Annotated in this window: 47 protein-coding genes and 1 riboswitch (2 of these 48 only partly in view); of the genes, 26 read left to right on the top strand and 21 right to left on the bottom strand. The window is 63.4% G+C overall.

Features of this window, described 5'->3' with window-relative positions; all coding sequences use genetic code 11:
• The 12 genes from AABE10_RS13635 to pelG form a co-directional block, all read left to right on the top strand.
• Positions 1 to 583 carry the 3' portion of an HAD family hydrolase gene (locus AABE10_RS13635; RefSeq protein WP_342933761.1) on the top strand. 92 nt of this gene lie to the left of the window's left edge, so the window shows 583 of its 675 coding nt (coding positions 93-675); its start codon lies off the left edge, out of view; the stop codon is at positions 581 to 583.
• A 161-nt stretch (positions 584 to 744) separates the two neighbouring features.
• On the top strand, positions 745 to 879 hold the full coding sequence (locus tag AABE10_RS13640; protein WP_342933762.1) for a hypothetical protein: 135 nt from the start codon (positions 745 to 747) through the stop codon (positions 877 to 879).
• 118 nt (positions 880 to 997) lie between these two features.
• A complete protein-coding gene (locus AABE10_RS13645; protein ID WP_428983310.1) occupies positions 998 to 1,510 on the top strand; it encodes a PRC-barrel domain-containing protein in 513 nt (170 codons plus the stop codon).
• Between the two features lie 16 nt (positions 1,511 to 1,526).
• Positions 1,527 to 1,970, top strand: coding sequence for a DUF3175 domain-containing protein (locus AABE10_RS13650; RefSeq protein WP_342933763.1), 444 nt, complete (start codon positions 1,527 to 1,529; stop codon positions 1,968 to 1,970).
• A 57-nt stretch (positions 1,971 to 2,027) separates the two neighbouring features.
• The gene (locus AABE10_RS13655) at positions 2,028 to 3,347 is read left to right on the top strand and encodes a cation:proton antiporter (RefSeq protein WP_342933764.1); all 1,320 of its coding nucleotides are present in this window, start codon (positions 2,028 to 2,030) and stop codon (positions 3,345 to 3,347) included.
• 258 nt (positions 3,348 to 3,605) lie between these two features.
• Entirely contained in the window at positions 3,606 to 6,551 is a 2,946-nt protein-coding gene (locus tag AABE10_RS13660) for a bifunctional glycoside hydrolase 114/ polysaccharide deacetylase family protein (protein ID WP_342933765.1), read from the top strand.
• Positions 6,526 to 10,506, top strand: a complete 3,981-nt coding sequence (locus AABE10_RS13665) for a tetratricopeptide repeat protein (protein WP_342933766.1) — start codon at positions 6,526 to 6,528, stop codon at positions 10,504 to 10,506. The genes AABE10_RS13660 and AABE10_RS13665 overlap by 26 nt, the downstream gene beginning before the upstream one ends.
• Positions 10,507 to 10,542: 36 nt before the next feature.
• Complete coding sequence (locus tag AABE10_RS13670; RefSeq protein WP_428983311.1) at positions 10,543 to 11,088, top strand: penicillin-binding protein activator LpoB; 546 nt, start codon at positions 10,543 to 10,545, stop codon at positions 11,086 to 11,088.
• A 67-nt stretch (positions 11,089 to 11,155) separates the two neighbouring features.
• Positions 11,156 to 12,646: a PelD GGDEF domain-containing protein gene (locus AABE10_RS13675; RefSeq protein ID WP_342933767.1), complete on the top strand. Its 1,491-nt coding sequence runs from the start codon at positions 11,156 to 11,158 to the stop codon at positions 12,644 to 12,646.
• A complete protein-coding gene (locus AABE10_RS13680; protein WP_342933768.1) occupies positions 12,633 to 13,817 on the top strand; it encodes a sugar ABC transporter permease in 1,185 nt (394 codons plus the stop codon). Before AABE10_RS13675 ends, AABE10_RS13680 begins: the two co-directional genes overlap by 14 nt.
• A 12-nt stretch (positions 13,818 to 13,829) precedes the next feature.
• Positions 13,830 to 15,422: a GT4 family glycosyltransferase PelF gene (gene pelF / locus AABE10_RS13685; RefSeq protein ID WP_342933769.1), complete on the top strand. Its 1,593-nt coding sequence runs from the start codon at positions 13,830 to 13,832 to the stop codon at positions 15,420 to 15,422.
• Positions 15,423 to 15,437: 15 nt separating this feature from the next.
• On the top strand, positions 15,438 to 16,808 hold the full coding sequence (gene pelG / locus AABE10_RS13690) for an exopolysaccharide Pel transporter PelG (protein WP_342933770.1): 1,371 nt from the start codon (positions 15,438 to 15,440) through the stop codon (positions 16,806 to 16,808).
• Positions 16,809 to 16,890: 82 nt separating this feature from the next.
• On the opposite strand, the gene AABE10_RS13695 is transcribed toward pelG, so the two are convergent.
• Positions 16,891 to 17,952 carry an aldo/keto reductase gene (locus AABE10_RS13695; protein ID WP_342933771.1) on the bottom strand — a complete coding sequence of 354 codons (1,062 nt, stop codon included), beginning with the start codon at positions 17,950 to 17,952 and terminating at the stop codon, positions 16,891 to 16,893.
• 457 nt (positions 17,953 to 18,409) lie between these two features.
• Here AABE10_RS13695 and AABE10_RS13700 point away from each other — a divergent pair, with 457 nt between their 5' ends.
• Entirely contained in the window at positions 18,410 to 22,948 is a 4,539-nt protein-coding gene (locus tag AABE10_RS13700) for a DEAD/DEAH box helicase (protein ID WP_342933772.1), read from the top strand.
• A 53-nt stretch (positions 22,949 to 23,001) separates the two neighbouring features.
• Here AABE10_RS13700 and AABE10_RS13705 read toward each other — a convergent pair whose 3' ends face one another.
• The 3 genes from AABE10_RS13705 to treA form a co-directional block, all read right to left on the bottom strand.
• Complete coding sequence (locus AABE10_RS13705) at positions 23,002 to 23,553, bottom strand: hypothetical protein (RefSeq protein ID WP_342933773.1); 552 nt, start codon at positions 23,551 to 23,553, stop codon at positions 23,002 to 23,004.
• Positions 23,553 to 23,804 (bottom strand): hypothetical protein, encoded by a 252-nt coding sequence (locus tag AABE10_RS13710; RefSeq protein ID WP_342933774.1) that lies wholly within the window; start codon positions 23,802 to 23,804, stop codon positions 23,553 to 23,555. Before AABE10_RS13710 ends, AABE10_RS13705 begins: the two co-directional genes overlap by 1 nt.
• 133 nt (positions 23,805 to 23,937) lie before the next feature.
• Complete coding sequence (gene treA, locus AABE10_RS13715) at positions 23,938 to 25,527, bottom strand: alpha,alpha-trehalase TreA (protein WP_342933869.1); 1,590 nt, start codon at positions 25,525 to 25,527, stop codon at positions 23,938 to 23,940.
• Between the two features lie 373 nt (positions 25,528 to 25,900).
• Between treA and pdeR the strand changes: the two genes are divergently transcribed.
• Complete coding sequence (pdeR, locus tag AABE10_RS13720; protein ID WP_342933775.1) at positions 25,901 to 27,904, top strand: cyclic di-GMP phosphodiesterase; 2,004 nt, start codon at positions 25,901 to 25,903, stop codon at positions 27,902 to 27,904.
• 214 nt (positions 27,905 to 28,118) lie between these two features.
• Here the strand turns inward: pdeR and AABE10_RS13725 are convergent, their stop codons facing one another.
• From AABE10_RS13725 to AABE10_RS13735, 3 genes are all read right to left on the bottom strand, one after another.
• Positions 28,119 to 28,997, bottom strand: a complete 879-nt coding sequence (locus tag AABE10_RS13725) for a crotonase/enoyl-CoA hydratase family protein (protein WP_342933776.1) — start codon at positions 28,995 to 28,997, stop codon at positions 28,119 to 28,121.
• Between the two features lie 557 nt (positions 28,998 to 29,554).
• On the bottom strand, positions 29,555 to 30,670 hold the full coding sequence (locus AABE10_RS13730; protein ID WP_342933777.1) for a malate/lactate/ureidoglycolate dehydrogenase: 1,116 nt from the start codon (positions 30,668 to 30,670) through the stop codon (positions 29,555 to 29,557).
• Positions 30,671 to 30,808: 138 nt separating this feature from the next.
• Positions 30,809 to 32,269, bottom strand: coding sequence for a M20/M25/M40 family metallo-hydrolase (locus AABE10_RS13735; protein WP_342933778.1), 1,461 nt, complete (start codon positions 32,267 to 32,269; stop codon positions 30,809 to 30,811).
• Positions 32,270 to 32,473: 204 nt separating this feature from the next.
• On the opposite strand from AABE10_RS13735, the gene AABE10_RS13740 reads away from it, so the two are divergent.
• From AABE10_RS13740 to AABE10_RS13750, 3 genes are all read left to right on the top strand, one after another.
• Positions 32,474 to 32,782, top strand: coding sequence for a superinfection immunity protein (locus tag AABE10_RS13740; protein ID WP_342933779.1), 309 nt, complete (start codon positions 32,474 to 32,476; stop codon positions 32,780 to 32,782).
• 56 nt (positions 32,783 to 32,838) lie between these two features.
• Positions 32,839 to 33,993, top strand: coding sequence for an epoxide hydrolase family protein (locus tag AABE10_RS13745; RefSeq protein WP_342933780.1), 1,155 nt, complete (start codon positions 32,839 to 32,841; stop codon positions 33,991 to 33,993).
• Positions 33,994 to 34,225: 232 nt separating this feature from the next.
• Positions 34,226 to 34,323, top strand: a riboswitch (ZMP/ZTP riboswitch).
• Between the two features lie 52 nt (positions 34,324 to 34,375).
• A complete protein-coding gene (locus AABE10_RS13750; RefSeq protein WP_342933781.1) occupies positions 34,376 to 35,008 on the top strand; it encodes a LysE family translocator in 633 nt (210 codons plus the stop codon).
• A 138-nt stretch (positions 35,009 to 35,146) separates the two neighbouring features.
• On the opposite strand, the gene AABE10_RS13755 is transcribed toward AABE10_RS13750, so the two are convergent.
• The 5 genes from AABE10_RS13755 to AABE10_RS13775 form a co-directional block, all read right to left on the bottom strand.
• A complete protein-coding gene (locus AABE10_RS13755; RefSeq protein ID WP_342933782.1) occupies positions 35,147 to 35,431 on the bottom strand; it encodes a YodC family protein in 285 nt (94 codons plus the stop codon).
• Positions 35,432 to 36,029: 598 nt separating this feature from the next.
• A complete protein-coding gene (locus AABE10_RS13760; RefSeq protein ID WP_342933870.1) occupies positions 36,030 to 37,511 on the bottom strand; it encodes an MFS transporter in 1,482 nt (493 codons plus the stop codon).
• A gap of 46 nt (positions 37,512 to 37,557) precedes the next feature.
• Complete coding sequence (locus AABE10_RS13765; RefSeq protein WP_342933783.1) at positions 37,558 to 38,202, bottom strand: TetR/AcrR family transcriptional regulator; 645 nt, start codon at positions 38,200 to 38,202, stop codon at positions 37,558 to 37,560.
• A gap of 71 nt (positions 38,203 to 38,273) precedes the next feature.
• Positions 38,274 to 39,119: an isocitrate lyase/phosphoenolpyruvate mutase family protein gene (locus AABE10_RS13770; protein WP_342933784.1), complete on the bottom strand. Its 846-nt coding sequence runs from the start codon at positions 39,117 to 39,119 to the stop codon at positions 38,274 to 38,276.
• Positions 39,120 to 39,258: 139 nt separating this feature from the next.
• On the bottom strand, positions 39,259 to 39,684 hold the full coding sequence (locus AABE10_RS13775; RefSeq protein WP_087737290.1) for an OsmC family protein: 426 nt from the start codon (positions 39,682 to 39,684) through the stop codon (positions 39,259 to 39,261).
• A 351-nt stretch (positions 39,685 to 40,035) separates the two neighbouring features.
• On the opposite strand from AABE10_RS13775, the gene AABE10_RS13780 reads away from it, so the two are divergent.
• A complete protein-coding gene (locus AABE10_RS13780) occupies positions 40,036 to 40,329 on the top strand; it encodes a DUF4148 domain-containing protein (RefSeq protein ID WP_342933785.1) in 294 nt (97 codons plus the stop codon).
• 159 nt (positions 40,330 to 40,488) lie between these two features.
• On the opposite strand, the gene AABE10_RS13785 is transcribed toward AABE10_RS13780, so the two are convergent.
• The 4 genes from AABE10_RS13785 to AABE10_RS13800 form a co-directional block, all read right to left on the bottom strand.
• Positions 40,489 to 41,043 carry a carboxymuconolactone decarboxylase family protein gene (locus tag AABE10_RS13785; RefSeq protein WP_342933786.1) on the bottom strand — a complete coding sequence of 185 codons (555 nt, stop codon included), beginning with the start codon at positions 41,041 to 41,043 and terminating at the stop codon, positions 40,489 to 40,491.
• Positions 41,044 to 41,075: 32 nt separating this feature from the next.
• On the bottom strand, positions 41,076 to 42,413 hold the full coding sequence (locus AABE10_RS13790; protein ID WP_342933787.1) for an aspartate aminotransferase family protein: 1,338 nt from the start codon (positions 42,411 to 42,413) through the stop codon (positions 41,076 to 41,078).
• The gene (locus AABE10_RS13795) at positions 42,410 to 43,504 is read right to left on the bottom strand and encodes a C45 family peptidase (RefSeq protein WP_342933788.1); all 1,095 of its coding nucleotides are present in this window, start codon (positions 43,502 to 43,504) and stop codon (positions 42,410 to 42,412) included. The genes AABE10_RS13790 and AABE10_RS13795 overlap by 4 nt, the downstream gene beginning before the upstream one ends.
• Positions 43,505 to 43,648: 144 nt before the next feature.
• Positions 43,649 to 44,509, bottom strand: coding sequence for a MurR/RpiR family transcriptional regulator (locus tag AABE10_RS13800; RefSeq protein ID WP_342933789.1), 861 nt, complete (start codon positions 44,507 to 44,509; stop codon positions 43,649 to 43,651).
• Positions 44,510 to 44,801: 292 nt separating this feature from the next.
• On the opposite strand from AABE10_RS13800, the gene arsH reads away from it, so the two are divergent.
• The 3 genes from arsH (at position 44,802) to AABE10_RS13815 (ending at position 46,279) form a co-directional block, all read left to right on the top strand.
• Entirely contained in the window at positions 44,802 to 45,491 is a 690-nt protein-coding gene (gene arsH / locus AABE10_RS13805) for an arsenical resistance protein ArsH (RefSeq protein ID WP_342933871.1), read from the top strand.
• An 83-nt stretch (positions 45,492 to 45,574) separates the two neighbouring features.
• Complete coding sequence (locus AABE10_RS13810) at positions 45,575 to 45,808, top strand: ArsR/SmtB family transcription factor (RefSeq protein ID WP_342933872.1); 234 nt, start codon at positions 45,575 to 45,577, stop codon at positions 45,806 to 45,808.
• Entirely contained in the window at positions 45,809 to 46,279 is a 471-nt protein-coding gene (locus AABE10_RS13815; RefSeq protein WP_342933790.1) for a VOC family protein, read from the top strand.
• 127 nt (positions 46,280 to 46,406) lie between these two features.
• On the opposite strand, the gene AABE10_RS13820 is transcribed toward AABE10_RS13815, so the two are convergent.
• Positions 46,407 to 46,754 carry a metalloregulator ArsR/SmtB family transcription factor gene (locus tag AABE10_RS13820; protein ID WP_342933791.1) on the bottom strand — a complete coding sequence of 116 codons (348 nt, stop codon included), beginning with the start codon at positions 46,752 to 46,754 and terminating at the stop codon, positions 46,407 to 46,409.
• 226 nt (positions 46,755 to 46,980) lie between these two features.
• Here AABE10_RS13820 and AABE10_RS13825 point away from each other — a divergent pair, with 226 nt between their 5' ends.
• The 3 genes from AABE10_RS13825 to AABE10_RS13835 are packed head-to-tail and all read left to right on the top strand — an operon-like array spanning position 46,981 to position 48,610.
• On the top strand, positions 46,981 to 47,496 hold the full coding sequence (locus tag AABE10_RS13825) for an arsenate reductase ArsC (RefSeq protein ID WP_342933792.1): 516 nt from the start codon (positions 46,981 to 46,983) through the stop codon (positions 47,494 to 47,496).
• A 29-nt stretch (positions 47,497 to 47,525) separates the two neighbouring features.
• Positions 47,526 to 47,837 (top strand): hypothetical protein, encoded by a 312-nt coding sequence (locus AABE10_RS13830; protein ID WP_342933793.1) that lies wholly within the window; start codon positions 47,526 to 47,528, stop codon positions 47,835 to 47,837.
• Complete coding sequence (locus tag AABE10_RS13835) at positions 47,834 to 48,610, top strand: MIP/aquaporin family protein (protein ID WP_342933794.1); 777 nt, start codon at positions 47,834 to 47,836, stop codon at positions 48,608 to 48,610. Before AABE10_RS13830 ends, AABE10_RS13835 begins: the two co-directional genes overlap by 4 nt.
• A 168-nt stretch (positions 48,611 to 48,778) precedes the next feature.
• On the opposite strand, the gene AABE10_RS13840 is transcribed toward AABE10_RS13835, so the two are convergent.
• Positions 48,779 to 50,062 carry an ATP-binding protein gene (locus tag AABE10_RS13840; protein ID WP_342933795.1) on the bottom strand — a complete coding sequence of 428 codons (1,284 nt, stop codon included), beginning with the start codon at positions 50,060 to 50,062 and terminating at the stop codon, positions 48,779 to 48,781.
• A gap of 442 nt (positions 50,063 to 50,504) precedes the next feature.
• On the opposite strand from AABE10_RS13840, the gene AABE10_RS13845 reads away from it, so the two are divergent.
• Positions 50,505 to 51,680, top strand: coding sequence for a permease (locus tag AABE10_RS13845; protein WP_342933796.1), 1,176 nt, complete (start codon positions 50,505 to 50,507; stop codon positions 51,678 to 51,680).
• Between the two features lie 99 nt (positions 51,681 to 51,779).
• Here the strand turns inward: AABE10_RS13845 and AABE10_RS13850 are convergent, their stop codons facing one another.
• From AABE10_RS13850 to AABE10_RS13860, 3 genes are all read right to left on the bottom strand, one after another.
• Positions 51,780 to 53,222, bottom strand: coding sequence for an aldehyde dehydrogenase family protein (locus AABE10_RS13850; RefSeq protein ID WP_342933797.1), 1,443 nt, complete (start codon positions 53,220 to 53,222; stop codon positions 51,780 to 51,782).
• A gap of 21 nt (positions 53,223 to 53,243) precedes the next feature.
• Positions 53,244 to 54,452, bottom strand: coding sequence for a fumarylacetoacetate hydrolase family protein (locus AABE10_RS13855; RefSeq protein WP_342933798.1), 1,209 nt, complete (start codon positions 54,450 to 54,452; stop codon positions 53,244 to 53,246).
• Between the two features lie 90 nt (positions 54,453 to 54,542).
• Positions 54,543 to 56,327 carry an IlvD/Edd family dehydratase gene (locus AABE10_RS13860; protein WP_342933799.1) on the bottom strand — a complete coding sequence of 595 codons (1,785 nt, stop codon included), beginning with the start codon at positions 56,325 to 56,327 and terminating at the stop codon, positions 54,543 to 54,545.
• Between the two features lie 479 nt (positions 56,328 to 56,806).
• Here AABE10_RS13860 and AABE10_RS13865 point away from each other — a divergent pair, with 479 nt between their 5' ends.
• Positions 56,807 to 57,671 carry the 5' portion of an MFS transporter gene (locus AABE10_RS13865; RefSeq protein ID WP_342933800.1) on the top strand. 488 nt of this gene lie beyond the right edge of the window, so the window shows 865 of its 1,353 coding nt (coding positions 1-865); it begins with the start codon at positions 56,807 to 56,809; its stop codon lies beyond the right edge, outside the window.

The raw sequence follows: 57,671 nt of genomic DNA on the forward strand, positions 1-57,671 counted from the left end.
CGAAGAAGGCATCGAATTGTCGGTGTGGCGCATTCATCGAAAGATCGGCATGAGCGGCGGTCTCTTCACGCATCAGCTGCTGCGCGAAACGGGCGGCGACATGAGCACAGAGCGCGTCGAGCGCCTGCGCCGCGCGCACGCGCGCGCATACAGGCAACTGCATGCGAAAGTGCGGCCCCTGCCCGGCGCGCGTGCCTTGCTCGCCGCGCTGACGGAAAGCGGCACGCCCTGGGCGATCGCGACCAGCGGCCGGATGGAAACAGCAGCCGTGAACCTCGAAGCGCTAGGCGTCGATCCGTCGAAGACCGTGGTCGTCACACGCGACGACGTGAAATACGCGAAGCCCGACCCCGATCTGTTCGTCGCCGCTGCGCAGCGGCTCAATGTGCCGATCGAGCATGCCGTCGTCGTCGGTGACAGCATCTGGGACATGCTTGCGGCGCGCCGTTGCCGGGCGCTCGGCGTGGGTCTGCTGTCGGGCGGCTACGGCCAGGAAGAGCTCGAACGCGCAGGCGCGTTACGCGTCTATGAAGATCCCGCCGATCTGCTCGAGCATCTCGACGAAATCGCCGCGCGGCCCTGATTCGCGCCGCTCTCTCTTTTTGCGTTCGATGCTGCACGGCGTGCTACGAAACGTGGCACGCCGCGTGCAGCGCTTCTTTCATTCCGCGACAGAAAACGTGTCGCATGGGACCAGAGTAAGTGCTAAAGCGCCAACTCCGGTCGACAAAGGAGAGAGAGATCATGAACCGTGAAGAAAACTCCGCCGATACCACGCCGCGTCCCGACGACGCGCCGCAGGGCCAGCCCCAGCCGCCCGACACCACGAAGGAACTGCCCGAGCTGCCCGATCCCGCCGAAGTCGGCGAGGACGGCTAGCGGGTTCGTCGATCCCTTCGCGCATGCCGCGCCGACGCGTCGGCGCGAGGAATAGGTGTTGCTCGAATCCGGCTATACGCTCAACCGCACACCCGCACACCCACGAGGGAGAAGCATCATGACGATGGCGAAACAAACGCAAGGCGCGAATATCGTCGGCGCGAACCACGGCCGATCGACGGGCCCTGGCCCCGACGTGATGGCGGCCGCCACGCTCGATGGCGACAAGGTGCTGAGCGCCGACGGCAACGATATAGGCAAGATCAAGGACATCATGCTCGACGTGCGCTCGGGGCGCATCGCGTATGCGGTGCTGTCGAGCGGCGGCTTTCTCGGCATCGGCGACAAGCTGCTCGCCGTTCCGTGGAGCGCGCTCACGCTCGACGCGGACCGCAAATGCTTCCTGCTCGACATGCCGACTGAGAGCGTGAAAAACGCGCCGGGCTTCGACAAGGACCACTGGCCGTCGATGGCGAACGCGACGTGGGCAACGTCGGTGCATCAGTACTATGGACGCGAGCCCTATTGGCGCAGAAGCGAAAGCAGCAGCGCCGGCGATGGCGAATTCGGCGCCGGCGACATCCCGCCCGGATCGTCCGATGCGCCCGAAGCAGGCGGCGTGAAGCTGTGATTCATCGGGGACCATGATGGTTACCAGCAAACCCGGCAAACGCAGTGGAACGTCGAGTGGCAAGAAGACGGCCGCGCACGCGTCGACCCGCACGAAAGGCGGCCGTCCGCCGCGCCAGCGGCACACGCAGGCGAAGGCCGCGCATCATCGCGCGCGAACATCGTCGGCGGGTTCGTCGAAAAGCACGTCGAAGTACTGGTCGCATCACGTGATGGAAACGAGCGACGCGATGGACCTACAAAAGGACATCTTCAAGACAGGCAGCGCCGACGAAATCGCGCAATCGCTCAAGCGTTCGTCGACGCGCAGCAAGCGGCGCAAGGGCACGCCGTTCCAGTCGGCGATGTCGATGCTCAACTTCTATATCAACCGCGCGGGCCGCAATCTGCCGAAGTCGCGCAAGAGCACGCTCGAACAGGCCAAGCGCAAGCTGCGCGAAGCGTTCGGCCGCGCGCCCTGACATCGATGCAGGGACACGATGCATCGACGCCCTTGTCTGCATGCGCGCTGACGGCCCATGCATGAAACAGTCTGGTGGTATCTGATAGTCGGCGGCGTGCTGGTTTTCATGGGCATCGCCGCGACGACCTTCAAGCGTCTGCCGCTGTCCGCCGCGATGCTCTATCTCGCGATCGGCTATGCGCTCGGTCCCGCGCATCTTTTGCGACTCGACATCGTGCGCGACGCGCATTTTCTGCGGCCCGTTACGGAGGTCGCGCTGCTCGTCTCGCTGTTCGCAATCGGGCTGCGTCTGCGGCTGCCTCTCATCGCACCTCTATGGGCGCTGCCGCTGCGCCTGGGCTTCGTCGCGATGCTGCTGACTATCCCGTTGCTCACGCTCGTCGGCGCATTCCTGCTCGGACTCGACTGGGGCCCGGCGATCCTGCTCGCCGCGATACTCGCGCCCACCGACCCCGTGCTCGCGCACGACGTGCAGGTGCAGGAATCCGACGATGTGGACCTGCTGCGCTTCTCGCTGTCGGGCGAAGGCGGCCTGAACGACGGCATTGCATTGCCGTTCGCGCTGCTGGGTCTCGCGTTGTGCGCATCGGGAACGGCGAACGGCGGCGACCCGCTCGACTGGGACTTCGCGCTCACCGCGGTAGCGGGCGTCGTCGGCGGCCTCGTGATCGGCGGCGTGCTCGGATGGATCACGACGTGGTCGGTCGCGTGGTTGCGCACGCGACATGCGCAGGCTCTCGGACTCGAAGGCTTCTTCGCGCTCGGCCTGATCGGTCTCGCGTACGGCGCCGCGCAGCTTGCGCATACCTATGGATTCGTCGCCGTGTTCGCGGCGGGTGTCGCGATGCGCCGCGTCGAGCATCGCGCGAGCGGCCCGCGTTCGCCACGCGAGACGATCGGCACCGTCGATTCGGAAGATGTCGTCGCAACGGCCGCCGATCCGCAAAAAGCGCATGCGTATATGGCCGAATCGGTGCTCGGCTTCACGATCGAACTCGAACGCATCGCCGAAGTGGCCGTGATGATGATCGTCGGCAATGTGCTCGCGAGTACTCGTGCGTCGCTCCTCACGTGGCAAAGCGCCGTGTTGATCGCGGCACTCTTTTTCGTCGTGCGGCCGCTCGCCGTCGAAGCGTCGTTGCTCGGCTCCGATGCGTCTCGCGCGCAACGCAGACTGATGAGCTGGTTCGGCATTCGCGGCATCGGTTCTTTCTATTACCTTGCATTCGCACTCGAAGCCACGCAACGCAGCCATTCCGCCGACATTCTCGCGCTCGTGCCGCTGACACTCGCCGTCATCACATCGTCAGTCGTCGTGCATGGCATTACGGCGACGCCATTGATGAACTGGTATCACCGCGCGCGCAATCGTTAAATGCCAGAAAAACATCGAAAACAGAAAGGCATTGAATTACCATAGCGCCGCGCCTAATGCACGTCGATTTGAATAATAGCGTCAGATTTAAAACGAGCGTGCTATAGGCAGCGATTCACGCGGCAATATGCGACTCCCGCGACACTAATGTCGCCGGATGGTCCGTTAAATCTTGTTATGATGAGCGCCGTCGCAATCGAAAAAACCGGATGCAACGGCGCATGCCCGTCTGTTCAATTCAGTAGAACAACTTTGCGGATGACATTAAGCGGCTTGCATCATCATTTCAGGGATTTTCTTTGCACCTTTAAGGACGCAATTCCCCTGCCGGTACGCAAAGGACGCTCGCAACGCATCCACGGGCCATGCTGCGCGCTGTTTCTTCTCGCGCTCGCGCTCGCACTGCCGCTGCGTCCCGCTTATGCGAACGATGTCGCGCAAACGATCACGCAAACGGTTACGCAACCTTCATTCGCGCTTTATTACGGCAAATCGCCGCCCGTCGATATGCTCTCGGCATTCGACGCGGCCGTGATCGAACCCGACAGCGGTTTCGATCCGCTCGCGCACCGCTTGCCGCATACCACGTGGTTTGCATATGCGAGCGTCGGCGAAGTGTTGCCGTCGCGCAGCTATTACGCGGACTTGCCGAAGAACTGGCTCGCCGGACGCAATGAATCATGGGCTTCGCGCGTCGTCGACCAGAGCCAGCCCGAATGGCCCGCGTTCTTCGTCGATCACGTGATCAAGCCGCTTTGGGACAAAGGCTATCGTGGCTTCTTCCTCGACACGATGGATTCGTGGCAACTCGTCGCCAAAACGGACGATGCGCGCGCGCAACAGATTGCCGGGCTCGCCAACGTTATCCGCGCGATCAAGGCGCGCTATCCCGATGCGAAGCTGATCTTCAATCGCGGCTTCGAAATCCTGCCTCAGGTGCACGACCTCGCTTTCGCGGTCGCGTTCGAATCGCTTTATCGCGGCTGGGACCCGTCGCGGCAGCGCTATACGGAAGTACCCGCGCAGGACCGCGACTGGCTGCTACAACAGGCAAGGACGATACGCGAGCAATATCGTCTGCCCGTCGTTTCGATCGACTACTGCCCGCCCTCCGACCGCGCATGCCAGCAGGACGCGATCGCAAAGATCAAGTCACAGGGCATCGTGCCGTATGTGACGGACGGCGCGCTCGCGACGATGGGCGTCGGCGCGGTCGAGCCCGTCAAGCGCCGCATTCTCGTGATTCAGGACGCGCCGCCGCGCACGGACCTGAACGTGTCGCCGGGTGTGCGTTTTCTGGGGATGCCGCTCAACTATCTCGGCTACCGCATCGACTACCGCGACGCGCGAGACCCGCTGCCGCAAGGCGACCTGCACGACCGTTATGCGGGCGTCGTGCTATGGCTCGACGACATGGTGCCGAACAGCAAGGCGTATCGCGACTGGCTCGTCGCGCAGATCGACGCGAAGATGCCCATGGCCGTCTTCACGACCTTCGGCACGCAGATCGATCCTCAACTCGCGAAGAAGCTCGATGTCGAAACGGTGACGGGCGCGCCGTCGAACGGCAAGCTCGATGTCGAATCGTACGATCCGAAGCTGATGGGCTTCGAAATGAAGCCGCATCCTCTCGCGCGCGATTACACGCCGATACGCGCCGGGCCGCATAGCCGCTCGCTGCTGCGCTTGCGCTCGGGTGACTTCGTGATCGACGGCGCTGCAATCACGCCGTGGGGTGGCTATGCGATGCGGCCATTCGGTGTCTACGAGCTCGATGCCGTCGATCAGGAGCGCTGGGTCACGCAGCCGATCGAGTTCCTGCGCGCCGCACTGCGCCTGCCCGCCGACATGCCCGTACCCGATACGACGACGGAAAACGGCCGGCGTCTGCTGATGTCGCATATCGACGGCGACGGTTTCGCGTCGCGCGCCGAGTACACCGAGAACTCGCCGAACGCCGCGCCCAATACCGACCTCACGCCGCAATATTCGGGCGACATGCTGTACCGGCTTCTGCGCGATTCGGGCATGCCGACCACCGTATCGCTGATCGAAGGCGAAGTCACCGACGACGGTCCGTTCAAAAGCTACGCACCGCACTTGCGCTCGATCGGCAAAAAGATCTTCGAGTTGCCGAACGTCGAGGTGGCGACGCACACGTACACGCATCCGCTGCAATGGATGCGCGTGACGGGGCTCGGCGTTTCCCGCACGGGCACGCAGACGGAAGGCGGCGGCGAGGCGAGCAGCAGCGGCCTCTCTATCGACATTCCCGGCTACACGTTCAGCATCGACCGCGAAATAAAAGGGTCGATCGACTATATCGACCGCAACGTGGCGCCCGCTTCGAAGCCCGTGCGCATGGTGCTGTGGAGCGGCGACTGCCAGGTGCCTTCGCCCGTGCTGAAGGCCGCCTACGACGCGGGCATGCTCAATCTGAACGGCGGCGATACGCTCATCACGAAGAGCTATCCGAGCTGGACGGCAATCGCGCCGCTCGGCGTAATGAAGGACGGCTACTACCAGATCTTCGCGCCCAACCAGAACGAAGAACTGTACACGGGCCTATGGCATGGACCGTTCTATGGCTTCTCGCGCGTGCTCGAAACATTCGCGATGACCGACAAGCCGATCCGCTTCAAGCCGATCGACATTTACTACCACATGTTCTCGGGCACGAAGTACGCGTCGATGAAAGCGCTGCGCGAAGTCTTCGATATCGTCCTCAAGCAGCCCGTCACGCCCGTCTTCACATCCGAGTATGCGCGCAACGTGCTCGACTGGCTCGACACCAGCCTGTATCGCGAGCCGGGCAGCAACGTCTGGGTCGTGCGCAACGGCGCGCATCTTCGCACCGTGCGCCTGCCCGCCGGCAAGGTGCCCGACATGACGGGCGCAACGGGCGTGGCCGGCTATCTGCCGGGACCGGGCGGCACCTATGTGCATCTGACGGGCGACGGCATCGCGCGCTTCGCGGTCATCGATCAGTCGGCCGCGCGCGCCGTGCCCTATCTCGCCGAAGCCAACGGCATGCTCGATCATTTCGTGCGCACGCGCAGCGGCTTTTCGTTCGATCTGCGCTCGCATGTCGCGCCGATGTTTCGCCTCGCCAACGCCGGCGCATGCCGCGTGACGCGGCGCCCCGTCGCGAGCCCCGCCAACGACTATCGCCAACTGCATGTCGACGTCGCCTGTACCACCTGACCGGCAGCGGCTCTTTTCGCCCGCGGTCCTTCTCGTGCTCGGCCTGCTGGTCGCCGTGATGCTGGTGCTCGCCTTCCCGAGCGAGACGATCAAGGCGCGGCTGCTCGAAGGCGCGAATGCCGACAGCCTGACGATCGCCTATCTCGAAGCGTGGCTGCGCGTCGATCCCGACAACGCGGAAGTGCTGTCCGAGTTGACACGCGAATACCTGAAGGGTCAGCGCGTCGCGGATGCCACGCGCATCCTCGATCGTCTTTCGCGCTCCGACGATGTCACCGCGCGGCAAAGCGCGCTCGCGATACGCGTGTCGCTCGCGCAGCGGCGTCTCTATGCGCTCAAGCCCGGCGATCCCGCGCGGCCCGCGCGCATCCGCGAACTCGACGCGCTGCTGCATCAGGCGCTCGGCTACACATGGACCAACGAGCAGTTGCAGACGCTCGCGCAACAGGCGCGCGGATTGAACGACAACGAGCTGGCCGCGCGCTATTACACGCGGCTCGCGCAGTCCGATTCGAAGCACGCGCGCGACTGGCTCACGGCGCTCGCGCAAACGCAACTCGGCAACCGGAACCCGCGCGCCGCCGCCGATGCGTGGTTCGCCGTGCAGGCACTGGGCGCGACGCGCGACGAAAAGCGCGCGGCGTTCATCGCGGGCCTGCGCGCGCTGCAATCGGGCAACGACATGGCAGCCGCGATGCAAGCCGCCGAACAGCACATCGGCGATCTCGCCGACGATCCCGACACGCTGCGCTTTCTCGCCAACCTCGCGCTCGCGGCGGGACGTCCCGATCTCGCGTCGAAGTACGTGAAGCGGCTGATGAAGATGTCGGCGCTCGATCCTCGCGATGGGCTCACGCGGCGCGTATCGTTTTTGCGCCCGATGCATGAGCCGGACGCAGAAGCAGGCGTCATCGAGCATCTCACGTCACGCGGCGTGTGGCTGCGCGCCGGCTGGTATCGCCGTCCCGTGCCGCGCGCGATGACGTTGCGCCGCGCACTCGATGCGGCTTCAATCGAGGCTTCAATCGGGGCTTCAATCGGGGCTTCAACAGACGATCGACGGGCGCGGCTCGTGCGCATCGCCGCGCCCGTGCCCGCTTCGAGCCCAGCAGCCCCTGCTGCGCCGAACGACGTCACCGCGTCCGATTACGAACTCGCGTATCGCGTGTTCCTTGCGAACGGCGACGTCGCCGGCGCGCAGCGCATCGCGCAGATGGCCGTCGACAAGGACCCGCAATCGATCGTATGGCGCGAACGTCTCGCGCAGGTCGCCGAATGGAACCATCACCCGGAAATCGCGCTGTCGAACTACATGGCCCTCGCGAAGCTACGCGGCACGCAGGACGACTGGAATCGCGTCGCGCGCCTCGCGCCCGGACTCAACGACGACGCGGCGCTGCTTACCGTCACGCTGCACCAGGCCGACGAGCAGCCAGCCAATCTCAAGCGCCTGGACGCCGTGGTGTTTTCATACGAGCGTCTTGGCGATCCCGACTCCGCGCTGCGCTTTCTGCAAACGCGCTTCAAGGGCCCGCTTCGCCGCGAGGCATCAGAGCGCTACGCGCAGGTCGCCGAGCGCAAGGGCGACGACGATCTTGCGTTGCGCACATGGCAGGGCCTCGAACGCGAATACGGGCCGAACGCGGACTACGCGCTGAAGATCGCCACGATGCTGTACGCGCGCGCGCATTTCGACGCAGCGCTCGCCGCGATGAACGAAGCGAAACGCGCCGCGCCGCCGTCGAACGACGAATTCTGGCGCTTCTACGCGACGCTTGCCGATGCGAACCAGGACACGCGCGATGCGGGCCTCGGCTATCGTCGGTTGATCGCGGGCGGCAAGGCGAGCGCGCAGGATTTCGAGCTGATGACGAACTTCTTCAACAACTCTCCGATCGACGCAGGACGTCTCGCCGAACACGCGTACCGTCACGGTGGATCGCCGCGCATGTTGTCGGAAGCGCTGTACGACTATCAGCACGCGAATGCATGGGGGCGCATCAAGGCGTTGCTCGCATCGCTCACGCCGGAGCAGTTGAAGGAGGCAGAACAGTCCACGACGTTCCTGCTCGCTCGCGCCGACTATGAGCGGCAAATGGGCCAGAACGACGCCGCATTGCGCGACATCGAGCGCGCCGCCACGCTCGACCCGAACAGCGCGGAAGCGCGCGCGGCCTATATCTGGATGCTGAACGAGCGCGGCACCGATGCCGCATTGCAGGCCGCGCTGCGCCGCTTCGCCGGCGACGCCGAAGGCGATCCGCAGTTATGGGCCGCGTATGGCGCGGCATGGCTGCGTCTCGGCGACGGACGCAAAGCCCTGCACTATCTGCGCAAGCAGACCGTGAAGGGCGAGCGAAGCCTGCTGTGGCGCCTGACGTATGCCGACGCGCTCGAGTTGAACGGGCGCGTCGACGATGCGTGGCGCTTGCGCAAGCAGGTGTGGATCGAGCTTGCGCGCCGCCGGCGCGATGCGTCGCGCGCGCAGCCACCGCCCGCCGCCGAAGTCGACGATCTGCGCGCCCGTTACGTCGCGCTCACGCAACTCTATGCGAACGGCGACCGTTCGCGCGCAGTGCTGATCGAGATGCTGCGCGCCGATCGCAAGCGCACCGATGCAAACGGCGCGGCCGCATCCGGGCTCGGCGACATCGGCGAATTGCCGCCCGCGAAGCAGGCTGAAATTCGCAAGGACCAACGTCTCTATTCGTCGATCGCGCGCGAGGCCGCGATGTCATGGGCGCAGAGCGAGGACGCGCCCGACATGGAGCGCGCATGGCTCACGAGGCAGTACATCAGCGACAGCCAGCGCCCCGTCTACGCGCAGGCGCAGCTCGCGATCAGCGATGGCGACATCGACGGACTGTCACGCCTGCTCGACACGCTGCCCGATCTGATCCCACGGCAGAGCCGGATCGACGCGCAAGCGCTGACGGGCCGCGTGGCCGCGGCGCAAACGGGCGCGTTCGACTCGCTCACGCGCGCGCCCGAAGACGAGACGACCCAGGCAGTCGCACGCGAGCAGTTGCTCGCGAATGCACAGGCGTTGGCGGGCGCGTTCCGTTACGCCGATCAGGGCCCGTTGCGCTTCACAGAGGAATCGGCGGCGGGCAGCGTGCGCATCACGCCTTCGCGGAATCTGCAGTTCCGCTACATGCAGCGCGATCAGACGGTGGACGGCTCGCAGCTCGCGTATGCGCCGAAGCACGACCGGCTCTTCGAAGCGATCTACGGACACAAGGGACTCTACGACGAAGAGCACGTAACGCTCGGCCGCCGCAATGCGCTCGATGACTTCACAACGGCGCGCATCGAGGGCACGTACAACGTCACGCGGCGCCTCACGCTGACCTACGCGCTCGGCTACAACCAGGCGGCGACGGAGTCCACGCAGCTGACGGTGGGCGGCACCAAGGACCTTGCGTCGCTCGGCTTCAGCTATGTGCCCGATCCGCACTGGTTCGGCGGCGCGCGTTACGAATATGCACGCTTTCACGGACAGGACCGTTCGTATCTCGGCAACGGCAGTCTCGTCGAAGCGAACATCGGCTACAAGATCAAGACCGATTATCCCGACTACACGATCCGCGCCGTTTTCGCGCATGGCCAGTACAACGCGACGGGCACGCCCGGCAGCGACCTGCGCGTGCTGCTGCCGCAGGGCACGCCGTTCACGGCGACGTCGTTCATGCCGCAGACCTTCACGCAAGGCGGCTTGCTGTTTTCGTTCGGCGACGGGTTGCCGGACGAGTATTCGAAGGGATGGCGGCCGATGTTCATCGGCGGGCCGCTGCGCGATTCGCGCGCGGGCTGGTCGGGCGAGGCCGAGCTTGGCGTGGTCGGCAGCGTGTTCGGCAACGATCAGCTGATGCTCTATGGCGCGTATCAGGGCGTCTCGTCGAATCACTCGACATCGGTGAAGGAAGTCGGCGTGCGGTATCGCTATCTGTATTGAAACGGCATTCAAGAGCATGGACCAGAGGGGAACGTTATGAACCACAGCAACAACATTCGCGCGCGCACCGTGACGCTTGTTTCGTCCGTCGCGCTGATGGCCGCGCTCGCCGGCTGCGCGGTCGTCGATCGCAGCGCGCCGCCCGCGATTTCGAAAAGCGACAGCGTCGCCATCCTGCCCATCGTGAACAACACGGAGACGCCGCAGGCGGGACAGCGCGCCGCGTCGATCGCGCAGAGCCTGCTCGCCTCGTATGGCTACACGAATCTGTCGCGCTATCCCGCGAGCGCGGACGACGAAACGCTGTTCGATCCCGCGAAACCCGATGCGCAGCAGAACGCGCTGAACTGGGCGCGTCAGCAGAACGCGCGCTATGCGCTGACGGGCGCCGTCAACGAATGGCGCTACAAGGTGGGCGTCGACGGCGAGCCGGCCGTCGGACTCGCGTTCGACGTGATCGACGTGCAGACGGGCAAGGTCGTATGGACGGGCACGGGCAGCCGCACGGGATGGAGTCGCGATGCCGTGTCGGGCGTCGCGCAGAAGCTCGAGCGCGAGTTGCTGTCGCCGCTCGCGCGCTGAGCGTGTCCGACGCGACTATCATCGACTCTGAGTTCGAGTCGAATCCAGACTGAATCGGGCGAACGCGATGAATACGCACGCTAACGAACGACGGGCGCCGCGCGGGCGCCATAGACGACGACACCAGCGGCGGCAGGAGCAAAGCGTCGGCGCGGGCTCGTGGTGGGCGCGCGTGATCGCGCCGCCACGCGGCTCGACACATCACAACCTGATCGCGACGCTCGAAACGGTTGTCGCGACGCTGATCGCGATTGCCGTGTGCTGGGCCTTCGATCGCGACGATCCGCTCCTCGTGCACAGCGGCTTCGGCTGGGTGTGGATCGTGCCGCTCGTGATCGCGCTGCGTTACGGGTCGATTGCAGGCGTGCTTTCAGGGCTGATTCTGCTCGCGTCGTGGTATGTGCTCTATCCGCATGGCGACGGCACGCCGGCGCACGCTTCGCTCGCGCACATGCTGACGACGGCTCCGCATACACAGCTCTTCCCTGTGAGCTTTTTCCTCGGCGGATTCGTCGTCACGATGCTATGCGGGCAATTCGGGGACATCTGGATCACGCGCTTGCGCCAGGGCCGCATCGCCAACGACTATCTCGCCGAACGCCTGTCGATCCTCACGCGCAATCAGTTCATGTTGCGGCTGTCGCATGAAAGGCTCGAACAGGATCTGCTGGGCCGCCCCGCCACGCTGCGCGATTCGCTCGCGCGGCTGCGCAGGATCGTGCTGGATCAGGAGCCGACGGCGACGCAGCAAGGCGCCGCGGACTTGCGCGGCGCGCAGCCGTTCCTCGACGCCGCCGCGCAGGCCTGTCAGATAGAAGCCGCGAGCGTGCATCCATGGCGCGACGCCACGCTTTCGACGGACGTGGCCGCGTCGATCGGCGCGCCTTCCGCGTTCGATCCGGACGATCCGCTCGTGCGCGAAGCGCTCGATACGCGCACGCTGGTCCATGTCGAATCGAAAGCGAATCAGGACATCGCGCGCAGCAATTACGTCGTGGTCGTGCCGCTCATGGATGCGCAAAAGAATCCCGTCGGCGTGCTGGCCGTCGAACGCATGCCGTTTCTCGCGCTCACGCGCGACAACCTGCAATTCCTGCTGGTGCTGTGCAACGTCTATGCGGACGGCGTACAGCATGCCGTCGTCACGCGCGAGACGCTCGCGGCTTTTCCGTCATGCCCTCACACGTTCGCGCTCGACTACGCGCGGCTCGTTCATCTGAAGCGCGATACGCAGGTGCAATCGTCGATCGTCGCGCTCGTGTTTCACAACGACGACGAGAGCGCGACGCTCTATGAGCACGTGCTGCGCACGCGCCGCGCGCTCGACGTGCAATGGCCGTTGCAAGACGACGGGCATCGCGTGGTGCTTACGTTGATGCCGCTATCGGGCGAAAGCGCGGTGGACGGCTATCTGATGCGTATCGAAGAGAATCTGCGCGCGCAGTACGGTGTGGATTTCGAAGCGGCGCGCGTGGCCGTGCATTCGATGGCCGTGCCCGCCGATGAAGCCATCGCCGAGTTGCGGCATCTGCTGGAGCGTTGCGATGTCCGCTACTGATCAAAACACGCGTGCTCATCGGCGCGACGTAAGCGCGCGGTCAGTGGGCGCGCGCATCACGTTCGTCGCCGTGCTGCTCATCTTGCTCGCGCTCGCGTTGCAGATCGCCGTGTTCGCGATCGCGGCGCGCAGCGCGCCCGACACGTCCGCGCAATGGCTCGGCGATATCGTGAGCACCGGCAATGCGTCGCTGCATTCCACCGCGCATCTGAACACACAGGTGTTGCTGCTGTGCCTGCTCGTGCAGGCGCTCGCTGCGCTGGTGGCGGCATACGGCCTCGCATCGGTGTTGCCCGTGCGTTATCGTCTGCCGCGCGCGGGCCTGCTGGCTGCGCTGTGGGTTCTGAATTTCGCGGTGCCGGTCGGCGGCCTGCTCGGGCCGATCGGCGCGATGGCGATTGCCCGCATGTTGCCGAGGCCACGCGCGGAGTTGCCCGTCGCGCTCGTCGACGAGCCGGAGTTCGCCGCGAATCTGATGGGCACCGTTTCGTATGGACGCGGCGCGCGGCTGAAGGCCGAGTTGCAGAACGCCGAAGCGGGCACGTCGTTTCGGATGACCGCGTTGCTCGCGATGCAGTCGATGCCCGCGCGCACCGTTTCGCCGCTGCTGCAAGGCATGCTCGCCGATCCGCTCGACGATATCCGCCTGCTCGCGTACGGCATTCTCGACAACCGCGAGAAGGGACTCACGCAGCGGATACTCGTCGAGCGCCCGAAGCTCGATCCGAAACTGCATCCCGAACTGAACGATGCCCAGCGCGCTGAAGCGAACAGGACGCTCGCGCAACTGTATAGCGAGCTGATATACGAAAATCTCGTCACGGGCGACGTGTATCGCAATGCAGCTGCTCAGGCCGATGCATACGCAGCCGCGGCGCTCGCGCACGATCCGAACGACGCGGCGCTATGGCGTCTGCGCGGCCGTCTTGCGATTGCACGGCTCGATCTCGACGACGCGGATACGATGCTGCAACGTGCAATCGACTGCGGCTTTCCGCGCGACCGCATGCTGCCGTGGCTCGCGGAAGCGGCCTGGCTGCGCCGCGATTTCGCGCGCGTGCGCACGCTGCTCGGTGAAATGGACAGCCGCGCGACTACCCCGACGCTGTCCGCCGTCCTCGATTTCTGGAAGCCGCGCGGCCCAGGCGCCGCGCGTCCGCACTCCGCCTGAGACATCGACATCATGCTCTCATCGCAAACGCCGCAAACGCCCGAGCTGCCGCGCGCCGATTCCGCCGATATCTGCCTGCTGCTCGAAGGCACGTTCCCGTATGTGAGCGGCGGCGTGTCGAGCTGGGTCAATCAGATCATCCGCGCGTTTCCCGAGTATTCGTTCGCGTTGTGCTTTCTCGGCAGCCGTCCGCAGGACTATCCAAAGATGCAGTACGCGTTGCCCGATAACGTCGTGCATCTGGAGAACCACTATCTGTACGATTTCGCGCCCCCGCCGCTCGTGCAGAAGCAGCGCGGCGACGCATCCGCGTTCATGCGGTCCGCGCAACTGCACGACAGTCTGCGCAATCCTGCGATGCGTCACGCGGCGGGCCGCATGCTGAAGGACATGCTGGGCGATCTGCGGCCGGGCGGCGCATTGGGTGAAGACGCGTTTCTCTATTCGCGTGAGGCCTGGAACTATCTGACCGATCAGTATCGGCAGTTCTGCACGGACCCGTCGTTCGTCGATTACTTCTGGACCGTGCGCATCATGCACAAGCCGCTGTGGCAGCTCGCGAAGATCGCCGAAGGGCTGCCGCGCGCGAAGATGTTCCATACGGTATCGACGGGCTATGCGGGCTTTCTCGGCGCGCTCGCGCGCTATCGGTACGCGCGGCCGCTGCTCGTGTCCGAGCACGGCATCTACACGAAAGAACGCAAGATCGACCTGTTCCAGAGCGAATGGATACGCGACAACCGCAGCATCTTCGAACGCGACGTATCGCAGATCGGCTATTTCCGCGACCTGTGGGTGCGCTTCTTCGAAACGCTCGGACACGTGTGCTACGACGCGGCCGCGGACATCATCGCGCTGTACGAAGGCAACCGCCGGCGCCAGGTGCTCGACGGCGCGCCCGACGAGAAAACGGCCAACATTCCGAACGGCGTGAATCTGCCGAGGCTCGCGCCGCTGCGCGCGCTGCGCGCCGCCACCGTGCCGAAGACGCTGTGCCTGATCGGGCGCGTGGTCCCGATCAAGGACATCAAGACCTTCATTCGCGCGATGCTCACCGTCGTGCGCCGCATGCCCGAAGCGCAAGCATGGATCGCGGGGCCGGAAGACGAAGACCCGTCGTATGCGGCCGAGTGTCATGCGCTGGTCGAAAGTCTGGGCTTGCAGGACAAGGTGAAATTTCTCGGCTTCCAGAAAATCGACGAGCTGTTGCCGAAGTGCGGCGTGCTCGTGCTCAGCTCGATTTCGGAGGCGCTGCCGCTCGTCGTGCTCGAAGGCTTCGCGGCGGGCGTGCCGTCCGTGACGACGGATGTCGGCTCGTGCCGTCAGCTGATCTATGGGCTTGAGGGCGACGATGCGGCACTCGGCGCGGCCGGACGCGTCGTGCAGATCGCCGATCCGCGCGCGCTGGCGGAAGCGGCGCTCGATCTGCTCGACGACGGCAACTGGCACGCGGCGCAGCAGGCGGGCATCGCGCGCGTCGAACGCTATTACACGCAGGACCAGATGGTCGGCGCATATCGCGATCTCTATGCGCGGCTGACCGCGCAAGCGGATCTCGCCGATCCACCTGCATCGGAAGCCGCGCCGATGCCCATGTCGCACTGAACGGGAGCCACGACGATGGCAGGCATCGGTTTCGAACTGCGCAAAATGCTCCGGCGCAATACGCTGCTGGGGCTGATGCAGGCATACACGTACGCAGGCCTGATCGGCGCGGGGCCGTGGGTGCTGTCGATCGTCGGCATTCTGCTGATCGGCGTGCTCAGCATTCCGTTCGTCGTGCCCACGGGACTCATCACGCAGTTTCAGGTGTCGGTCACGTATCTGATCGCGTTGTCGCTGATCTTGACGGGGCCGTTGCAGCTGGCCTTCACGCGCTTCACGTCGGACCAGCTCTTCGAAAAGCGGCGCCATCTCGTGCTGCCGAATTTTCATGCGGTGATGTTCATCGTGACGGCGGCTTCCGTAATACTGGGCGGTCTCGCGATCGTGCTTCTCTTTCCTCAGCAGACGGCCGCATACAGGCTGCTGATGCTCGCGGGCTTCGCGGTGATGAGCAACATCTGGATCGCGACGATCTTTCTGTCGGGCATGAAGCAGTACATGTCGATCATCGTCGTTTTCTTCATCGGCTATGCGGTGACGACGGGCTCGGCGCTCATGCTCAACACGTTCGGGCTGACGGGTCTGCTGGCGGGTTTCGTGATCGGGCAAGCGGTGTTGCTGACGGGCCTGCTCGCCCTCATCTACCGCGACTACGATAGCGACCATTTCATCTCGTTCGAGATGTTCCGCAAGACGTATCGCTATCCGTCGCTGATGCTGACGGGCTTCCTCTACAACCTCGCGATCTGGGCCGACAAGTTCATGTTCTGGTATTCGCCGGGCACGGGCCAGACGGTGATCGGTCCGCTGCACGCGTCGATCATCTACGACATCCCGGTGTTTCTCGCGTATCTCGCGATCATCCCGGGCATGGCCGTGTTCCTGATGCGCATCGAAACGGATTTCGTCGAATACTACGACGCGTTCTACGATGCCGTGCGCGAAGGCGCGTCGTTGCAGCACATCGAGCGCATGCGCGATGCGATGGTCGAGGCATTGCGCAACGGCATCTGGGAGATCATGAAAGTGCAGGCGATCGCCGCGATGATGCTCTTTGCGGCGGGCGCGATCCTGCTGCAATGGCTGCGCATTTCGACGCTGTATCTGCCGCTGCTCTATATCGACGTGATCGCGGCCAGCATGCAGGTCGTGTTCATGGGCACGATCAACGTGTTCTTCTATCTCGACAAGCGCAAGATCGTGTTGCTTCTGGTGGGCGGCTTCGTCGCGTTGAACGTGCTGTTCACGGCGATCACGCTGTCGCTGAATCCCGCTTACTACGGCTATGGCTTCGCGACGTCGCTGCTCGTCGTGGTGCTCGCGAGTCTTTATCTGCTCGACCGCAAGCTCGATTCGCTCGAGTACGAGACGTTCATGCTGCAATGAGCGCGTTGCGATGATGACGCGGCGTGACGCTACACGCCGCGTCACGCCGCATCATGTGCTCGCACGTTTGATCGAGGAGAACTCAACCGTTGCCTTCACGGCCCCAGCGCGTTTCGGCGATCTGCTGACGGCGCGGATCGCCCTGGCGCTCCAGCATCCAGCCCGGATACTCGGACGGCAGGCGGCTCACTTCATCGAGCTTCGCGAGATCGTCCGCGCCCAGTTCGACCTGGGTCGCCTTGATGTTGTCGTCGAGCTGTTCGATCCGCTTCGCGCCGACGATCACGCTCATCACCGCGCGCTGATGCAGCAGCCACGCGAGCGCGATCTGCGCGACGGACACGCCCTTCGTTTCGGCAATCGCGCGCATGACGTCGACGCAATCGAACGCGCGCTCGCGATCGACGGGCGGAAAGTCGAACGTCGTGCGGCGGCTACCCGCTTCGCCCTTCTGCTCGCGGCCATACTTGCCGCTCAGCAACCCGCCCGCGAGCGGGCTCCAGACCATCAGGCCGAGGCCCTCGCTGCGAAGCATCGGCACTAGCTCGCGTTCGAGATCGCGGCCCGCAATCGTGTAATAGGCTTGCAACGTGTCGAAGCGCGCGAGCCCGAGCCGCTCCGAAATGCCGAGCGCCTTCACGATCTGCCACGCAGCCCAGTTCGATACGCCGATATAGCGCACATGGCCTTGCTGCACGAGCGTATCGAGCGCGCGCAGCGTTTCTTCGATCGGCGTCGCGGGATCGAAGCCGTGGATCTGATACAGGTCGACGTGATCGAGTTGCAGCCGCTGCAGGCTCGCCTTGATGCCATCCATGATGTGATAGCGCGACGCGCCGCGCGCATTCGCAAAGTCGCCCGTCTGGCCGAAGACCTTCGTCGCGACGACGACGCTGTCGCGCGGCACCTTCAGGTTCTTGAGCGCCTGCCCGGTGATCTGCTCGGAGAGGCCGGACGAATACACGTCGGCCGTGTCGATGAAATTGATGCCGGCGTCGATCGCGCGGCCGATCAGCCGTTCGGCGTCGTTCTGCTGCAAGTCGCCGATGTGCTGCCAGATGCCGCCGGTGCCGCCGAACGTCATCGTGCCGAGACATAGTTCCGACACGAAAACGCCTGTGCGGCCAAGCTGGTTGTATCGCATGGTTCGAGACTCCATCGTGGGTGATGAATCGGGGCTCAATGGATCAGAATACTCGTTGACTCCCGATGCTGCTGGCGGGTTGCCATTGGGTCGGGGGCGCTGACGTCCTGTTCGGGCGATGGGGCATCGCTTTCATTCGGCACACCATGGCGCCGTTTTTCACTGCACACTGGATACAGACTGCCCCTCTCCTCTGCTTGCATTTGCATCGATCGGGCGCTTGTCGATGTCGCGCTCGGGCGGCCGCGCGCGGACACGCGGGCGATTGACCGGTAGTTGCGTCTGGCGCCGCCCCACGAACACGTCGGCTCGCAGTGCAGCGCCCGCGCCGCTTCTGCGATTGCGCGGTCAGCACGAAGCCGCGAAACCTGCGAGACTGAAGCGGTCTAACGGTTGCGGGGGCGCGGCCCCCACTGGATCTCTGGATATACGCCGCGCCGCCCCCATCTTCGATCTCATGACTTCCGCCTTCCCTGCCGCCCACGTACTGGCCGACTTCCATCCCGCCGTCGCGGGCTGGTTCGAGAAAACCTTTGCCGCGCCCACGGACGCGCAAGCCGCCGCGTGGCCGTTGATCCGCAGCGGCCGGCATACGCTCGTGGCCGCGCCGACGGGCTCCGGCAAGACGCTGACCGCCTTTCTCGCCGCGCTCGACGAGCTCGTGCGCGACGGGCTCGCTCGCGACGGCGCGCTGCCCGACGAAACGCTGGTGGTCTACGTATCGCCGCTGAAGGCGCTGTCGAACGACATCCGCATCAACCTGCAGACGCCGCTCGAAGGCATCGCGCGCGAACTCGCGCAGCGCGGGTTGCCCGCGCTCGACATCCGCACGGCCGTGCGCACGGGCGACACGACGCAGCAGGAGCGCGCGGCGCTGAAAAAGCGCCCGCCGCATATTCTCGTCACGACGCCCGAATCGCTGTACGTGCTGCTCGGATCGGAGTCGGGCCGCAAGATGCTGTCGACGGTGCGCACGGTGATCGTCGATGAAATTCACGCGATGGCGGGCGGCAAGCGCGGCAGTCATCTCGCGCTGACGCTCGAACGGCTCGACGCGTTGTGCGGCCGGCGCTTGCCGCGCATCGGGCTGTCGGCGACGCAAAAGCCGATCGAAGCCGTCGCGCGCTTTCTCGTCGGCGGCGCGAGCCTCGACCGCGTGACCGATAGCCTGACTGATAGCGCCGCCCACGACAGCGCGCCCGCCGACTGCGCGATCGTCGATGTCGGCCACGTGCGCGAGCGCGATCTCGCGCTCGAAATTCCGCCCGTGCCGTTCGATGCGGTGATGTCGAACGAAGCGTGGGAACTCGTCTACAACCGGCTCGCGGAACTCGTCGCGCAACACCGGACGACGCTCGTGTTCGTCAACACGCGTCGGATGGCCGAGCGCGTCGCGCGGCATCTGACCGAGCGGCTCGGCAAGGAGGCCGTCGCCGCGCACCACGGCTCGCTCGCGAAAGAGCACCGCTTCGACGCCGAGCAACGCCTGAAGCGCGGCGAACTGCGCGTGCTGATCGCGACGGCGTCGCTGGAACTCGGCATCGATATCGGCGATGTCGATCTCGTGTGCCAGATGGGCTCGCCGCGCGCGATCGCGCCGTTTTTGCAGCGTGTCGGACGCTCGGGGCACCACGTCGGCGGCATGCCGAAGGGGCGGCTCTTCCCGGCTTCGCGCGACGATCTGATCGAATGCGCGGCGCTGCTCGATTGCGTGCGGCGCGGCGAACTCGACCTGCTGCATATCCCGCGCGCGCCGCTCGACGTGCTCGCGCAGCAGATCGTCGCGGAAGTGTCCAATGCCGAATGGAGCGAGGACGGTCTCTTCGATCTGTTCCGGCACGCCGCGCCGTATGCCAATTTGAAGCGCGAGCAATACGACGCCGTGCTGCGGATGCTCGCCGAGGGCTACACGAGCCGCCACGGCCCGCGCGCGGCATACCTGCATCGCGACGCCGTGAACGGCACGCTGCGCGGGCGGCGCGGCGCGAAGCTGTATGCCGTCACGTCGGGCGGCACGATTCCGGAGAACGCCGATTACGCGGTGATCCTCGAACCGCAGGGGCTCAATATCGGCACGGTCAACGAGGACTTCGCCGTCGAGAGTCTCGCGGGCGACGTGTTTCAGCTCGGCAATGCGTCGTACCGGATCATGCGCGTCGAAAGCGGCCGCGTGCGCGTCGAGGATGCGCAGGGCCAGCCGCCGAATATTCCGTTCTGGCTCGGCGAAGCGCCCGGACGCAGCGACGAACTGTCGGCGGGCGTCGCGCGTTTGCGTTCGGAGATCGAGCGGCTATTGGCGATAGCGGCGGATGCGGCGGTCGTGGCCGATGCGAAGACCACGCTACGCGCGCCCGAAGCCGTGCAAGCCGACGCGTACGCCGATGCGCGCGGGGAACCCGCAGCCGTCGCAGAGCGCCCTACGGCCGCGCTCGATCTCGAACCGGCCATCGCGTGGCTCGTCGAGCGAACCGGGCTGATCGAGCCGGCCGCGCGGCAGATCGTCGAATATCTGGCGCGCGCACGTCAGGCGCTCGGCGTACTGCCGACGCAGGACACGCTCGTGATGGAGCGCTTCTTCGACGAATCGGGCGGCACTCAGGTCGTGATCCATACGGCGTTCGGCAGCCGCGTGAATCGCGCGTGGGGACTCGCGCTGCGCAAGCGCTTTTGCCGCACGTTCAACTTCGAATTGCAGGCGGCCGCGACCGAGGATGCGATCGTGCTGTCGCTGACGGGCGCGCACAGCTTCGCGCTCGACGAAGTGTGGCGTTATCTGCGCTCGGCGACGGCCGAGCACGTGCTGATCCAGGCGCTGCTCGACGCGCCGCTTTTCGGCGTGCGCTGGCGCTGGAACGCGACCACGGCGCTCGCGCTGCCGCGCTACACCGGCGGCCGCAAGACGTCGCCGCAATTGCAGCGCATGCGCAGCGACGATCTGCTCGCGACCGTGTTTCCGGATCAGGCTGCGTGCCTCGAAAACGTCGCCGGCGAGCGCGAACTGCCGAGTCACCCGCTCGTCGATCAGACCGTCGACGACTGTCTGCACGAAGCGATGGATACGCAAGCGTGGCTCGCGCTGCTGAGGCGGATCGAACAAGGCGAGATCGCGCTCGTGAGCCGCGATCTCCCGGCGCCGTCGCCGCTTGCAGCCGAGATACTGACGGCCAAGCCGTATGCGTTTCTCGACGATGCGCCGATCGAAGAGCGCCGCACCCAGGCCGTGCTGAATCGCCGCTACACGAGCGGCCCCGAGTCCGCCGACGATCTGGGTGCGCTCGACGCCGACGCGATTGCGAGCGTCGGCGAAGAAGCGTGGCCGCAAGTGCGTGACACCGACGAAATGCACGAAGCGTTGACGGGTCTCGCGTGCATCACGCAAGCCGAGGCGCTGCGCAACGAAGGCTGGAGCGCGTGGCTCTCCGAGCTCGTAAAGACGGGCCACGCGACGCGCATGCAGATCGCGCAGCACGATGCGCTCTGGCTGCCCGCCGAACGCCTGACGTGCCTGCGCGCGATCTATCCTCACGCCGAGATCGAACCCGAGATCAAAGCGCCCAAAGGTTTCGACGACGCCTGGACGGAAGATGACGCGCTGGTCGACGTGATCCGCGCGCGGCTGACGGGCTTCGGGCCGCTGCCGTTGTCGGCGATTGCGCGCGCCTTGGCGTTGCCCGCATCGGCAGTCGCACAGGCGCTGACTCGGCTCGAAGCGGAAGGCTACGTGATGCGCGGCCGTTTCACGCCGCGCGCGGCCGATGAGGAATGGTGCGAACGGCATCTGCTCGCGCGCATTCATCGCTATACGGTTCGTCGCTTGCGACGGGAAATCGAGCCTGTCGAGCGGCATGATTTCATGCGCTTTCTGTTCGAATGGCAGCGCGTCACGCCCGATACGCGCGGCGAAGGGCGCGATGCGCTCGCAGCCCTGCTCGATCAGCTGGAGGGATTCCAGGCGGCGGCGGGCGCGTGGGAAGAAGACATCCTGCCCGCACGGCTCAAGGACTATTCGATCACATCGCTCGACGACTTCTGCCGCTCGGGCAAGATCGTCTGGACACGGCTCACGGAACGCGCGCGCGGCGCGAGCGCGCCCGTGCGCAGCACGCCCATCGTGTTGTTGCCGCGCCGCGCGCTGCCCCTGTGGAGCGCGCTGATCGATCCGGCGAAGCAACCGGAACTGTCGTCGAAAGCACAGCTCGTATTCGATGCGCTAACGCAGCACGGCGCGATGTTCTTCGACGAACTGCTGTCGGATGTGCATCTGCTGCGTGTCGAACTGGAGAATGCGCTCGGCGAACTGGTCGCGGCGGGCCTCGTCAACTCGGACAGCTTTGCGGGTCTGCGCGCGCTGCTCAAGCCGGTCGCGAAGCGCAACGCGTCGCATTATCCGAGCCGCCGTCCGCGCGGCGCCGGTGCGCTGATCGGCGGCATGGACGACGCGGGACGATGGGCGCTGTTGCGGCGGCCCGCCGCACTGGCCAAAGACGCGGCAGACGATGCGCCCGCCGCGTCGCCGGCACGCCGACCGCCGCCGCTCGCGCCCGACGTGCTCGAACACATCGCAATGGCGCTGTTGCGGCGGTATGGCGTCGTCTTCTGGCGACTGCTCGAACGCGAGGCCGAATGGCTGCCGCCGTGGCGCGACCTGCTGCGCGTGTATCAGCGGCTCGAAGCGCGCGGCCAGGTGCGTGGCGGGCGTTTCGTGAACGGACTCGCCGGCGAGCAGTTCGCACTGCCGGAAGCGATTCCACTGCTGCGCGAAGTGCGGCGGCATGCAAACGACGGCGCCTACGTATGCGTGGCGGGCACCGATCCGCTGAACCTCGTGGGCACGCTGTTGCCGGGCAGCAAGGTGCCGGCTGTGGCGGGCAACCGCGTGTTGTATCGCGACGGCGTGCCCGTCGCGTCACTCGTTTCCGGCGAGTTCAATCTGCCGCCTGACGCCGACGGCGAGACGAAGCAGCTAATGCGCATGCGGCTTGCGCGGCGATATTGAGCGCGGCGGCGTCGCACGCTGCACTCAAACGACGATGGCCGCGAGCTCGCACCTCAAGCGGTCCGCTCGCCGAAACGCAGCCGTGCGTGCAGCGCGCTTTCGGCGTCGACGACAGCGCGCGACAACGACTTCGCGGATCTCAACCGACCTGTGATGAGCACGCCGATCGCCACGACGATTCCCATCTGCGCGACGACGATGACGCCGCACATCGGATTGGCCGCAAACGCGGAACGGCAGAACAGGTCGGTGATGGGATCGACCGCGCTTGCGCCACGCGCGCGCCGCTCGACGCGTGGATCGGGAAAAGTTGTGAAGACCATGCGCGGCAAGCACAGACCGGCGAGTATCCACGCGCTCAGAAACGGCATCAGCAACACGCCCAGGAACGCGACCATGCCGTTGAACGCGTTGTCGAGGCAGAAGCGGACGTAATCGGCATCGGCGTCACGCAGCCCGCCCGACGCGAGCAGCGCTTCGCCCTTGCGCGCGAGTTCGAGTCGCATGGGATGCACGGCATCGGCAAGGCGCCTCGCCAGCAACAGGTAGACGGCGGCACAGACGGCCACTGTGGCGCAAAAGCGCAGCAAATAGAAGTAGTCCATTATTTCGACGCACTCCTTCGGAAATGTCGGCTCATGACCTTGCGCACTCCGTCGTATTCCGACTTCTGCAGCCCGACAGGGTCGATGATGATCCGGAAAATAAAGAATGAAACGAACAGGCCCGCTATCAGCAACGGCAGCATCACTTCGAGAAAAACATGCGGCTCCGAGCGGGCGAAATCGATCAGTTCGATCCGCGCATCACCGATCGTTGCTCCACTTGCCATACGCCTCCTGAGTCTCGTTGCCACGCATTTTTGCGTGAACAAAAATGCTACCACTGAAGGCAAATTTGCAGAGGATTTCTAAGCGTTAAAATTTGTGGAAATAGGGGCGCGGCGACGTCACCGGCTCGCCGCGCCCGTCGGCGCTTTCGTTTGCCGCTTATTCGCCCGGACTGTACATGTCGAGCAGCTTGAGCGTCACGCCATTGGTCCAGCCGAAGCCGTCCTGCAACGGATACTCGCCACCTCCGCCGCCGCCCGTCCCCGATCCTTCGACGACATACTTCTCGACCAGCTTCTGCTCTTTCGCATACACGTTCTTCACGTCAGCGAGAAAGCGCGTGCCGATCTGCGTGGCGAGATCGCGGCGCCCATAGCGCGTCAGGCCTTCGATCGCGATCCAGTGCAGCGGCGCCCAGCCGTTCGGCGCGTCCCATTGCTGGGTCGTGTTGTACGTGGACGTAGTCAGGCCGCCGGGCTTGAGCAGAATCGCCGACACGACATTCGCAGTCTTCTGCGCGCGATCCGGCCACGCCGCGCCCGCGAAGAGCGGATACAGCATCGCCGGCGTCTGGTTGTCGCGCGGCTTCGCGAGCTTCCAGTCGTAATCGCCGTAGTACCCCTTGCTGTTCCACAAATACCGGTTGATGCCCTCCGCGCGCTTCGCCGCCTTGCCGATGAACTGCGCGACGCAGCCGAAGTCGCGCGCCTCGGAGCAGCCGCGGGCGATGGTCGTCTCGAGATGGAACATCAGGCTGTTGAGGTCGACGGGGATGATGGCCGTCGTGCGCACCGTCGTCAGGTTCATGTTGTCGCCGAACCAGCGCGAGCTGAAGTCCCAGCCGCTTTCGGCCGTCGCGCGCAGATCGCGATACACATCCGCTGGCGCGCGGCCCGCCGCCTGCTGCGCCGTCTGCACGTCTTCGAGATACGACTCGTCGCGCGGCGTGTCGAGTTCGTCCCAATAGCGGTTCAGCACCGTATGGTCGGGCAGCACGACGACGTTGCGCGTCGCGTCGCCGGGCTTCGTCGTCGACGCGCCCTGCATCCAGTACGCGTACTCTTTTCGCATCTGCGGCAGATACTTCTGATAGACGCGCCCGCCTTCGACCTTCGCCGCGAGCTCGACCATGTACGAGAAGAACGGCGGCTGCGAGCGGCTCAGATAGTACGTGCGGTTGCCGTTCGGAATGTGGCCATACGTGTCGATCATGTACGCGAAGTTATCGAGCATGTTGTCGACGAGATCTTCATGCCCCGACTCCTGCAGGCCGAGCATCGTGAAATACGTGTCCCAGTAGTAACCCTCGCGAAAACGGCCGCCCGGCACGACATAGGGCTTAGGCATCGGAATCAGCGAGCTGTTCGGCGGCGCGCTCGTCGTCGTGCGCGTCAGCTCGGGCCACAGCCAGTTGATGTGATCGCGCAGCGACTGGTTCGCGGGCGGCGTGATGACGGGCTCGGAAGGCGGCGTGAAGTACTTGTTGACGAAGTCCGCCAGCGAAAAGCCGGCATCGTTCTTATGCGCGTCATACAACTGCACGATCGTTGCGGGATCGGCGTTCGGGGTCGCGTCGACGAAGGTCTTCTGGTCGGGATAGATCTGCGCGGTTTGCACGGCGACGAACAGGTCGCCATACAACTGGTCGGGCGGCGGCGGAAGCGGCCCGCCGATCTGCGTATCGGCGCTCGCCACCTGCGCGAAACCGGCGAACAGCATGAAGCCCGACAACGCGATCGCGCGACGCATCGTCGTCGATGGAATGGCGGTTGAATGGTCGTTCGGAACAGACCTGCATGGCACACACGACAGCATACTCATGTCTCCCTCCTTGGAAAGGTGGACAACCGGTCTGGTCTGCCGTCGCGCTTTCTTATCGCTTTGCGAGCATCGCACACGATCGCATGCGCGCGCAATCGAGCGCCAACGTTTGCGGAACCGGTTCGTTAGAAGCGCATAATTTCCATGCATTCTGATTAAAGAATGGCTTGTGAAAGGTCGTTAATAGATTCGGAGCCACAGGCCTGGCCGCTTCGATACAATGAAGCGCAGCCCATACGACGCTTTGCTGTACCCGTATTCGGAGTTCGACTGAAAGCAACGGTTTGCCCGGGGATCCCTCATGAACGACGGCCAACACGATCAGGTGCTATTCGCCCGCTTCGGAACGAGCAGTCCATGCTGGCGCTTGTCCAGCGACAGCAACGCGCTCGAGCTCTCGCCGGAAACGGACGACCGTGCGGCCACTGTCGCGATCGCGCTGTCCGGCGCGCAGGCCGCGCAGATTCGCCAGCTGACGGGCGTCACGTCGCACCTGATGATGGACGTGCGCCTGCACGGCGAGTCGCTGCGGCTGCATCTCGTCGGCAAGAAGCTCAACGGCAGCACGTGGGCGGGCACCGCGTCGGCGTTCGAAGACACGGAGTCGGTCGCGCGCGATCTGGTGCACGGCCTGTCGTTCGCCGAACAGGTCGTGTCGGAAGTCAATTCCGTCGTCGTGATCGTCGACCGGAATGGCCGCATCCAGCGCTTCAACCGTCTCGCCGAAGAACTCACGGGCATGAAGGAAGAAGACGTGATCGGGCGCAGCGTGTGGGCGCTTTTCATGTCGTCGGAAGCGGGCGCGGCGTCGAGCCAGAACATTTCGGGCTTCTTCAATCGCGGCGTCGCGTATGAAGTCGAGCGCCGCGTGCGCACCGTGCACGGCGAACGGCTCTTTCTCTTTCGCAACAAGTTTGTGATGAGCGGCAGCGGCGTCGACGAGCAGTTCCTGATCTGCTCCGGCACCGACATCACCGAGGAGCGCCGCGCGCAGGACCGCCTCACGGAGCTCGCGAACACCGACTCGCTGACGGGCCTGCCCAACCGCAACGCGATCCACGACAAGACCCGCACGGCCATCGCGAGCGCGGCGGCCGGCGTTTCCGTCGGCATTCTGTTTCTCGATCTCGACAACTTCAAGAAGGTCAACGATCACTACGGCCACGTGTTCGGCGACCGGCTGATCCAGGACGTGTCGTCGGCCGTGCGCGAATGCCTCGGCGCCGACGACATGCTCGCGCGCCTGGGCGGCGACGAGTTCATCGTGCTGTCGCCTGTCGCGACAGTCGAGTCGATGGAAGCGATCGCGCAACGCATCCTCGAACGGCTTCGCACGCCGTTCAGCCTCGGGCTCGTCGAGGTCTACACGGGCTGCTCGATCGGCATCGCGATGTTCCCCGAGCACGGCGACAGCCTCGAAGCGCTGATCCGCGCCGCCGATACCGCGATGTACGTCGCGAAGGACGACGGCAAGCGCACCTATCGCGTGTTCTCGCCGGAGATGAACCGCAAGGTCGCCGAATACATGTGGCTCGACACGAACCTGCGGCGCGGGCTCGAAGAAGGCCAGCTGACGCTGCACTATCAGCCGAAGCTCTCGCTCGCGACGGGCAAGGTGTACGGCGTCGAGGCGCTGGTGCGCTGGAATTCGCCGGAGCGCGGGCAGATCATGCCCGCCGCGTTCATCCGTTATGCAGAGGAGTCGGGGCTCATCGGGCCGCTCGGCCGCTGGGTCATGCAGACGGCCGCCGAACAGGCCGCGCAATGGAAGGCGCGCGGGCTGTCGCTGCGCGTGGCGATCAACGTGTCGGCGCGGCAACTGGTGGATACAGCCATCGTGTCGCATTTCAGCGAGGCCTTGCAAAACGCGAAACTCGATCCGTGCCTGCTCGATATCGAGTTGACGGAAAGCTGCCTGATCGAAGACGAAGCGGCCGCGATCGGCCTGATCACGCAATTCCGCGATCTCGGCGCGCAGGTCCATCTGGACGATTTCGGCACCGGCTATTCGTCGCTGTCGCAACTGGGGCGTATTCCGCTCGATGTGATCAAGCTCGATCGCAGTTTCGTGAGCTCGATCAACGCGGACAAGAAGTCTCAGGCGCTCGTGCGCTCGATGGTGGCCGTCGCGCAGGCGTTGCAACTGAAAGTGGTCGCCGAAGGAATCGAGACGGAGTCGGAAGAACTGTTCATGAAGGGACTGGGCGTCGAATACGTGCAGGGCTATCTGTACGGCAAGCCGATGCCCGCCGCCGATTTCGAGCGCTGGCTGAATGACAGGCAGAAGATCCGGTTGATCGCCTGAACCCCCGAAAAGTCTGCTCGACCCGACGGATCACCTGCCTGTCGGCCGCTCGCGCGGCTGGCTACCGCTGAATGCATGCTGTGTGTTGCCTGTTTGCTGCGCTGATGATTGCTGTGCTGATGGTTGCTGCGTTGATGGCTGCTGTGCTGAATGCGTTTATGTCGATTGCGTCAGCACCGAATGCGGTCTGGGCCGATCGCGCGACTCATTGCGTTTATGCGGCGTTCATGGCCGCCTGGCGCAGATTCCCCGTGCGGCGGTTTTGCAGCATCACGAGCCGCTCCATGAACGCGAGGTCTTTCTCCTCGATCGTGAACGCGGCCTGCACCCAATCCTCCGTGATTTCCATCAGCTCGGCGCGCGAAAGCTGCAATACGCGCTGACGCGCCCTCACCATCGCGCGGATGCCGTTGAGCTTGGGGCGCAGTGTATCGATGAAGGTCCGCGTCGCCACGTATGCCTCGCCCGGCTCGAAGAGCTGATCGACGAGACCGCGGCTCGCGTGCCATTCGGCCGTATGCGATTCGCCGCCGCCGATCAGTTCTTCCGCGAGGCGCATGCCCGCCTTGCGCGCGACGAGCGAATAGCCGCCCATGCCGGGGAACAGATTGAATGCGATCTCGGGAAAGCCCATGCGCGCGTCGTTCTGCGCGAGCACGAAGTGATGCGCGAGCGCGGCTTCGAAGCCGCCGCCCAGCGCCGAGCCCTCGATCATCGCGATCGAAATCGCTCCCGTGTCGAAGCCGCGCGCCGCCGCATGCACGCAATCGACGCACGCGCGCGCGTACGCCATCAGTTCCTGGCGGCGGCCCGAGCGGATCGCATCGGCGAAGAAATTGAGGTCGCCGCCGACGTTGAACATCGACGGAATGGCCGAGCCCGTGACCCAGAAATCGATCGGCAGGCGCGAATCGCGCGCGGCCTGCGCCAGTTCGAGAATATCGTGGACGAGTTCGAGATTGAAGCAGGGACGCGGCTGCGCACGCAATATCATCCACATGACATTGCGCTCTTCTTCGTAATAAGCGGCGATTTGCGACAGATTGCCCGCTTCGACGAATGGACGGCAGGCGTGATGGTTTTGCAGATTCATTTTGAACGGTCCTTTAAGGTTAAACACTGGGTGAAGCAATGCGAGCCTAAAACAGACCGGAATACGTTGGGGGAGGCCTAACGAACAAAAGTGAGCAGTTCGTCATAAGGATTGCGATGCCTGCCAGGCGGGCTTCCCGGCTAGCGCCGCTTGCGCAAACGATTGCGAATCGAAGCAAAGCTCTAGCGGAGCGCGCTTTCACGTCCTTTAAAAGGGCGCAAAGTCGCCATTAGAATATTTGCTTTAAATCTCGGGCGTTTTTGCCCGCGGATGAGGCTATCGGAGATTGCCCGGTATTGCGCGCATTTGTTAAATCGCGGCGATGCGGGCGAAAACGCGGCATTGCGAATTTCGAATGCGCGATGACAGGCGTTTTCATGCGGCTAAGCAAGCGAGCGTGCATCGCCCGTGAGTCACTCGCGTGACGATGCCGATGCCGAGACGATGCCGATGACGATGCCGATGACGATGCAACGTCATGCGCACCGTTCTTTGTGTCAATCGTATGTCGTCGTCACGCGATGGCTGCGCGGAATCGCGCGTCGGTGGTTCGCACGTTACCGCAGACGCACCGACCAGCCATCGGCGTGCTCCCGGGACAAACCGGCCGCCAGCGCCGCATCGCGGATCTGGCGCCATGTCTCGGGATCGACGGGAATGCCGTTGGCCTCGCGCTCGGCACGCGTCGCGCGCTCCGGTTCGCCCGGCGCGTAGATGCGCTCCGTGCCGGCGGCAAGCGGCGATGCCTTCACCCACTCGATGAACGCGTCGGCCTCGGCTTCGGCGTTCGGCGCATCGAATGCATGGGGATCGACGATCACCGACAGCATGCAGTTGATGATCGCGTTCGTCTGTTGCAGCGTGTTGTCGTGCGTCGTATAGCCGCCCGACAGCGCGCCGCCGAAAATCTCGCACATCGCCGCGAGCCCGAAGCCCTTGTGGCCGCCCGCCTGCCCGCCGACGGGCATCAGCGCGCCGAACGGCGCCTGCATCATCACGGCGGGATCGACGGTGGGCTTGCCCTCGTGATCGATCAGCGAGCCGGGCGGCACTTCTTTCCCCTGGTTGTACGCGACGCGCGTCTTGCCATAAGCGACGGCGCTGGTGGCGAAGTCGAGCACGAGCGGCGCCTTGCCCGCGCGCGGAAACGCCGCGCAAAACGGATTGGTGCCGATGCGGCGGTCCGCGCCGCCGAACGGCGCAACGAGCGGATCGCCCGCCACGTTGACGAAGTGAAACGACACGAAGCCCGCTTTCGCGCACTGCTCGGCCCAATGCCCGATGCGGCCGATGTGATGCGCGTTGCGCAGCGCGACGGCACACACGCCGAGTTTTGTCGCGCGCTCGATGCCAAATTCCATCGCTTCATGCGCAACGACCTGGCCGAAAGCGTTGCCGCCGTCGATCGTCAGCACGGCGCCGACATCCTTGACCACGCTCGCGTGACCATTGAGCTTCAGCTCGCGATCGCGCAACGAATCGACATAGCGCGGAATCATGCCGACGCCATGCGAATCGTGTCCCGTCAGATTGGCCGCGACGAGATGATCGGCGACGAGCTGGGCTTCGCGCGGCGCGCTGCCCGCCTGCTCCCAGATCGCGCGCACATAGGCATGCAGTTGATCGGCCGGAATACGGGGAGCGGACGTCTGGGCAGTGCGCGTGTCGTTCATTCGATGATGGGCTCGTTCAAAGGAGGCGGATGGACAGCGGGAGAGACCGGCCGGCCCCTCCCGCGCGAGAACGCCCGGAATGCGAACGTTCTTGAAGGACAGCTTGCAAAACAGCTAAGGATGGCTTCAAGGCCATCGTCAGGGCGCCGCCGCGATCACTTCCGCGACGGCCGCCGTCAGCTTCTTGCCATACGGCACATGCAGGAACTCGTTCGGACCGTGCGCGTTCGACTTCGGTCCGAGCACGCCGCACACCATGAACTGCGAAGTGGGGAAGCCCGCCTTCAGCACGTTCATCAACGGGATTGTGCCGCCCTGCCCGATGAACGCGACGTCCGCGCCGTAATGCTGGCGCGACGCGTCGTTCAGCGCGGTGGCGAGCCACGGCGCGAGTTCCGGCGCGTTCCAGCCCGTCGCGGCGCCCGCGTCCGGCTTGAATGTGACCTTCGCGTTGTACGGCGGATCGAACTCCAGCAGCGACTTCAGCTGCTGCACGGCCGTGTCCGCTTCGACGAGCGGCGGCAGGCGCAGCGACAGCTTGAACGCCGTGCGCGGACGCAGCACGTTGCCCGCATCGGCGAGCGAAGGCAGCCCCGCCGCGCCCGTCACCGACAGCGACGGACGCCACGTCGAATTGAGCAGCGCCTCTTTCGGATCGGCCGTCGTCGGCAGCACCGGGCCACCGTCCTGGCCGCACGACCACGGCAGCTTCTTCCACACGTCGTCGCCGAGAATCTTCGCGGTCGCTTCGACTTCGCTCAGGCGGTCGAGTGGAATCGGGCAATGAAAGCCCTTCGGCAGCAGCGTGCCGTCCGCTGCGTCTTCGAGCCGCTCGAACATTTGACGCATGATGCGGAAACTCGACGGTGCAATGCCGCCGTAGCTGCCCGAGTGAATGCCTTCGTCGAGCACCTGCACTTCGAGATCGCCGGAGACGAGGCCGCGCAGCGACGTGGTCAGCCACAACTGATCGTAGTTGCCCGCGCCCGAATCGAGGCACACGACGAGTCCGACCTTGCCGAGCCGCTCGCGCAATGCGTCGACATACGGCAGCAAGTCGTAGCTGCCCGACTCTTCGCACGTTTCGATCAGGCCGACGCAGCGCGGCCGCTCGATGCCTTGCGCGTCGAGCGCCGCCAGCGCCGTGAGGCTCGCGTAGATCGCGTAACCGTCGTCGGCGCCGCCGCGGCCATAGAGCTTGTCGTCTTCGAGCTTCGGCGTCCACGGACCCAGATCCTTGCGCCAGCCGTCGAATTCAGGCTGCTTGTCGAGATGGCCGTACAGCACGATCGTTTCCGTGCTGCCCGAACGCGTCGCCGGAGATTCGAAAAAGATCACGGGCGTGCGGCCCGGCAAGCGAACGATTTCGAGCTTCAGTCCGCGCACGGGCTGCTGCCCGGCCCACTTCGCGGCCTCGGTGATCACTCGCTCGATATAGCCGTGCTGCTGCCAGTCGGGATCGAACGCCGGGCTCTTCGCCGGCACGGCGATGTAGTCGGTCAGCGCCGGCACGATCTCGTCGTTCCATTTGCGATCGACGAATTCGCGCAGCGTGTCGTGATTCAGCTTGTGAGCCTGTTGGGTTTCGTCGGAGATCATGATGGCAATCCGGTCAGTCGAAACGCACATGATAAGCCCCTGGCGAGCGCATTGCCGAATTCATCCGATCCATAAAGACGTTGCGGCACCGCGCCCGATTGCTGTCTGGCGCGGGCTTGCAGCGGGCTTTCCACGCGCCGTGCGCCCGCCGCGCATTCGCGCGACAATGGATGCATAACTACGACGCGCCTGGGAGGGCCCTCGATGAACTACAACATCGTGGTTCAAGGCGTCGCGGCCGTGGTCGCGCTGGGTCTGTACTTCCTGCCGTCCATCGTCGCCGATCGCCGCAAGCGCCATGACGTACTGACCATTGCGCTCTTCAATGCGTGCATGGGCTGGACCGTGTTTGGCTGGCTGATCGCGCTCTACTGGGCATTTCAGCCGAATCCGCCCGTCAATCTGGAAGGCGAAGTCGTGCGCTCGCGGCGCGTCATCAGCATGCGGACCTTCACGAAGATGCTCGGCGAGCGCGTGCAGATGCGCGAGTCGCGCGACCGTTCGACGAAGTGACGCCCCCTGAACCGTGAACCTCTCGCACGAAAGCGAGTCATGCCGGAGTCATGCCGATGCACATCACGCCGTTCCAGATTGCCATTCCCGATGCAGAGCTTGCGGCGCTCAACACGCGCCTGACGCAAACCCGCTGGCCCGATGCGTTCGATACGCCGCCGTGGACGCTCGGCACCGATCCGCGCTATCTGCGAGAGTTCGTCGACTACTGGGCAAACACGTACGACTGGCGCGCGACGGAAGCGCGGCTCAATCGTGAGCCGCAGTTCATGGCGCGCGTCGGCGGCCTCGACGTGCATTTTCTGCATCGGCGCGGCATCGGTCCGAAGCCCTATCCGCTCGTCGTCACGCATGGATGGCCCGGTTCGTTCGTCGAGTTCATCGAACTGCTCCCGCATTTGTGCGATCCCGCATCCGTGGGCGCGGACCCCGCCGACGCATTCGACGTCGTCGTGCCGTCGATGCCCGGCTACGGTTTTTCCGAGCGTCCGTCGAAGCCAGGCATGTCGGTGTTCGCGATCGCGGACCTGTGGGCCGAGCTGATGCGCGGCCTCGGCTATGAGCGCTTCGGCGCGCAAGGCGGCGATCTGGGCGCGGCCGTGTCGATGGCGTTGGCCGCGAACCATGCGCAGCACGTCGACGGCATTCATCTCAACTTCTTGCCGAGTTCGTATGCTCCGGGCCTGAGCGCGAGCGAGCCGCCCGTCACGCAGGAAGAACAGGATTTTCTCGCGGCCAAAGCCGCATGGGCCGACGCCGAAGGCGCCTACGCGCACATGCACGGCACGAAACCGCAGACGCTCGCGTTCGCATTGAACGATTCGCCCGTGGGGCTGGCCGCATGGATCGTCGAGAAATTCCGCGCGTGGAGCGATTGCGATGGCGACGTCGAGCGCGCGTTTTCGAAGGATCAGCTGCTGACCGATCTGTCGCTGTACTGGCATACGCAGACCATCGGCTCGTCGGTGCGGCTCTACGCGGAAACGCGCGCGCGCCCCTTGCGCTTCGAGCCCGGCCAGCGCGCGACGCCGCCGCTCGGCTTTGCGCGTTTTCCGAAAGAGATCAGCCAGCCGCCGCGTTCGTGGATCGAGCGCGTGTTCAACGTCACGCAATTCGCGGACATGCCACGCGGCGGGCATTTCGCCGCGATGGAACAGCCCGCACTACTCGCTGAGGAAATCCGGCGGTTCTTCAGGCCGCTGCGCGGTTGAGCGTGGCTGAGTGCCGTGGCTGAGTGCCGTGGCTGAGTGCCGTCGTTGAGTGCGATGGTTGGCTGCGATCAAGCGCGGTTCACGATCGGTGCTCGCGCAGCAGTCGATGCGTGACGCAAGCGCATCAGCATCACAACACGCGGCTGCAAACTGCCGCACTCACGCGCTCAAGTGTATCGACAGGCAGCGCCGATTCTGTCTCTGGTATGCGAGCGCCTCGCGCGGAACAATGAACCGTTCGCGCAACTGGCGCTCGATCGAGGTGGGCCACCACCGGGGAACGCGAACCGCGAGCACGCTCGCGTTCCGCCGCGCGCCTGGGCCTCTTGTCACGATCCATCGATCGCCCTTTCCTGCTCTTTCCACACACGGAGCCCACGCAATGCCTCAAACCACGCACCTGCTTGCATTCGCCCTCGTCGCGCTCGGCATGGCGCTCACGCCGGGGCCCAACATGATCTATCTGGTCTCGCGCTCGATCAGCCAGGGCCGCACGGCCGGTCTGATTTCGCTCGGCGGCGTCGCGCTCGGCTTCGTGTTCTATATGTTCTGCGCGGCATTCGGCATCACGGCGCTGCTGCTCGCCGTGCCGTTCGCGTACGACGCGCTGCGTTTCGGCGGTGCGCTGTATCTGCTGTATCTCGCGTGGCAGACCGTGAAGCCGGGCGGCCGCTCGCCGTTCCAGGTACGCGAACTGCCCGCCGACAGCCCGCGCAAGCTCTTCACGATGGGCTTCGTCACGAATCTGCTGAACCCGAAGATCGCGGTGCTGTATCTGTCGCTTCTGCCGCAGTTCATCGATCCGCAGCAAGGCAGCGTGCTCGGACAGTCGCTGATATTCGGCGCGATTCAGATCGTGTTGAGCATTTCGGTGAATTCGACTGTCGCTATCACGGCGGGATCGATTGCCGGGTTTCTCGCGCGCAAGCCGACATGGCTCGTCATTCAACGCTGGCTGATGGGCACGGTGCTCGCGGGCCTCGCCGTGAGAATGGCGACACAAGCGCGGCGTTGATGAAAGGGCGTTGGATGAAGGGATGTCGTTGCGGATGCGTTAACGCAATGTGCCGGGCGCGAAGGCCCGGCACATAGGGTAGAGACCAAATGCAAAGGCGCGCCGCTCGAGCGCGCCTTCGTTTTCAATCCTTTGTTTTCAACCCATCACGACGCTGATGAACTTGTGCTGATGCACCGACCCCGCCGGAATCGAGCGCGGCTGGCGCCGCACGTTATCCTGCGCGAACGTTTCCTGACGCAGTTCGCCCTGCTCGTCGAACCATTGGCACACGAGCCGTTCCCCCGCTTCTCCTGCGACCGGTCCAATATATGTCACCGTCATGCGCGAGCCGCCCGTCTTGAGCGTCACTACGTCGCCGACGTTGAATTGTGCTGTTTGCGTCGTATCAAATGCGTCGTAAGTGTAAGTAGCAGTCAGCATGGTAGTCCCCGATTTAAGCATTAGGCTGGCTGAAAATTCACTGCCATAAACGCACCGCGGTCCAACGAATTAAAAGAGTGGACGAAGATTAACAATTGAATATTTCCGGATCAAGTATTTTTTCATGGAAGCGTTTTCAGCCAATTCGCAATAATCCGCCGCATATCCCGAACGTTCGTTCATTGTTGTTTAGTTTCGGAATCCGCTGTGGCAGAAGGCTCAATGCTGTTGCGCAGCACGCTGCGGCAAGCAGTTTAGACCGATCGTGCCGGCCAGGCGTAAATATGCCCGGTAGCCGCCTGTCATAACGGTGACACTATCCGCGTTTTCTACACGTTAACGCGGATTAAAAGGATTGGCACCGGATAAAATCGCCACCACCAGTAAATAATCGCATCACTGCTGAACGGGAAAATCGGTTGCAATGCGCCATGCAGCGACGCTAAATGGTATGACTGTACGTATCGAAAACGATATCAATCGATATAACAACGTGCTTTTGTTCGTCGCCAATACAAATATGCACAATTAACCGGCGACTCGGGATTTTCCCTAAGCAGGCTTTTTAACAGGTATTCAAATCGGCTTACAGCAGTCCTTAAGCGACCTTCATCGCGCGCCGATGCGCGGCTTGCTGATGCCGGACGAGCGTCACGCTCAGGACGATGCAGACCGTCATCAGCACCGCGTTGATCGCGAGGCTGCGCTGGAACGCATACGCGTAACCCGCCGCCGACGCCTGCGCGGACAACGCACCGAAGAACGCGCCACTGATCGCAGCCGTGCCGAACGCGGAGCCGATCTGGAGCGTCGACGTGATGACGCCCGATGCGAGTCCCGCCTTCGCCGGCGCAACTTCGCCGAGCACGATGCGCATGATCGACGGCAGCACGAGCCCCTGGCCGACGCCCGCGAACACCAGTCCGCCATAGAACAGCGTGCCGAGCGTCGCGTGCGTCGCGGCCCAGCCGGTCAACGAGAAGCCGACGGCCATCATCGCAAAGCCGAGCGTCAGCACATGCGCGCCGATGCGCTTCACGACGGCGGGCGACGTCAGCGGCCCGGCGACGAAGCCGAGCGCGAACGGCATGATCGCGATGCCGGACTGTAGCGGTGTCCAGTGCAAGCCCGTCTGCAGATAGATGCCGTACGTGAGAAAGAACGCGCTGTTGCAATAGAACAGGAACGCGATCACGAGCCCCGTCGAGAACGCGGGATTGCGAAACAGCTGCAGATCGACGAGAGGGCTGCCGCCGTTGCGCTCGACCTGCCGCTCGATCGCGATGAACGCGGCAAGCGCGGGCACGGCGAGCGCGAACATCGCGAAGGTCCACCACGGCCAGCCGGCTTCGCGTCCGTGCGTCATCGGATAGATCAACAGAATCAGCACCAGCGACAGCAACGCCACGCCCTTCAGATCGACGCTGTCGCGCGTTTCAGGCTGATTCTCCGGCACGAACTTCCACGCGCCGATGAACGCCAGCACGCCGACGGGAATGTTGATCAGAAAAATCGCGCGCCAGTCGAGGCCGAACGGCTGATAAGTGATGAGCGCGCCGCCGCCCAGTTGCCCGGCGATCGATGCAAGCCCGAACACGAAACCGTAGAAGCCCATCACGCGCGTCTGCTGGTGAAGCGGCACGACCGCGCGTACGGTGGCCAGCACCTGCGGCGCCATCACGGACGCGGCCATGCCCTGCACGATGCGCGCGATCACGAGCACATGGCCGTTGGGCGCAAAGCCGCACAGCGCCGACGCGAAGACAAAGCCCGCCATGCCCGTCATGAACATGCGCCGCCGGCCGAACAGATCGCCGAGACGACCGCCCGTGATCAACAGCACCGCATAAGCCGATGCATACGCGGAGACGATCAGCTGCAACTGGGCGTCGGTTGCGTTCAGGCCCGTATGGATCGCGGGCAGCGCGAGATTGACGATGAAATAGTCGAGCGGCGCGAGAAATGCGCCGATGAAGAGCACCGTCAGCGCGAGCCCCTGCCGTTCGAAGCGCTGATGTACTTGCGCATCGGCATGCGATGCGGCTTTCCCGGCGTGCTGGCTCACACCGGCTCTCTTCATGCATGTCTGATTCATGACTGATCGTTCAAAAATTCAGCAAAAAATTTCAGGTCAGCGCGCGCATCGCGATGTCGACGATGGCTTTCAGTTCGTCTTCCTTGCGCTTGCATTTGCCCAGCACGCGCAGGCCCTGCGTCATGCACAGCAGAAAATCGGCGACCGCCTTCTCGTCCAGCTCGCTGTTGAACACGCCTGCCGCCTGCCCGCGAATGACGGCCGCCGCGAGCAGCGTGACGACACGCCGCTGGATCGCGCGGATCTTCGCGTGCAGCGCCTCGTCTTCGGGCTGCAATTCGAGCGTGCTGTTCGTAATGAAGCAACCCGTCAGCGTCGATGAGATGCGCGCGTGGTGCAGCAGCGCGTTGCGCACCGCCACTTCGGGCGGCACGTTCGCGTTCAGCCGCTCGACCAGACCGGCAATGGCCTTGTCAGCGTAATGGTCGAGCGCCGCCATCATGATGCCGTGCTTGTCGCCGAATACGCCGTACAGGCTGCCGCGCAATACGCCCGTCGCGCTGCAGAGATCGTCGACGGACGTCGCGTGAAAGCCCTGGCGCCAGAACACCTTGCTCGCCTCCGCAAGCACCGCGTCAGTGTCGAATTCGCGTGGACGGCCACGCGCGCTGGCGGCGTCAGGCCTGGCGTCTCTCGTGGCGCCAGACGTGCGCCGTGATGCAGTGTTATCGCTCATACAGCCCAGTTTATGACTGGCCATTCAAGAATTCAAGGCAAAACCACGCGGCGGGCGTGGCTTCGTTCCTGTCATTCGACTCGATCGGGATTGCGCACGGAAGCGAACAGATCGGTAATTTCCTTCATCGTCGCGGCTTCGCTGGTGTACGTGAAGGTGCCCCGCTCGAGCATTTCCTTCGCTGCGCGCAGCATCGCGCCCAGCGCCGCACGCGCGAGCGCCCCGCCCACGCTGATCCGCTTGACGCCCATCTGCGCCAGCTCTCCGACCGTAAACGGCATACCCGCCATGCCCATCAGCACGTTGACGGGCCGATCGACGGAACTGACCACGGCGGCGATGTCCTCGCGGGTCTTCAGGCCGGGCGCGTAGAGCACATCGGCGCCCGCTTCCTGGAACGCTTGCAGGCGGCGAATCGTGTCCGCGAGATTGGGGCGGCCCACAAGGTAGTTTTCCGCGCGCGCCGTCAGCGTGAACGGAAACGGCAGAGCACGCGCTACTTCGACGGCCGCGCGCACGCGCTCGACGGCGAGGTCGTGTGCGTAGATGGGATCGCCGGCGCGGCCCGTCGCATCTTCGATCGAGCCGCCCACGACGCCTGCCGCTGCCGCCTGACGGATCGTCTCGGCGGCATCTTCTGGCGCGTCGCCGAAGCCGTTTTCGAGGTCAGCGCTGATCGGCAGCTTCGTCGTCGGCGCGAGGTCGGCGAGATGCCGGATCATCTGCTCGCGGCCCACTGCGTTATCCGGCAAGCCGCGTGAAAACGCATAGCCCGCGCTCGTCGTGGCGAGCGCCTTGAAGCCGAGCGCTTCGAGCAGGCGCGCCGAACCGATGTCCCACGGATTGGGAATGACGAACGGATCGCTCGCCTCATGTAGCGCGCGAAATGCGCGCGCCTTGTCTGCCTGTGATGTCATGGCCGCTCCGTCGAGGGCTGAAGAGAAACCTCGGTTGAGCCGCTTCGCGCGCGCGGGACTGGGCGCACGCACGAAGCGGCCAGGCATGCAGCGCGCAACGGCTTTCACGCGAAAAAGCTGCGTTGCGCGCCGCGAAAGCTCAGGTTTCGAGCTTCGCGTCCATCGTGATCGTCGCGTTCAATACCTTCGAGATCGGGCAACCGGCCTTGGCATCGGCGGCCGCCTTGTCGAACGCGGCCTTGTCGCCGCCCGGAATCTTCACGACGACGTCGAGATGCGAAGCCGTCACCGCGAAGCCGCCGCCGTCCTTGTCGAGCGTGACCGTCGCCGTGGTGGCGATGCGCTCGGGTTTGATATTCGCCTTGCCCAGTTCCGCCGACAACGCCATCGAAAAGCATCCCGCATGTGCCGCCGCGATCAGCTCTTCGGGGTTCGTGCCGATGCCGTTTTCGAAGCGCGTCGAGAACGAATACTGCGTGTCCTTGAGGACGCCGCTATCGGTTGAGATCGAACCCTTGCCGTCCTGCAGACCGCCCTGCCAGACTGCCGATGCCTTGCGCTTCATCAGACTCTCCCATCTCATGCCCGCTTCGTGCAGCGCGTCTCCAGCCACGATGCCTGCCGCGACGGTCTCGCCCGAATCTCGCGGCATCAGGCACCGGTCACGCGCGCCGCGCCGACAGCGTGGGCTTTAGGCGTGGACCGAAGCTTCATCATAGGCGGATATCCGTGGCGCTGCCGTGAAGCGCACCGCCGCGCCTCGAAAGCGGAACGGCGCGCGGATTATCTCAACGGTAGCAAGAATATTTATCCAAACGGACGCTTTTTTCCTCACCTTCGCGGAAATACACTGGCCTCAACGGTTCGGAACACAGCATTCCAACCGAACTCATCAACAATGTTCCCGGAGGTCATCATGAAATCGCTTCTTTCCGCAGTCGTCGTCGCATCGGCACTGATCGTTCCCGCTGTGTCGTTCGCGCAGCAAGCCAATGGCGCTGTGACGCGCGCGCAGGTTCAAGCCGAGCTGGTCGCCGCACAGCAAAACGGCACGCTCGACCAGAACGACGTGTCGTATCCGAAGGCCAGGCCGCAATTCGGCGCGTCGTCGCAGTCGTCGGAAGTCGGCGGCGTGACGGCTGGCTCGTCGCAATCGGGTTCGCGTCCGAGCGTCGAGCAACGAATCTTCTCGACGTTCCGCGGCAACTAAGCACGAACTGAGCGCAACGTCGTGACACGGCGGCACGCGATGGTTCACGCGCCGCCAGATGGACGAAGGCCCCGGCTGACCTGAAACGTCAGCCGGGGCCTTTTTACGTCGTATACCGTTCGATACGGTTCGTGGCCAGTCGCTAGCGAGGCGCCGCGCCTATTCGGGGAACGGCAGCGAGTCCTGTCCTTGCGCGCGCATGCCGAACACGTTGAGCGTCATCGCGACCAGCGCGTAATAGCCGAGCAGCCCAACGAGATTGATCGTCACGTCATGACCGAAACGCTCGACGGCCTTCGCATACGTCGCGTCCGACACGCGCTTCGTTTCGTACAGCTCGGTCGTGAACGCATAGATGAGCGCGTCGTCGGCATCGGCGAATGAAGGAACGCGGCCTTGCCGGATCGCTTCGGCATCTTCGGCGCGCACGCCTGCGTCAATGGCGATCGGATAGTGGATGAACCACTCGGCCTGCGCCTGCCAGCGCGACGCCGTGACGAGAATCGCCAGCTCCGACAGACGCAGCGACAAACCCGTCTTGTAGCGGCAGAACGCGCCGAGGCGCTGCGCGTGCTGCGCGAGTTCGGGGCTATGAATCCAGCCGAGGAACGGACCGTTCAGATTGCCGCGCGGCCCCGACAGGATTTCGTCGAGCACGGCTTTCTGTTCGGGCGACGCGTGGCTGGCGTCGAATGGTGGCAGACGGTTGGTCATCGCAAGCTCTTCGAGAGTGGGTTCGGGTTGAATCAGGCAGCGCCCGTCGCGGCGAGCGCGCCGTCGATCGCATCCTTCAGGCGGCCGACGATCTGCTCGATATCACGCGGCGTGCAGATGAACGGCGGCGCGAGCAGCACGTGATCGCCGATCTTGCCGTCGACCGTGCCGCCCATCGGATACACCATCAGGCCGCGCTGGAACGCCTCGCGCTTGATCGCCGCGTGCAGCTTCAGTTTCGCATCGAACGGCGTTTTCGTCGCGCGGTCTTTCACCATCTCGACGCCGACGAAGAGACCCCGGCCGCGAATGTCGCCGACATACGGATGCTGCGCGTACTGCTCGCGCAGCAGCGAACGCAGTTGTTCACCGCGCGCCTTCACGTTGTCGAGCAGATGCTCGTCGGCGATCACGCGCTGCACTTCGAGCGCGGCGGCACAGGCCGTAGCGTGGCCGATATACGTGTGGCCGTGCTGGAAGAAGCCCGAGCCGCCCGTGATCGCGCTGTAGATCCTGTCGCTCACGAGCGTCGCGCCGATCGGCTGATAACCCGCGCCGAGCCCCTTCGCGATGGTCAGCAGATCGGGCGCCACGCCGTCTTCTTCGCACGCGAACAGATGGCCCGTACGGCCCATGCCCGACATGATTTCATCGAGAATCAGCAGCACGCCATAGCGGTCGCACACCGCACGAATCTTGCGGAAGTACTCGCGCACGGGCGGCACGGCGCCCGCCGTCGCGCCGACTACCGTTTCGGCGACGAACGCCGCGACCGTCTGCGAGCCGAGTTCGAGAATCTTCTGTTCGAGTTCGTCGGCAAGACGCTGCGCGAACTGCTCTTCCGTTTCGTCCGCGCGCTGCTCGCGATACGCGTAGCACGGGCTCACATGATGCGCGTCGATCAGTAGCGGCAGGAACGGCTCGCGGCGCCACGCATTGCCGCCGATCGCGAGCGCGCCCAGCGTGTTGCCGTGATAGCTCTGACGCCGCGCGATGATATGTCGGCGCTGCGGCTCGCCCGTTTCGACGAAGTACTGGCGCGCGAGCTTCAGCGCGGCCTCGATCGCCTCCGAGCCGCCCGACACGAAATACACATGCCCGAGCCCTTGCGGCGCGCGGTCGACGAGATAGCTCGCGAGTTCCTCGGCGGGCTGCGTCGTGAAGAACGACGTATGCGCGTACGGCAGTTCCTGCGCCTGGCGCTTGATCGCGTCGATCACGCGCTGGTTGCTGTGGCCGAGGCACGAAACGGCTGCGCCGCCCGATGCGTCGATATAGCGCTTGCCCGTCGAATCGATGATCTCGATGCCCTCGCCTTTCACGGCGACGGGCAACGTCTGCTTCGGCATGCGGTGGAATACGGTAGTCATGCGCTTTCCTTGGAGGTAGGGAGAACGGCAGCGCTCGGGCCGCCGTGCGTGCAGGTGCGTTCGATAAAGGTGTCGAAAACGACGGCGCGTTGCGCATGTACCTGCAGCGCGACACCGTCGTTGCGGATGCGGAACAGCGCCGTCGCGAGCGTGTTTTCGTCGTCGGGATCGTTCGGGTCTTCGCGATAGATCGGCAGGCCGGCGGGCGCCTCGTCGTGCTGCATCTGGACGAGCACGTCGCCGTCGATTGCCGCGCTCCGCTCCCGCTCGTCGAGCAGCGCCGCGACGCGCGCCTGACGATCGCGCGACGAGTCGGTGACGATCTGCGCCTCGCGATCGCAACCGTGATGGATCATGTGATTCGCGTGGCCCGATGCGCGCGCGACGGGCACGACCGAGCAACGCATCGCCGTCGCCTCGACGCTCATCACGCGACTGTCGCCCGCCGCGCCGAGCGTGTGATGAAAGCCACTGGCGCGCGGCGTGTCTTGCAGCAGATGCACGGCGGCGTCGAGCGTCGATGCGTCGAGCACCGCGCGCGAGAGAATCATGCGGGGCACGCCCGTCAACGGCTGACGGATACGCAGATTGTTGATCGCCTGCACGAGCCCGGCGCGGTTCGCGGCGAACGTGTGCCCGGGCAGCGAACCGGGGTAATAGAAGCTGATGAAGCCGGGCTTGCCCGTCGGCTGGACATCGACGATCAGGCCTTTGCCGTGCAGGAACGGGTCGCCGTCTTCGTTGTGCGCGATCAGCGTTTCATTGCTGGCGACGGCGGCGAACGTCGTGCACCCGTCGGGCGTGTTGTGAACCAGCTCGCCGCGGCAGTTCCACAGGAAAATGTCTTCCGCCGACCAGCCGAGCCCCGCCGCGATGCCGTCGAGTTCCGCCACCTGGTCGGGAAACCGCGCGAGCGCCGCGTCGCGAAGGTGCCGCACGAACGAGTGGCCGCGCCACGCGCGCACGCTGCGCCAGGCCGCGCTCTGCTGCATGTACGCATCGAACACCGGCCGCGCCAGCTCGCCGAGCTGACGGCCGATTTCAGCCGGCTCGCCGGCTATCCGATGCAACACCCATCCCCGCTTCGACACACGACACCTCGAACATCAACACGCGATGCACATTTATACGTCACTGCAACATATGTTGTCAACAACCGTGCAAGCCGCCGCCATGCGCAGCCGCTCGCATGTGCTTCGCCACGGAACACGCCGTGGCGCGTCGATCAGCGTACCTCAGGGTACGTAAGCGCCCTTCGCGTGCAGCGACTGCTCGGCGAGTTCGAGGTACTGGACGGCGTCCGTGCCTTCGAGCGCAAGCAGATGCGCGACCAGCGATTCGGCGATTGCCGTCGCCGCCACGAGGGATGGGAAAAACGATGGGCTTTCGTGTGAAAAAATCAGCACCTTGTCGGCGTTCAGCGCGATGGGCGACACAGCGCTGTCGGTGATGGCGATCAGCTTGCTGCCTTTTTCGAGCGCAGCCTCGGCGACGCGCGCGGCTTCGACGGAATACGGCGCGAAGCTCACGACGACGGTTGCGCTGTCGCGCTCGATGCCACGCAACTGCATTTCGAGCGTGCCCGCTTCGCCCGTCAGCAGCGACACTGACGAGCGAAAGAGGCGGTATCCGTAGACAAGGCCGAACGCAACGGGATAGCACGAACGGAAGCCCGCGACATGCACGTGCGATGCGCGCCGCAGCAGCTTTGCGGCTTCGACGGTGACGCGCGCATTATGAGCCGCCGTCACTTCGAGATTGTGCTGGTGTGCGACGAGCAGATCGTGCGCGAGCGCGTCTTTCGCGTGGCCTTTGACGAGTGAGCGGGCGCGCGTGGTCAGCGGCTCGGGACGCGTGCGCACCCGCGCGACGAACAGGTCGCGCAACTCGTTCCAGCCCGGAAAGCCCAGTTGCTGCGACAGACGCACGAGCGATGCGGGTTGCACCTGCGCACGCTCGGCGACCTTGCGCATCGACGAAACAGCGACCTCATCGGGATGATCGAGCAGAAACGCCGCCCCCATCTGGAACTGCGGACTGAGCTCCTGAAAGCGTCCGCGAATAAGGGCGGCGAGCTGATCGAAGTTGTCGGGCATACGGTGTACCGGGCGATGGGATGACAACAAATGTTACCACCCGGTATCGGGGTAATCCAATGAAGGGCGGACCGCTGGTGAATCGCAGACGGATTGGCAAACCGCGCGGACGAAGATTGGAAAAAATCAATCGTTTCCGTCTCGTACTTGCGATTCCTCGATATTTCTATAAACTTGGAACTATCAAATGTTTGCCGCTTCATCCACCATGACAGCTTCCGGTTCTACGTCTGTGTCGCTTCCCGCAGCAAAACCCGGGTTTCTCGATACGGCAATCGCAACCCGCCTTGGTATGCCGGATGCCCCGCCTGTACGCATCCTGTTGTTGTATGGCTCGCTTCGCGCACGTTCGTATTCGCGTTTGCTGGTTGAGGAGGCGGCTCGCCTGCTTCAGCTCTTCGGCGCAGAGACGCGCATATTCGACCCGCGCGACCTGCCGTACCCGGATGAAGTCGAAGGAAACGACCATCCGAAAGTGAAGGAATTGCGCGACCTGTCGATGTGGTCCGAAGGACACGTCTGGTGCAGCCCGGAACGTCACGGCACGATTTCCGGCGTCATGAAGACACAGATCGATCAGTTACCGCTGTCGATGGGCGGCATCCGTCCTACGCAGGGGCGAACGCTTGCGGTGATGCAGGTCAGCGGTGGGTCGCAGTCGTTCAATACTGTGAACCAGCTGCGCCAGCTTGGGCGATGGATGCGCATGTTCACCATCCCCAACCAGTCCTCGATTGCGAAGGCACATGAGGAGTTCGATGACGATGGCCGCATGAAGCCGTCCTCGTATTACGACCGCCTGGTCGACGTGATGGAGGAACTCGTGAAGTTCACGTTGCTGCTGCGCGGCAAGTCCGACTATCTCGTTGACCGCTACAGCGAGCGCGTTGAAGCTGGCCGGTCGTCTGACCCGACGACGGACCTGGCCTCGCTTGCGACGGGGCTTGCTGAGCCGACATCACAGCAGGAAGACATCGAGTAAATCTTATCGCAACCATCGATTCGAAATCGGCAGTAAAGGCGCTCGGCGCATTGGCGCAAGAGTCACGTCTTGCGACGTTTCGGTTGCTGGTTACTGCAGGTCCGGTGTGCATGAGCGCAGGCGCGATTGCGGAAGCACTCGGTCTTCCCTCACTAACTCTTTCATACCATCTGAAAGAACTGAGCTACGCAGGCCTGATAGAGGGACATTCGCAGGGGCGACGCGTCGTGTACAGCGCGAACTACAGCAACATGCACGCGCTTGTCGATTTCTTGCCCGAAAAACTGCTGTGCGACTCAACAGGAGTGGAGGCGTAAATGAAGCGATTCCATGTACACGTCGTCGTCCCGACACTTGACGAAGGCGTGCGATTTTACAGCGGACTGTTTGGCGCCGGGCCTACGGTGCTGAAAGATGACTACGCGAAGTGGATGCTCGAAGACCCGCGCGTGAACTTTGCAATATCGGCGCGAGGTGGTGAAGTCGGAGTAAACCACCTTGGCTTTCAGGTCGACAGCGATGACGAACTCGCCTCACTTCGCGAGCAGGCATTCGCGGCAAGCGTCGATATCGTCGACCGACGAGGCGCTCAATGCTGCTATGCGTCCTCGAACAAATACTGGGCGAAGGATCCCGCAGGCGTCCCGTGGGAGACGTATCACACGCTTGGCGAAATTCCGCTCTATGGCGCCGACAGCTCGCAGCGCGAAGAAACTCAGTCGGGCGCATGCTGCGCTCCCGTGAGTACGACTCCGACGACCATCGAACGAAAGACCACCTGCTGCTGAAGCCTGAGCGCTTTGGAGCACAAAGCTCGTTCTCGCGGAAAACTGCTTTCCGGGCAGTTCGCCTCTTTGCGCCTGCCCCGCCGCGCTCACCCGGCGGGACCGGCAACGGTTCCTGTTATCACTGCCGTCAGGCAGGGACTGCCTTTGGTTTGCATTTAGCCTTCTTTTTCGGCGCGCAAGCCGCCGACTCTATCCCTTGACAGCAATTCTCGGTCAGGAACCCGATGAGCTCATTCATGTGCTCAATTTCGGGCGCGTAGTAAATGAAGCGCCCTTCCTGCCGCGAACTGACGAGGCCTGCATGCGTCAACTCCTTCAGATGAAACGACAGGGTCGCGCTTGCCAGTTCGAGATGTTCCTGAATGACACCCACGCTCAATCCCTCAGGACCGGCAGTCACAAGCAGTCGGAAAATGCCAAGTCGCGTTGGCTGGGCCAGCGCGGACAGAGCTTTGATAGCGTCTTTTTCCTTCATGGTGCATGCGTTCCGAGAATTAACGAATGATTCTAAACCGATTGAGCAAACCGTGAAGTCCGTTATCGAGCGAGATGATCCTCGACTGCGACCCCATCCTGGTCACGACTGCTGTGAATAGCGCTGCCACGACGTGGCACCGTCGGCTTGCCGTTAAACAACAGTTCTATTATATTGGAGATATAGACATAAGCCTGCCTGCAGCATGATTTGTGGTGGAGAGCCCATGACCGAACCGCGCAAATTCAACGTCCTCTTTTTGTGCACGCATAACTCCGCACGCTCGATCCTCGCAGAAGCCGCGCTCAATGCGCGCGCAGGCAACAGGTTTGCCGGTTACAGCGCGGGTAGTCACCCTGGCGCTGCACCCAACGCTTTCGCGCTGGAATTGCTTCGTTCGCTGAATATTCCCACGGACGGCCTTCATAGCAAGAGCTGGGACGAGTTTGCAAACCATGACGCCCCGGATATCGACTTTGTCATCACAGTCTGCGATGACGCTGCGGGTGAGGTGTGCCCGATTTGGCCCGGACGTCCAGCAAAAGCGCACTGGGGCGTGGCCGATCCCTCACGAGCCGAGGGTGGCGATGACGAAAAGCGTTTGGCTTTCCAGCGGGCATACGCTCAGCTGTGCAAACGCATTGACATGTTCACGACACTGCCGCTGGACAAGCTCGACCACGTCGCCGTGCAACGCGAGATGCAGAACATCGGCACGTCGCTGCGCGAGCAAGGCGAATAGCGCGTTCGCGTCTTAACAAGGGGGCGATTATGAACGACAAGGTCTACAACGTTCTGTTTCTTTGCACGGATAATTCGGCCCGAAGCTTCGTCTTTCCGGTCTGCGACAACGCGGCCGGTGAGCAGTGTCCTGTCTGGCCGGATCAACCCATGACCGTACACTTGGGTGTTCGCGACCCTGCTGCGGTCAAAGGCTCCGACGATACGAAAATGCGAGCCTTCAAGGACGCTGCCGCTACGTTGCGCAAACGTATTGAACTCTTCAAGAGCCTTCCATTGGTATCGCTTGACCGCGTGGCGATCAAGAAGGAAATCACCGATATCGGGAAGTCCGCGCCATGAGATTGCGTCATGCTGTCGTAGCCGAGTTTCTCGGCTCAGCGATGCTTCTTGCTACGGTCGTCGGCTCCGGCGTCATGGGTGAGCGGCTTGCCGGTGGCAACGTCGCAATCGCGCTGCTTGCGAACACACTGGCTACAGGCGCAGGTCTGGTGGCGCTAATTGCCACCTTTATCGGCATCTCCGGTGCGCACTTCAATCCCCTCGTGACGCTCGCGGAAGTCTGCCTCGGCAAACTCCGATGGAAGCATGCGGGGGCCTATGTCGTGGCGCAGGCTGTCGGCGCAATCGCGGGAGTAATAGCCGCACATGGGATGTTCGACCTGCCGTTGATAGAGACGTCGCATCACGTGCGTACCGGTGTGTCTCAATGGTGGAGCGAGGTCGTGGCATCGTTCGGCTTGCTCACGGTGATCCTGCATGTGGCCAGGCGCCGCATCGGATTCATCCCGGCAGCAGTGGGCGGTTACATCACCGCAGCGTACTGGTTCACTGCATCCACCTCGTTCGCCAATCCCACGGTCACTATCGCGCGTTCGCTGACGGATACGTTTTCTGGCATCCGGCCCGTCGATGCGCCGGGATTTATCATCAGCGAGCTGATTGGCGGGGCACTCGCAATATGGCTGTTCCGATGGATGGAGGACGCCCATGCCCCAGCCATCGCCAGGGACACTGAAGACAGCAAGACCGGGGCACGCGGCGTCGTTCGGCAACTCGAGGTAGCGACCACTCAAACCAACGGAGCGCAACTGCACAGCGCGCAAAAGCGCTGATATTCGCGACAGCCTTTCCTCCATTGCTGCCCGCAATACGCTTGGTACCTATGGTTCGACGTCACGCCGTTAATGCTGTCGCCTGCCAGACCTTCACTCATCCCATCGTCGTATTGCCGATGCGATATCGCGCTCGACTACTTCTAGCGACGGATTCTTGACGGTCGCTCAGGATGTCGGGCTTTTGCGGGCGGAGAGCGGATGCCGGTAGCAGACACGGAGCCCTCTATCCATGTTTTCGAGCACAAGCGCACCACCGCTACGGCGCGCGATTTCCGACACGATCGAAAGGCCGAGGCCACTGCCCGCAGCCGAATTACCAGGGATGCGATAGAACGGCTCCAGTACTCGCGATAGCTGGTCTTCCGGGATGCCGGGCCCGGAATCCCTCACTTCCATCAGCAGATGCTCGCCCTGCTGTATGACCGACACATCGACCCTGCCGCCCTCTGGCGTGTACCGGACCGCGTTATCGACGAGATTGCGCAATACGACGGAGAGTGCGGCCGTATCGGCAATCACCTCGACGTCATCCACCTTGTCGAGCCCTAGATCGACCTGTTTGCTCTGTGCCATATCGACGGCATTGACTACCGCTTCCGTTGCCAGTTGCCGAAGGCAAACGGCGGCCGGCTTCATGGACGAGCCATGCTGCGAACGGGCCAGCGTCAGCAGTTGTTCGACCAGTCGCGCAGTGCGCCGTATCGCTGCCTGAAACGACACAAGTCGCTCGCGCGCCACAAGCGGATTGTCGGCGGCACCGAGATGCTCTGCTTGCAAAGAGAGGGCGGCGAGTGGCGAGCGCAACTCGTGAGCGGCATCTGCGATAAACCGGCGCTGCTGTGACATTGCATCCTTGAGCCGGCCGATCAGCCGGTTTATCGATGTGACGAACGGAAGCAGTTCTTTTGGAATGTCCTGCTCGGACAGCGCATCGAGCGTCGCATCGTCCTGCTGATCTACGACATTGGCCAGGCGACGCACAGGCAGCAACGTCGTATGCACGAGAAAGACGACGAGTGCGACCAATATAGGCGTCAGGGCAAGCATCGGAAACAGTGTTCTCATCGCACCATCTCTCGCGATTTCGTCGCGCACCACTGAAAGTTCCGCGACTGCAATTCTCTCGCCGGAATGCAATGTGCGCACACTGACGCGCCAACTCTTGCCGTCATCATCGAGGCTGTGCAGTCCGTCTGGAAGCGTTTGCGGAATGGTGATCGGCGCATCCGCGCTGACTGGCGATTGACCCAGACGCGAGATGACGAGCCTCACGTCCGAATCCTGGCCGCCTTGCCACGCAACCGTGGGCGCTGCGAGGACAAGCTTCCCAGCGTTAATCAGTGCACCGATTTCCCGAAGATGACCGTCCTGCAGTTTGTTCGCCTCATGATAGGCGGCGGAAAAAGACGCGCCACCCGCGATAACGCTTAGCGCAACGATGACGGACACGATCCACCATGTCAGTCGCGACGTCATGGACCGCGGAGAACGTTCCTGTCGACCATCCATTCGACACCTCATATTGTGCGAATAATTGTAAGGGCCTGACTTCTTCGGAATGGTATGTAGCGGCTGCTCAACGGGCCGTCTCGCTGAAAACCGATGCGCGCTGTCGCGTCAGTGAAGGCGCAACGTGCCCGGTTTTTACCTGGAACTTCCTTCGCCAGCAGCCTTATTGTGAGCCAGATCAGACCCGGCAAGAGTAACGCATCGTCGATGTACCCGGGGAGTGGATGAAGCTGGCGTACCTACGCTGCGATGCGCATGCATAGTGTCGAGGTCTCTCCCCAGGCATGACGGGTGCTGACCAGGTCGCGAGTATCGATTGCCTCGACGATCCACGCTATCTATTTTGTGGTCGCATCCGTCACGACGAACGCAGGAGGTCGCAATGCAAATTCTCGGCGCGTTGGGTCACGCCCTGTGGATGTCTTTCACCATGCTATGGCAGATTTTCTGGGGACTCAGTCTAGGCTTTCTGTTCTCCGCCGTGATCGAAGTGACGGTGTCGAAGTCCGAGATGTCGACGCTACTGCCGGACGACTCCGCGCGTTCACTGACTGTTGCAAGCCTGTTCGGCGCGGCGTCGTCTTCCTGTTCCTATGCTGCCGTCGCGATGGCGCGCTCGATGATTCGCAAAGGAGCCAACTTCACTGCAACCATGGCGTTCCAGTTCGCCGCTACGAATCTCGTGCTTGAACTGGGCGTATTGATGTGGGTGCTGATTGCATGGCAGTTTGCCGCCGCCGAATTCATCGGTGGCCCTGTCATGATCGTCGTGCTCGCTTTACTGTTCCGGTTCTTTTTGGGGGATGCGCTGAAGAAGCAGGCTATTGAGCAAGCAGACAAGGGTATCGCCGGCAGCATGGAAGGACATGCTGCGATGTCGATGGGTGAACAGAAAGGCAGCTGGAAAGATCGCCTCCTATCGAAGGACGGCATGAAGGCCATCAGTCACAGCTACGTGATGAACTGGACGATGTTGTGGCGAGACATTGGATTAGGGTTAGTTATTGCCGGCGCCATAGCGGCATGGGTACCGGACAGCTTCTGGCAGAAATTCTTTCTCGTAAGCCACCCAACACTCGCGATAATCTGGGGCGCTTTCATTGGCCCGCTCATCGCGGTCGCATCGTTTACCTGTTCGGTCGGGAACGTACCGTTGGCAGCCGTCTTGTGGAAGGGTGGAATCAGCTTCGGAGGCGTTGCCTCATTCATATTTGGCGACCTCATCATCCTTCCGATCATCAACATCTATCGAAAGTACTACGGCGGCAAAATGACCGCCTTCATGACCGCGACCTTCTACGTCGCGATGGTCGCGGCCGCGCTGATTGTAGAGGCATTGTTCCAGCTGGCGGGCTGGGTGCCGCCTCAGCGTCACACCGCCGTCATCGACGCTACCATCACTTTCAACTACACCACCGTTCTGGACATCATTTTCGGCATCGTCTTTATCGTCCTGACGACTGTCTTTTTCCGCACAGGCGGCGTTGAAATGATGCGCATGATGGAGAGCGGCGAGCACGGCGCACAATCATCGCCACATGATCATTCTCCACGCTAGAAGCATGTTCAATCGCAGCTTGGCTCCTTTCATCATCAGCAGGAACCGAGGTAGCGCTCCCCTTGGCCGGCATCCGATCTGTCGTCTCTAATCCGCGTGTCAGACCGCGCCCGGATTGATGTACGAAGTCTTGACGGTCGTGTAGAACTCCCGCGCATAGCTGCCCTGCTCGCGAGGACCATAGCTCGACCCTTTGCGACCGCCAAAAGGCACGTGATAGTCGACGCCCGCCGTTGCCGTGTTCACCATGACCATACCAGCCTGCACGTGTCGACGAAAATGACTCGCAACGCTTAGCGAAGTCGTGCAGATACCCGCCGACAAGCCGAACTCCGTGTCGTTCGCCACCGCGAGCGCCTCGTGATAGTCCTTGACCTTGATAACGGATGCGACTGGCCCGAACACCTCTTCGCGATTGATACGCATCGCGGCCGCCGTGTTGGTCACCAGCGCGGGCGCGAGGAAATAGCCGCGCGTGGACGCTTCGACACGCTCGCCGCCGAACACCTCTCCACCCTCTTCACGCGCAATCGCGATGTAGCGCTCATCCTGCTGGAGTTGCTTGTCGTCGACGACAGGCCCGATATGCGTTCCGTCAGCCAGTGCGTCGCCGACTTTCAGCGTCTTCATCCGCGCCTTCATCGCTTCGATAAAGCGATCGTGAATGCCTTCCGTGACGATGAGCCGGCTCGATGCCGTACACCGTTGCCCCGTCGAAAAGAAGGCACCGTTGATGCATGCCTCGACGGCAACGTCGAGATCGGCGTCATCGACGATGACCATCGGGTTCTTGCCGCCCATCTCAAGCTGAAACTTCTTGCCCGTCGCAAAGCACTTTGCGCCGATCGCGCGGCCTGTCGCCACCGAGCCGGTAAAACTGACGGCGTCGACGTCCGGCGAGTTGACGATCGCTTCGCCGACCACGGAGCCGCGGCCCATCACGAGATTGATGACGCCTGCGGGCGCACCTGCTTCGGCGATGATCTTCACCAGCTCCCACGTGCTCGCCGGCACCAGGTCCGCGGGCTTGATGACGACCGTGTTGCCGTATGCGAGCGCAGGCGCAATCTTCCAGGCGGGAATGGCAATAGGAAAGTTCCAGGGCGTAATAAGGCCGATGACACCGAGCGGCTCACGCGTCATCTCGACGGTCATTCCCGGCCGCACGGATGGCACCGTCTCTCCGCCGATACGAAGCGCTTCTCCCGCAAAGAACTTGAAGATCTGCCCTGCCCGCCCGACTTCGCCGATTGCTTCGGGCAGTGTCTTGCCTTCTTCGCGTGCAAGCAGCCGGCCCAGTTCCGTCTTGCGCGCGAGGATGACGCTGCCGGCCTGGTCGAGCAGATCGAAGCGTTGCTGAGGCGTCGACAGCGACCAACGCGCAAAGGCCTTGCGCGCGGCAGCGATCGCATCGCGTGTCTGCGCATCATCTGCCTGCGCGAATTCGCCGATGACGTCGTCGAGATTGGAAGGATTGACGTTGGCAGACGTGGTGGCGCCGCACACCCATTTGCCGTCGATATAGTTGTCGAACTGGTTCATGTTGTCTTTCCTGATTCAGCGTTATCGATGACCGGCATGCGCGATCGTCTGGAGCAATCCGCGCGAGGCCAGATTGCGATACAGCGCGCGCACGCCGAAGGTCCACGGCGCGATCTCCGTGCTCAACTGCACGGTATTGATCAACGCACCGAGTTGCGGCGCCGAGATCGTGACCTTGTCGCCGAGATGGTGCGTGAAGCCGCCGCCTTGCGTGTCGCGGTCCTTGATCGGCGAGAACATCGTGCCGAGAAACAGCATGAAGCCGTCGGGATACTGGTGATGGCGTCCGCATGTTTGCGCGACGAGATCCGCCGGATCGCGGCTGATCTCGCTCATATGGCTGACGCCATCGAGAAGAAAGCCGTCATCCGCGCCCTCGACACGCAGCGACACGCTGGCCTTGCGCACCGCGTCGAGATCGAACGATTCGTCGAACAGTCGCACGAACGGGCCGATCGCGCACGATGCGTTGTTGTCCTTGCACTTGCCCAGCAGCAACGCCGAACGGCCTTCGATGTCGCGCAGATTGACGTCGTTGCCGAGCGTCGCGCCGACAATCTCGCCACGGCTGTTGACTGCGAGGACGATCTCGGGCTCAGGGTTGTTCCAGTTCGATGCGGGCAACAATCCGATGTCCGCGCCGAAGCCGACGGCCGACATCGGCTGCGACTTCGAGAACACTTCGGCATCGGGCCCGATGCCCACTTCCATGTACTGGGACCATGCGCCGCGCCGCTCGAGTTCCGCCTTGAGCTTCATCGCCGCTTCGGAACCCGGCTTGATTTTCGACAGGTCCGTACCGATCGTCGCTGCAATCGTTTCGCGGACGTCTTGCGCCTTTGCCGGATCGCCGCCCGCTTGCTCCTCGATGACGCGCTCGATGAGGCTCACCGCAAACGTGACCCCGCATGCCTTGATCGCCTGCACGTCGTTGGGTGCGAGCAGTTGCAATGCGAGTTCTTCCGTACGGTGCAGAAGATTGGCTTCGATCAGCTTGTCGACGGTGCCCAGCGATTCGCCTTTCACCGTACGCGCGAATTGAACGATGTCGTCGCGATCGAACAGGTCCGCCGTAGTCGGAACGCTGGCGGTGATATCGAGCACTTCGCCGTTGCGGACGAGCACGACGCAAGGCCCTTCGTGCGCGCCCGTTTTACGCCATAGGCGGCCGACGAGCAGCGCGTGCTGAATGTCATCGGGAAGATACGCCGATGCTGATGATGAGGTCATGGTGCGGATGTCTCCTGTTCGTTTGATATGGGCCGCTGATTCGACAAAAGCTGGCATCGATGTGAACGCATCGAGCCAGCCGCATCCTGTTCAATGCGAGTGTCGCGGGTTGCCGCGCTCGGCGATGACTTTCAGATAGAGCGTGGCGGGCTCGAGACAGCCGCCCGTCGACAGTTGCCCCACAGTCTTCCGATACAACTCCTGCCAGGGCGTTTGCGCCTCCGGAATTTCGAAGCTCGCGCTCTCGCGCCGCCGCTTAAGCTCTTGTTCATCGACCAGCACATCGACGCTGCGCGCATTCAGATCGACGCGGATACGGTCGCCCGTTTGCAGCAGCGCAAGCCCGCCGCCCACCGCCGCCTCAGGCGACATGTTGAGGATCGACGGACTCGCCGATGTGCCGCTCTGCCGGCCGTCGCCCATCGTCGGCAGCGACGCGATGCCCTTGCGCACCAGTTCGGCGGGCGGCGCCATATTGACGACTTCCGCGCTGCCCGGATAGCCGACCGTGCCCGCACCGCGAATCACGAGTATGCAATGCTGATCGATGTTCAGCGACGGGTCGTCGATACGCGCGTGATAGTCCTCGGGACCATCGAACACAATGGCGCGCGCCTCGAACGTGTTCTCCGCGCCGGGCTCGCTCAAATAGGTTTGCCTGAACGCATCGCCCACCACCGACATCTTCATGATCGCGCTATCGAAGAAGTTGCCCGACAGCACCATGAATCCCGCTCCGTGCTTGAGCGGCTCGTCCGTACTCTTGATGACCTCGCGGTCCGGCTCAGGCGCGCTATCGACGATCGCACCGATCGTGCGGCCCGACACCGTCAGGCAGTCGCGATGCACGAGCCCCGCGCGATCGAGTTCGCGCAGCACGGCAGGCACGCCGCCCGCGCGATGGAAGCTCTCGCCCAGATATTCGCCGGCCGGCATGCAGTTGACGATGAGCGGCACCTGCTCGCCAACGCGCTGCCAGTCGTCGAGACTCAGTTCGACGCCCATGTGACGCGCGATTGCAATCAGGTGCGGCGGACAGTTGGTAGAAGCACCGAGCGCCGACGCGACAACGATCGCGTTCTCGAATGCTTTTTTCGTCATGACTTGCGATGGGCGCACGTCTTCGCGCACGAGATCGACGATGCGCTTGCCCGTCGCATACGCCATCTGGCCTCGCTCGCGATACGCGGCGGGAATGCTCGCGCAGCCGGGCAGCGACATGCCGAGCGCTTCCGCGAGACTGTTCATCGACAGCGCCGTGCCCATCGTATTGCAGTGACCGATGGAAGGCGACGATGCCGTCGTGAGTTCCATGAAGCCTTCGTAATCGATCTCGCCCGCTGCAAGCAGATTGCGCGCATGCCAGATCACCGTACCCGAACCGACGCGCTTGCCGTGATGCCAGCCGTCGAGCATCGGGCCGCCAGACAATACGATTGCGGGCATGTCGACGGTCGCGGCGGCCATCAGACACGCCGGCGTGGTCTTGTCGCAACCCGTCGTCAGCACGACGCCATCGAGCGGGAATCCATGCAGGATTTCGACGAGACCGAGATACGCAAGATTGCGGTCGAGCGCGGCCGTGGGCCGGCGGCTCTGTTCGGCGAGCGGATGAACGGGGAATTCCATCGGGATGCCGCCCGCGTCGCGAATGCCCGCCTTGGTCCGCGCGGCGAGTTCGATGTGGTGCCGGTTGCAGGGCGCGAGATCGCTACCCGTCTGCGCGATGCCGATGATGGGACGGCCCGACTGCAATTCCTCGCGCGTGAGGCCGTAGTTCATGAAGCGCTCGACATAGAGCGCGGTCATGTCGGCATGGGCCGGGTCATCGAACCATTCCTGGCTGCGCAGGCGCCGTGTGTTGGACTGGGTCATTGCGTTGTACTCCGTTTGTTCGATGTGCTGGCGACGTGTCGGTCACTATCGCCTGTATTACGGACAGCGCCGGCGGCCGTCGGGTGCCCGCGGCTGCCTCCTTGCTGCCGGATTTACAATGTCTGTTATCGGTAACATTTTTCGATATTATCATGCTGTGCGGGGTCTGTGCACCTCGCCCAGCTTACGCGCTTTCATAAAAAATGGCCGTGTGATCCGCGTGCGACGGCCGTCACAGTCGCAAGCCACGCAGCTGTCATCCGACGCCCAGGTAGATTCCCCTGGCTTGCTCTGCGATGCCTCCTCGTGCTAATTTCGTTACCGATAACATTTTGTCCATCGGCATTTGTATGCCGAAATGTTACCGGTAACTACGATTCGAGGCGCTATTGAACGCGCCTGCAAGCCACCACGCAGTACGGTGAGCGGTCTCCTTTCGAACGGGACCGCGCACGACAAATGCAAAAGGAGACAACCCTATGCCCACCATCACTCAGGCCACGGCGTCACCCGTCGCTGTCGACGAGACTGAAGAACTGCTTTACCGCAAGGTACTGAAGCGCATCTTGCCGCTGCTGCTTCTGTGTTACGTCGTCGCCTACCTGGACCGCGTCAACGTCGGCTTTGCGAAATTGCAGATGCTCGACTCGCTCGGCCTGAGCGATGGCGTCTATGCCGTCGGGGCAAGCATCTTCTTCTGGGGATACTTCTTCTTCGAGATGCCGAGCAACCTGCTTCTTCACCGCTACGGTGCGCGTTTCTGGATCGCCCGCATCATGGTCACGTGGGGTATCGTCTCGTCGTCGCTGGCGTTCATTTCGCCGCTGGCAAGTTTCTTCCACGTCGAAACCTCGACGATGTTCTATATCCTGCGGTTTTTGCTGGGCGTCTGCGAGGCCGGCTTCTTCCCGGGCATCATCCTCTACATGAACTACTGGTTCCCGGCCCGTCGTCAAAGCATCGCGATGTCGGGGTTCCTGATTGCCATTCCCGTGAGCCTGACGCTGGGCGGCATCGTTTCCGGATGGCTGATGGAGAATACACACGGTCTATTCGGCCTGGGCGGCTGGCAATGGATGCTTCTGCTCGAAGGCATTCCGTCGATCCTCGTCGCATTCGTGGTGCTGTTCCGTATGGGCGATGGCATTCAATCGGCGAAATGGCTGACGGCCTCCGAAAAAGCCCTGCTGCAAAGAAATCTCGAACAGGAAAGCGCGAAAAAGACGCATAGCGTTGCGGCGGCGCTCAAGAGCCCGCGCGTATGGCTGCTGACTTTCATCCTGTTGACGTTCAACACCGGCTTCTATGGCCTCGCGTTCTGGCTGCCGTCGATCATCAAGGCGT

This window comes from Paraburkholderia diazotrophica, assembly GCF_038900755.1.
GTDB classification, from domain to species: domain Bacteria; phylum Pseudomonadota; class Gammaproteobacteria; order Burkholderiales; family Burkholderiaceae; genus Paraburkholderia; species Paraburkholderia diazotrophica_A.

Coding starts and splice junctions, on each gene's coding strand:
- AABE10_RS13640 (WP_342933762.1), top strand. CDS start 745: ATGAACCGTGAAGAAAACTCCGCCGATACCACGCCGCGTCCCGACGAC.
- AABE10_RS13645 (WP_428983310.1), top strand. CDS start 998: ATGACGATGGCGAAACAAACGCAAGGCGCGAATATCGTCGGCGCGAAC.
- AABE10_RS13650 (WP_342933763.1), top strand. CDS start 1,527: ATGGTTACCAGCAAACCCGGCAAACGCAGTGGAACGTCGAGTGGCAAG.
- AABE10_RS13655 (WP_342933764.1), top strand. CDS start 2,028: ATGCATGAAACAGTCTGGTGGTATCTGATAGTCGGCGGCGTGCTGGTT.
- AABE10_RS13660 (WP_342933765.1), top strand. CDS start 3,606: ATGACATTAAGCGGCTTGCATCATCATTTCAGGGATTTTCTTTGCACC.
- AABE10_RS13665 (WP_342933766.1), top strand. CDS start 6,526: ATGTCGACGTCGCCTGTACCACCTGACCGGCAGCGGCTCTTTTCGCCC.
- AABE10_RS13670 (WP_428983311.1), top strand. CDS start 10,543: ATGAACCACAGCAACAACATTCGCGCGCGCACCGTGACGCTTGTTTCG.
- AABE10_RS13675 (WP_342933767.1), top strand. CDS start 11,156: ATGAATACGCACGCTAACGAACGACGGGCGCCGCGCGGGCGCCATAGA.
- AABE10_RS13680 (WP_342933768.1), top strand. CDS start 12,633: ATGTCCGCTACTGATCAAAACACGCGTGCTCATCGGCGCGACGTAAGC.
- pelF (WP_342933769.1), top strand. CDS start 13,830: ATGCTCTCATCGCAAACGCCGCAAACGCCCGAGCTGCCGCGCGCCGAT.
- pelG (WP_342933770.1), top strand. CDS start 15,438: ATGGCAGGCATCGGTTTCGAACTGCGCAAAATGCTCCGGCGCAATACG.
- AABE10_RS13695 (WP_342933771.1), bottom strand. CDS start 17,952: ATGCGATACAACCAGCTTGGCCGCACAGGCGTTTTCGTGTCGGAACTA.
- AABE10_RS13700 (WP_342933772.1), top strand. CDS start 18,410: ATGACTTCCGCCTTCCCTGCCGCCCACGTACTGGCCGACTTCCATCCC.
- AABE10_RS13705 (WP_342933773.1), bottom strand. CDS start 23,553: ATGGACTACTTCTATTTGCTGCGCTTTTGCGCCACAGTGGCCGTCTGT.
- treA (WP_342933869.1), bottom strand. CDS start 25,527: ATGCGTCGCGCGATCGCGTTGTCGGGCTTCATGCTGTTCGCCGGTTTC.
- pdeR (WP_342933775.1), top strand. CDS start 25,901: ATGAACGACGGCCAACACGATCAGGTGCTATTCGCCCGCTTCGGAACG.
- AABE10_RS13725 (WP_342933776.1), bottom strand. CDS start 28,997: ATGAATCTGCAAAACCATCACGCCTGCCGTCCATTCGTCGAAGCGGGC.
- AABE10_RS13730 (WP_342933777.1), bottom strand. CDS start 30,670: ATGAACGACACGCGCACTGCCCAGACGTCCGCTCCCCGTATTCCGGCC.
- AABE10_RS13735 (WP_342933778.1), bottom strand. CDS start 32,269: ATGATCTCCGACGAAACCCAACAGGCTCACAAGCTGAATCACGACACG.
- AABE10_RS13740 (WP_342933779.1), top strand. CDS start 32,474: ATGAACTACAACATCGTGGTTCAAGGCGTCGCGGCCGTGGTCGCGCTG.
- AABE10_RS13745 (WP_342933780.1), top strand. CDS start 32,839: ATGCACATCACGCCGTTCCAGATTGCCATTCCCGATGCAGAGCTTGCG.
- AABE10_RS13750 (WP_342933781.1), top strand. CDS start 34,376: ATGCCTCAAACCACGCACCTGCTTGCATTCGCCCTCGTCGCGCTCGGC.
- AABE10_RS13755 (WP_342933782.1), bottom strand. CDS start 35,431: ATGCTGACTGCTACTTACACTTACGACGCATTTGATACGACGCAAACA.
- AABE10_RS13760 (WP_342933870.1), bottom strand. CDS start 37,511: ATGAAGAGAGCCGGTGTGAGCCAGCACGCCGGGAAAGCCGCATCGCAT.
- AABE10_RS13765 (WP_342933783.1), bottom strand. CDS start 38,202: ATGAGCGATAACACTGCATCACGGCGCACGTCTGGCGCCACGAGAGAC.
- AABE10_RS13770 (WP_342933784.1), bottom strand. CDS start 39,119: ATGACATCACAGGCAGACAAGGCGCGCGCATTTCGCGCGCTACATGAG.
- AABE10_RS13775 (WP_087737290.1), bottom strand. CDS start 39,684: ATGAAGCGCAAGGCATCGGCAGTCTGGCAGGGCGGTCTGCAGGACGGC.
- AABE10_RS13780 (WP_342933785.1), top strand. CDS start 40,036: ATGAAATCGCTTCTTTCCGCAGTCGTCGTCGCATCGGCACTGATCGTT.
- AABE10_RS13785 (WP_342933786.1), bottom strand. CDS start 41,043: ATGACCAACCGTCTGCCACCATTCGACGCCAGCCACGCGTCGCCCGAA.
- AABE10_RS13790 (WP_342933787.1), bottom strand. CDS start 42,413: ATGACTACCGTATTCCACCGCATGCCGAAGCAGACGTTGCCCGTCGCC.
- AABE10_RS13800 (WP_342933789.1), bottom strand. CDS start 44,509: ATGCCCGACAACTTCGATCAGCTCGCCGCCCTTATTCGCGGACGCTTT.
- arsH (WP_342933871.1), top strand. CDS start 44,802: ATGCCGGATGCCCCGCCTGTACGCATCCTGTTGTTGTATGGCTCGCTT.
- AABE10_RS13815 (WP_342933790.1), top strand. CDS start 45,809: ATGAAGCGATTCCATGTACACGTCGTCGTCCCGACACTTGACGAAGGC.
- AABE10_RS13820 (WP_342933791.1), bottom strand. CDS start 46,754: ATGAAGGAAAAAGACGCTATCAAAGCTCTGTCCGCGCTGGCCCAGCCA.
- AABE10_RS13825 (WP_342933792.1), top strand. CDS start 46,981: ATGACCGAACCGCGCAAATTCAACGTCCTCTTTTTGTGCACGCATAAC.
- AABE10_RS13830 (WP_342933793.1), top strand. CDS start 47,526: ATGAACGACAAGGTCTACAACGTTCTGTTTCTTTGCACGGATAATTCG.
- AABE10_RS13835 (WP_342933794.1), top strand. CDS start 47,834: ATGAGATTGCGTCATGCTGTCGTAGCCGAGTTTCTCGGCTCAGCGATG.
- AABE10_RS13845 (WP_342933796.1), top strand. CDS start 50,505: ATGCAAATTCTCGGCGCGTTGGGTCACGCCCTGTGGATGTCTTTCACC.
- AABE10_RS13850 (WP_342933797.1), bottom strand. CDS start 53,222: ATGAACCAGTTCGACAACTATATCGACGGCAAATGGGTGTGCGGCGCC.
- AABE10_RS13855 (WP_342933798.1), bottom strand. CDS start 54,452: ATGACCTCATCATCAGCATCGGCGTATCTTCCCGATGACATTCAGCAC.
- AABE10_RS13860 (WP_342933799.1), bottom strand. CDS start 56,327: ATGACCCAGTCCAACACACGGCGCCTGCGCAGCCAGGAATGGTTCGAT.